Annotated in this window: 36 protein-coding genes, 2 tRNA genes, 1 rRNA gene and 2 pseudogenes; 25 read left to right on the forward strand and 16 right to left on the reverse strand. The window is 40.0% G+C overall.

Annotated features, from left to right (window positions below):
* Position 1 precedes the first annotated feature (1 nt).
* The 4 genes and pseudogenes from rrf (at position 2) to H5S41_RS12070 (ending at position 1,841) form a co-directional block, all read left to right on the forward strand.
* Positions 2 to 118, forward strand: a 5S ribosomal RNA gene (gene rrf / locus H5S41_RS00240).
* 83 nt (positions 119 to 201) lie between these two features.
* A tRNA-Thr gene (locus H5S41_RS00245) sits at positions 202 to 274 on the forward strand.
* Positions 275 to 770: 496 nt separating this feature from the next.
* Positions 771 to 899 carry a hypothetical protein gene (locus H5S41_RS11820; protein ID WP_259395000.1) on the forward strand — a complete coding sequence of 43 codons (129 nt, stop codon included), beginning with the start codon at positions 771 to 773 and terminating at the stop codon, positions 897 to 899.
* A 101-nt stretch (positions 900 to 1,000) separates the two neighbouring features.
* Positions 1,001 to 1,841, forward strand: a pseudogene (locus H5S41_RS12070) (type II toxin-antitoxin system antitoxin SocA domain-containing protein).
* 168 nt (positions 1,842 to 2,009) lie between these two features.
* Here H5S41_RS12070 and H5S41_RS00255 read toward each other — a convergent pair.
* On the reverse strand, positions 2,010 to 2,345 hold the full coding sequence (locus H5S41_RS00255; protein WP_182601475.1) for a winged helix-turn-helix transcriptional regulator: 336 nt from the start codon (positions 2,343 to 2,345) through the stop codon (positions 2,010 to 2,012).
* A 164-nt stretch (positions 2,346 to 2,509) separates the two neighbouring features.
* On the opposite strand from H5S41_RS00255, the gene H5S41_RS00260 reads away from it, so the two are divergent.
* Positions 2,510 to 3,532, forward strand: a complete 1,023-nt coding sequence (locus H5S41_RS00260) for a zinc-binding alcohol dehydrogenase family protein (protein WP_182601478.1) — start codon at positions 2,510 to 2,512, stop codon at positions 3,530 to 3,532.
* Between the two features lie 150 nt (positions 3,533 to 3,682).
* Here the strand turns inward: H5S41_RS00260 and H5S41_RS00265 are convergent, their stop codons facing one another.
* Positions 3,683 to 4,774 carry an FRG domain-containing protein gene (locus H5S41_RS00265; RefSeq protein ID WP_182601480.1) on the reverse strand — a complete coding sequence of 364 codons (1,092 nt, stop codon included), beginning with the start codon at positions 4,772 to 4,774 and terminating at the stop codon, positions 3,683 to 3,685.
* Between the two features lie 360 nt (positions 4,775 to 5,134).
* Here H5S41_RS00265 and H5S41_RS00270 point away from each other — a divergent pair, with 360 nt between their 5' ends.
* The gene (locus H5S41_RS00270; RefSeq protein WP_182601481.1) at positions 5,135 to 5,782 is read left to right on the forward strand and encodes a MarR family winged helix-turn-helix transcriptional regulator; all 648 of its coding nucleotides are present in this window, start codon (positions 5,135 to 5,137) and stop codon (positions 5,780 to 5,782) included.
* Between the two features lie 47 nt (positions 5,783 to 5,829).
* Here the strand turns inward: H5S41_RS00270 and H5S41_RS00275 are convergent, their stop codons facing one another.
* Positions 5,830 to 6,570 carry an SDR family NAD(P)-dependent oxidoreductase gene (locus H5S41_RS00275; protein WP_182601483.1) on the reverse strand — a complete coding sequence of 247 codons (741 nt, stop codon included), beginning with the start codon at positions 6,568 to 6,570 and terminating at the stop codon, positions 5,830 to 5,832.
* Between the two features lie 111 nt (positions 6,571 to 6,681).
* On the opposite strand from H5S41_RS00275, the gene H5S41_RS00280 reads away from it, so the two are divergent.
* From H5S41_RS00280 to H5S41_RS00290, 3 genes are all read left to right on the forward strand, one after another.
* Complete coding sequence (locus tag H5S41_RS00280) at positions 6,682 to 6,915, forward strand: hypothetical protein (protein ID WP_153710444.1); 234 nt, start codon at positions 6,682 to 6,684, stop codon at positions 6,913 to 6,915.
* Positions 6,916 to 7,049: 134 nt separating this feature from the next.
* On the forward strand, positions 7,050 to 8,249 hold the full coding sequence (locus tag H5S41_RS00285; protein ID WP_182601492.1) for a RecQ family ATP-dependent DNA helicase: 1,200 nt from the start codon (positions 7,050 to 7,052) through the stop codon (positions 8,247 to 8,249).
* A 95-nt stretch (positions 8,250 to 8,344) separates the two neighbouring features.
* Positions 8,345 to 8,995: an NAD(P)-dependent oxidoreductase gene (locus H5S41_RS00290; protein ID WP_182601494.1), complete on the forward strand. Its 651-nt coding sequence runs from the start codon at positions 8,345 to 8,347 to the stop codon at positions 8,993 to 8,995.
* A gap of 89 nt (positions 8,996 to 9,084) precedes the next feature.
* Here the strand turns inward: H5S41_RS00290 and H5S41_RS00295 are convergent, their stop codons facing one another.
* The 5 genes and pseudogenes from H5S41_RS00295 to psiE all read right to left on the reverse strand — a co-directional run bounded on the left by H5S41_RS00295 (position 9,085) and on the right by psiE (position 13,651).
* Entirely contained in the window at positions 9,085 to 9,318 is a 234-nt protein-coding gene (locus tag H5S41_RS00295; RefSeq protein WP_153710448.1) for a cytochrome b5-like heme/steroid binding domain-containing protein, read from the reverse strand.
* A 76-nt stretch (positions 9,319 to 9,394) separates the two neighbouring features.
* Positions 9,395 to 10,817: pseudogene (locus H5S41_RS00300) on the reverse strand (Na+/H+ antiporter NhaC family protein).
* Positions 10,818 to 11,150: 333 nt separating this feature from the next.
* Positions 11,151 to 12,176, reverse strand: coding sequence for a cation diffusion facilitator family transporter (locus H5S41_RS00305; protein ID WP_182598822.1), 1,026 nt, complete (start codon positions 12,174 to 12,176; stop codon positions 11,151 to 11,153).
* Between the two features lie 518 nt (positions 12,177 to 12,694).
* Entirely contained in the window at positions 12,695 to 13,237 is a 543-nt protein-coding gene (locus H5S41_RS00310) for an RBBP9/YdeN family alpha/beta hydrolase (RefSeq protein ID WP_182601502.1), read from the reverse strand.
* Positions 13,238 to 13,249: 12 nt separating this feature from the next.
* Positions 13,250 to 13,651, reverse strand: a complete 402-nt coding sequence (gene psiE, locus H5S41_RS00315) for a phosphate-starvation-inducible protein PsiE (RefSeq protein WP_153710452.1) — start codon at positions 13,649 to 13,651, stop codon at positions 13,250 to 13,252.
* 165 nt (positions 13,652 to 13,816) lie between these two features.
* Between psiE and tpiA the strand changes: the two genes are divergently transcribed.
* From tpiA to H5S41_RS00330, 3 genes are all read left to right on the forward strand, one after another.
* The gene (gene tpiA / locus H5S41_RS00320) at positions 13,817 to 14,587 is read left to right on the forward strand and encodes a triose-phosphate isomerase (protein WP_153710453.1); all 771 of its coding nucleotides are present in this window, start codon (positions 13,817 to 13,819) and stop codon (positions 14,585 to 14,587) included.
* 55 nt (positions 14,588 to 14,642) lie between these two features.
* Positions 14,643 to 14,717 (forward strand) — tRNA-His (locus tag H5S41_RS00325).
* A gap of 96 nt (positions 14,718 to 14,813) precedes the next feature.
* Positions 14,814 to 15,638, forward strand: a complete 825-nt coding sequence (locus tag H5S41_RS00330) for an AraC family transcriptional regulator (protein ID WP_182601504.1) — start codon at positions 14,814 to 14,816, stop codon at positions 15,636 to 15,638.
* Positions 15,639 to 15,669: 31 nt separating this feature from the next.
* Here the strand turns inward: H5S41_RS00330 and H5S41_RS00335 are convergent, their stop codons facing one another.
* The 3 genes from H5S41_RS00335 to H5S41_RS00345 form a co-directional block, all read right to left on the reverse strand.
* Positions 15,670 to 16,296 carry a YczE/YyaS/YitT family protein gene (locus H5S41_RS00335; RefSeq protein WP_182601506.1) on the reverse strand — a complete coding sequence of 209 codons (627 nt, stop codon included), beginning with the start codon at positions 16,294 to 16,296 and terminating at the stop codon, positions 15,670 to 15,672.
* A gap of 15 nt (positions 16,297 to 16,311) precedes the next feature.
* Positions 16,312 to 18,534: an alpha-galactosidase gene (locus H5S41_RS00340; RefSeq protein ID WP_182601509.1), complete on the reverse strand. Its 2,223-nt coding sequence runs from the start codon at positions 18,532 to 18,534 to the stop codon at positions 16,312 to 16,314.
* 146 nt (positions 18,535 to 18,680) lie between these two features.
* Positions 18,681 to 19,604, reverse strand: coding sequence for a DMT family transporter (locus H5S41_RS00345; RefSeq protein ID WP_182601511.1), 924 nt, complete (start codon positions 19,602 to 19,604; stop codon positions 18,681 to 18,683).
* A gap of 128 nt (positions 19,605 to 19,732) precedes the next feature.
* Here H5S41_RS00345 and H5S41_RS00350 point away from each other — a divergent pair, with 128 nt between their 5' ends.
* The 4 genes from H5S41_RS00350 to H5S41_RS00365 all read left to right on the forward strand — a co-directional run bounded on the left by H5S41_RS00350 (position 19,733) and on the right by H5S41_RS00365 (position 24,407).
* Positions 19,733 to 20,686: an aldo/keto reductase gene (locus H5S41_RS00350; protein ID WP_182601513.1), complete on the forward strand. Its 954-nt coding sequence runs from the start codon at positions 19,733 to 19,735 to the stop codon at positions 20,684 to 20,686.
* On the forward strand, positions 20,686 to 21,186 hold the full coding sequence (locus H5S41_RS00355) for a phosphatase PAP2 family protein (RefSeq protein WP_182601515.1): 501 nt from the start codon (positions 20,686 to 20,688) through the stop codon (positions 21,184 to 21,186). The genes H5S41_RS00350 and H5S41_RS00355 overlap by 1 nt, the downstream gene beginning before the upstream one ends.
* A 21-nt stretch (positions 21,187 to 21,207) precedes the next feature.
* A complete protein-coding gene (locus tag H5S41_RS00360) occupies positions 21,208 to 24,057 on the forward strand; it encodes a DEAD/DEAH box helicase (RefSeq protein ID WP_182601517.1) in 2,850 nt (949 codons plus the stop codon).
* Between the two features lie 71 nt (positions 24,058 to 24,128).
* On the forward strand, positions 24,129 to 24,407 hold the full coding sequence (locus tag H5S41_RS00365; protein WP_229723656.1) for a hypothetical protein: 279 nt from the start codon (positions 24,129 to 24,131) through the stop codon (positions 24,405 to 24,407).
* A 56-nt stretch (positions 24,408 to 24,463) separates the two neighbouring features.
* On the opposite strand, the gene H5S41_RS00370 is transcribed toward H5S41_RS00365, so the two are convergent.
* Complete coding sequence (locus H5S41_RS00370; RefSeq protein ID WP_182601519.1) at positions 24,464 to 25,813, reverse strand: FAD-dependent oxidoreductase; 1,350 nt, start codon at positions 25,811 to 25,813, stop codon at positions 24,464 to 24,466.
* Between the two features lie 277 nt (positions 25,814 to 26,090).
* Between H5S41_RS00370 and H5S41_RS00375 the strand changes: the two genes are divergently transcribed.
* The 3 genes from H5S41_RS00375 (at position 26,091) to H5S41_RS00385 (ending at position 28,071) form a co-directional block, all read left to right on the forward strand.
* Positions 26,091 to 26,411 carry a hypothetical protein gene (locus H5S41_RS00375; RefSeq protein WP_182601521.1) on the forward strand — a complete coding sequence of 107 codons (321 nt, stop codon included), beginning with the start codon at positions 26,091 to 26,093 and terminating at the stop codon, positions 26,409 to 26,411.
* A gap of 142 nt (positions 26,412 to 26,553) precedes the next feature.
* Entirely contained in the window at positions 26,554 to 27,261 is a 708-nt protein-coding gene (locus H5S41_RS00380) for a hypothetical protein (protein ID WP_182601523.1), read from the forward strand.
* A 75-nt stretch (positions 27,262 to 27,336) separates the two neighbouring features.
* Positions 27,337 to 28,071 carry a M57 family metalloprotease gene (locus H5S41_RS00385; RefSeq protein WP_182601525.1) on the forward strand — a complete coding sequence of 245 codons (735 nt, stop codon included), beginning with the start codon at positions 27,337 to 27,339 and terminating at the stop codon, positions 28,069 to 28,071.
* Positions 28,072 to 28,124: 53 nt separating this feature from the next.
* On the opposite strand, the gene H5S41_RS00390 is transcribed toward H5S41_RS00385, so the two are convergent.
* On the reverse strand, positions 28,125 to 29,933 hold the full coding sequence (locus tag H5S41_RS00390; protein WP_182601527.1) for a heavy metal translocating P-type ATPase: 1,809 nt from the start codon (positions 29,931 to 29,933) through the stop codon (positions 28,125 to 28,127).
* Between the two features lie 420 nt (positions 29,934 to 30,353).
* On the opposite strand from H5S41_RS00390, the gene H5S41_RS00395 reads away from it, so the two are divergent.
* Positions 30,354 to 48,704, forward strand: coding sequence for a mucin-binding protein (locus H5S41_RS00395; RefSeq protein WP_182601535.1), 18,351 nt, complete (start codon positions 30,354 to 30,356; stop codon positions 48,702 to 48,704).
* A gap of 211 nt (positions 48,705 to 48,915) precedes the next feature.
* On the opposite strand, the gene H5S41_RS11835 is transcribed toward H5S41_RS00395, so the two are convergent.
* From H5S41_RS11835 to H5S41_RS00405, 3 genes are read right to left on the reverse strand one after another with little or no spacing between them, the layout of a single operon-like run.
* On the reverse strand, positions 48,916 to 49,047 hold the full coding sequence (locus H5S41_RS11835; protein ID WP_259395007.1) for a hypothetical protein: 132 nt from the start codon (positions 49,045 to 49,047) through the stop codon (positions 48,916 to 48,918).
* A 25-nt stretch (positions 49,048 to 49,072) separates the two neighbouring features.
* A complete protein-coding gene (locus tag H5S41_RS00400) occupies positions 49,073 to 49,927 on the reverse strand; it encodes an SDR family oxidoreductase (protein ID WP_182601537.1) in 855 nt (284 codons plus the stop codon).
* Positions 49,924 to 50,373, reverse strand: a complete 450-nt coding sequence (locus H5S41_RS00405) for an Rrf2 family transcriptional regulator (protein WP_182601539.1) — start codon at positions 50,371 to 50,373, stop codon at positions 49,924 to 49,926. Before H5S41_RS00405 ends, H5S41_RS00400 begins: the two co-directional genes overlap by 4 nt.
* 149 nt (positions 50,374 to 50,522) lie before the next feature.
* Here H5S41_RS00405 and H5S41_RS00410 point away from each other — a divergent pair, with 149 nt between their 5' ends.
* The 5 genes from H5S41_RS00410 (at position 50,523) to msrB (ending at position 54,065) form a co-directional block, all read left to right on the forward strand.
* The gene (locus H5S41_RS00410; RefSeq protein ID WP_182601541.1) at positions 50,523 to 51,422 is read left to right on the forward strand and encodes a glycine betaine ABC transporter substrate-binding protein; all 900 of its coding nucleotides are present in this window, start codon (positions 50,523 to 50,525) and stop codon (positions 51,420 to 51,422) included.
* 64 nt (positions 51,423 to 51,486) lie between these two features.
* A complete protein-coding gene (locus tag H5S41_RS00415) occupies positions 51,487 to 52,152 on the forward strand; it encodes an ABC transporter permease (RefSeq protein ID WP_182601555.1) in 666 nt (221 codons plus the stop codon).
* The gene (locus H5S41_RS00420; protein ID WP_182601543.1) at positions 52,127 to 52,897 is read left to right on the forward strand and encodes an ABC transporter ATP-binding protein; all 771 of its coding nucleotides are present in this window, start codon (positions 52,127 to 52,129) and stop codon (positions 52,895 to 52,897) included. Before H5S41_RS00415 ends, H5S41_RS00420 begins: the two co-directional genes overlap by 26 nt.
* On the forward strand, positions 52,890 to 53,528 hold the full coding sequence (locus H5S41_RS00425) for an ABC transporter permease (RefSeq protein ID WP_182601545.1): 639 nt from the start codon (positions 52,890 to 52,892) through the stop codon (positions 53,526 to 53,528). The genes H5S41_RS00420 and H5S41_RS00425 overlap by 8 nt, the downstream gene beginning before the upstream one ends.
* Positions 53,529 to 53,633: 105 nt before the next feature.
* On the forward strand, positions 53,634 to 54,065 hold the full coding sequence (gene msrB, locus H5S41_RS00430; protein WP_182601553.1) for a peptide-methionine (R)-S-oxide reductase MsrB: 432 nt from the start codon (positions 53,634 to 53,636) through the stop codon (positions 54,063 to 54,065).
* The last annotated feature ends 164 nt before the right edge of the window (positions 54,066 to 54,229 follow it).

Genomic DNA, 54,229 nt, shown 5'->3' on the forward strand with positions numbered 1-54,229 from the left:
GTGTGGTGATGATGGCTTGAAGGATACACCTGTACCCATGCCGAACACAGAAGTTAAGCTTCAACACGCCGAAAGTAGTTGGGGGATCGCTCCCTGCGAGGATAGGACGTTGCCACGCAAACTAGAACGTGGACCGGTTAACGATTCGCGTCTTTTATTTAATGGCAGTTTCTGTTATAATTAACAAGGAATTGTTATTATGCTGACTTAGCTCAGTTGGCAGAGCACGTCACTAGTAATGATGAGGTCGGAGGTTCGAATCCTCTAGTCAGCATAATTTGAATAAAGAACCACTACCTAATTTAGGTAGTGGTTCTTTTGTTTTTCTAAATTAGTGCGATAAGGTAAATTAAAATAGCAATTACCAATATTCCCCACCAGGTTAAGTGGATTTTTATGTTCACAATCTTATTTCTCCTTGGTTATTAAAATATTAACTTTCCTATTTTAATAAATTATTGTAGTTTTGTAAAATTATCGTAAGCAGTCATTATCAATACGTCTAAAACCGGCTACCCCGAATCACCTATACTGAGACTATCATCAGTGTTGAAGTGCTCGGATCGCTGGTGTGTCAAGGATCGGTGTGTATTAAAATGTGTTAACTTTATTAAGTTAAAATATCTTAATCATGCTCAGAGTATCTTGATCATTTTGTGAATTTTGATTAAGATCCTTTACCTTTTAACGTCCTTGCTACTAATTAGTAGCAACTTAATTATCATTATGCTATAAGAAGGGTATAGCAATAAAATATTAGGGAGATTGTAATGGAGATTGCTGAAGCGTTAGCAAAATTGAAATTTCTTGTAAATCATGATCGATTCTATATGGTTCAACGACAAAGTAGAATGGCAATGCTGGTTTCTGTAACTTTAGCTAAAGAAATTGTTAGATAGCTATCCATTAACGATTTTGTCAAACATGAACCTAATCGAAATAATCCATTACAAGCGGTATTTATCAGTTTTCATCTTGATTATTAAAGGAGGAGGTTTACATGGCTTACCAAAAGAACTTCACAACTACTTATACCATTAATGGACATGAGTACACGGTAACAGCACCGGCTCTTTTTGACAGTAACACCAATGAACTGATTCCAGATAAGAAACTGGATGATCAAGCTGCTGAAATAGCTCGTCAACAATATCGTGATGAGATGGGATTATTGTCACCAAAAGAGTTAAAGCAATACAGTGCTAAGGTAGGACTATCTCAACGGAATTTAGCTGAATTAACTGGATTAAGTCCAAACACCATCGCCCTTTACGAAGCTGGTGCATTTCCTACTAAAGCCAATAATAGACTGTTAAAATCACTTATTGCTAACGATGATGTGCTCCAACAATATATTGCTGATGAGAAAAATAATTATTCTGATGAATTAGTTTCAAAGGTTAGTTCTTATCTAAGTAAGAGGGATGGTATTGTGTGAATCACAAAGGGAACAACCTAGGTTTACAGCGGTACAGTTGGCTAACTGGCTACGAGTTGAAAACTACTTTGAACGGGTTAGTGATTTAAATATTGACCCATTAACGCAAATGAAAGTCATTAAACTGCTCTACATTGCGTATGAGAGATTTTTAGCTGCAACTAGAAATAAATTATTTTTTGCAACAATCGTCCACTTTCAATATGGCCCATTGATAACTGAAGTACATGATAAATTTAATGGTCAAAGCGTTCTGGACATTGATAAAACAGATAAAGAAGCAATGGATGACTATAACCTAGTGTCACAAGATAGCAAGATTGTAGATCTTCTAAGTAAAGTGAATGAAGATTACATTAACTACAATGTTGCTCGACTAAGTAAGCAAACTTATCAGCGCTAGGTAAGATGATAGCCCGTTATAACGGCGTTTATGATCGTTATAACGGGCTATTTTAGGCTTTTCATGACATGGAAGTACATGATTGTATAAAGAATAATTAAAGAAACGCTGTAAGTGAACTATAATCAATAGAAATTAGTTTTACGGTGTTTCTTTTTAATCAATATTTTATGAATTTATATGATTATACATTTGACCCCATTTTTCCATCTCAATAATAACTGGTATTAAAGTCTTTCCAAAGCTAGTTAATCGGTATTCTGTTTTTGGTGGAATTACTGGATATATCTTTTTTTCTATAATTTTATCTGTTTCTAATTCATTGAGTTGTAAAGATAACATTCTTCGGGAACAATGAGGCATTTTCTTTTGTAATTCACTAAATCTACATACTTCATCTTTTATAAGGTGATATAGAATAACACTTTTCCACTTGCCGGAAATTATTTGTAACGTGCTTTCTACTGGACAGCCTTTACTACAATTGAAAATATGCCTTTGCAAGGCTAGCACTCCTTTCAAAGAATTAACTTATTTTATAATACATTATTCCCGGTTGTGTTGCTATTGGGGAAATAATTGTTACATAGAAAATTTAAATTCTCCTCTTTTTAATTTATTCAATCGAGTTACTATTTGTTAGTACAAAACAGAAAAGAGGACATAATATGAAAGCTATTGGTTTCACACGACATTTAGACATAAATGACTCTCAAAGTTTATTTGTTTTTGAAAAGGATATTCCTTCTCCTAAGGGACATGATCTACTAGTAAAAATTAATGCTGTATCTGTTAATCCAGTTGACACTAGTGTACGACATAACGGACGAGGCACTTTAACAACACCGAAAATTATTGGTTGGGACGCTTGTGGAATTGTGAAAGAAGTAGGGGCACAAGTATCACTTTTTAAACCTGGTGATAGAGTATTCTACGCTGGATCTTTTAAGCGTCCTGGGAGTAACAGTGAGTATCAACTAGTCGATGAACGAATTGTGGGACACGCGCCAAAGACATTAAGTGATGATGAAACGGCTGCAATGCCCCTGACATCATTAACTGCATATGAAGCATTATTTGAACAGTTATCATTACCAACTACTAGTTCAGAAAATAAAGGTAAAACTATCCTTATTATTAATGGCGCTGGAGGAGTAGGTTCGGTCGCAACTCAATTAGCGGCCAATGCAGGCTTAACTGTTATCGCTTCGGCCTCACGTCCTGAAAGTATTAAGTGGGTTAAAGAACATGGCGCTAAGTATACTGTAAACCACAGAAATAACTTAGTTGATGAAGTACGAAAGCTTGGCTACAAATATGTAGACTATATTTTAGAACTCAAAGACATCGATAGTCACTGGAAAGAAATGTGTGAGTTAATTAAACCAGAAGGGACTATTGCTTCAATCACTGAAAATAAGCGGCCAATTAACCTACGTCTTTTGACTCCGAAAAAGGCCACTTTTACATGGGAATGGATGTATACCAAATCTTACTATCATACGAGCGACATGCAAACTCAACATACTATTTTAGATACAATCGCACAACTGCTTGATGAAGGTAAGTTGAAATGCACGTTAACACGATCATTATCTCCCTTGAATGCAGCTAATCTTCGTAAGGCGCATAGTTTAGTAGAAAGTGGTCATATGATTGGTAAAGTAGCCGTTTCGGGATGGGAGAAGTAAATTTATGATTGAAAATGATAGATATTATCGTCGTTATGTCGTTCTATGTTTAAAGAATTAATTACCTTATTCTTTCTCGGCAACTACTATCATTCTACAATCCCCGTTAATCAACACGATCTTGAGCAATTATACAAAGTTCGTGACAAATTAAAGACCCAAATATCTCTCTTTAATCATTTCTGCTTTCTTGGCATGATCTTCTGGATAAATAAAACTGTAATCAATGCCGAGTTTTGACAATTCATCTAGAATGGGACGTTTATATTGGGCGGGAATAATATATTTTTCTTTTTCATTAGGCTTTTCAGAATTATAAAGACTAAGGATATCGATTGCCGATTGTGCTTGGCGTTCAACCTCAGAGTAATTAATATTTACGGATTGATCATACTCATCGCCGATAAAGGGAACGAAAAGAAAAAGCCCTTGCTGATTTTCCATTCGACGACTCATTCGTTTGACGGTTACAATTTTGGGGACAATTAGTTCGAGGGGATTTAATTTGTTTTCAAAGCTTGGGATATCACGCTTGGCTTCCTCAAATAAACGAAGAAAAGGCAACGTATGTAGGTCATGTTTAAACTCAGCAAAGTAGTTTGAGGTATTATCATCAAAATAGTTAAGATAATCATTACTCCATAGCCGATGCTGCTGACTAATATAATTATCATCTAACTGGTAGAAGTTTTTAATTGTCTGGAAAAAGGCACTTTTATCGGCCATCGACTGCCGTGCCAATGAGGACTCAAGCTGCATTTCGTTGCTAAAGGCGTTTTTCTTGAAATAATTGTGATTAGTTAAGCCACTCTTAAAGTCATATTCAGCAATAAGTTCGTGCCATCCTCGTTCATCAAGCATTTCAGCTAATTTATCGCGGTTGGGTTGGTCCTTATAAATATATACTTCCCCATTCCCCTGACCACCCTTAACTGCAAAAAAGAGGGCGATGAGCGGATTACTACTAACATCTAATAACCTAGTTGGCAGGTGGTAGTGTTCCATTAATGCCATGCGTTCAAAATTAGTCCGGCATTTTTCAAAAAGCTGGGGATCAGTCATTAAAAAGTCGTTAAACATATTATCCTCATTATCGAGAAGTTTTCGACTACGGAATACAGAGGGTAAGGTGTTTGAAAAAGCATCATCTTGTCCGCGAAAATAATAATTTTGTTTCTTATCACTAATTAATTTTTCGATTTCTTCAATGTAACCCGAGACAGTTTGGATATTATGAATCACTATATTAGCCACCCTTCTACATACCTTTAAGCAAATTCTAAAATAGATAAATTAGAAATACTAGTAAAGCGGAGTATTAATTTTCCACAAAAACAATTTTAAATTAATTTGGTACCGAAATATATTGACAATAAAATATAAAGGTATTATATTATATACATCGGTACCGAAGCATATTATTAAACGATAAAATTAGTGGAGGATAATGATATGCTTACAAATCAATTAATCGCTTTAGGAACGATGATTGTACTTCTTATTTTTCTACTATCAGGCAATCCATTAAAGACTGCTGAAGTAAGAAGTAAAGTTCGAAAGTAAATACTTAATTAAACTAATATAATTCAAGGAGAGATAATCATGACAGAAATCAGTGATATGGAATTAATTCAAAAAATGTTAAAGAGTTTATCAGTATTACGGGGCAATACATTATGGGGGAACAATCAAGGCTTTTCACGACAACAAATGGGGAAATTCGGCTTTGGTGGTCGTGAATTTCAACAAACAGATATGAATAATAATAATATGTTTGGGCGTGGCGGTTTTTCACCAATGAATGGGCCAATGGCGGGAAGGCAGTCAATGAATGGCTGGTCGGACATGATGGGCCAGCGTCCAGGATTTGACCATTCAGCAATGATGAATAACCGACCTGGTTTTATGAATCGTCAGGGATTAATTCGGGAAAATCTTTTGACAATTATTGCGGATGCTTCTGAAGGAATTCGTGCGAAAAAAATTGCTGAAAAGGCGGGAATTAATCAATCATCAGTTTCTGAATCGCTCAGTAAGCTTGAGGATGATGGGTATATTAAGCGGACTGTGGACCCAACCGATAAACGAGCCACTTTAATTTTCTTAACTGATTTAGGAGAAGCCCGAGCTAATGAAATTAAGGATCAGCAGCAAAAAATGTTTGGTCACCTTTTTGATAATCTAACAGCAAGTGAAAAAGAAGAGTTATCGCGGTTATTAGATAAAATTATTGATGGTGAAGATAAATAGGGTAAATAAAGAGGCATCAGTAGTAGATAGATACTACTAATGCCTTTTTACATTGGCTGTCCAGTTGAAATTTCAAATCCTGCCGTTACAGGAATTGTTTCGCCAGTGATCGCACTAGCAGCAGGGCTTGTAACAAAGTAGATCGCAGCAGCAACTTCTTCTGGTTCAACAATACGGTTTAAGGGACTATTTTGAGCAAATTTTTGTTTATCTTGATGAAAAAGCGGAGTGGCTGTCGGTCCTGGAGCAACGACATTTACTCGAATATTATTCTTACCATAATCGATAGCCATTGCCCGCGTCATATTAATGATTGCGCCCTTGGCAGCATTATAAGCAACCATTGCCCGGTCACCAGCCATACCAGAAACTGAAGAAATATTAACGATACTGCCATGATTATTCTTAATCATTATCGGGAGAAATGCTTTGCTAACTAAGTAGGTTCCCTTAACATCAACTGCAAAGATTTTGTCCCAATCTTGTTCGCTTGTTTCGTGTAATTCACCGTGAATGACGATTCCTGCATTATTAACCAATGCATCTACCGTTTGGAATTTATCAATTGTCGTTTGATAAAGTTTTTTTACATCAGCTGCGTTACTGATATCCGCTTGCTGAAATGCAACATGATGTGGCGAGTACTTTTCGCTTAATTGCTTAGCAACATTGCGTCCTTTTTGATAATCACGACCAACAATCATCGTATTCCAGCCATTTTCAAGGAATAATTTTGCAGTTGCAAGACCAATACCAGATGTTCCGCCGATAATAACCACTGTTTGCATATTAATCACTCTTCTTTCGCTATGTTGAATTTATTATGTCATCTTTGGTTGTCTTTAGCCAATAGTTGATATTTTATTTAGAATAAAAATAACATTAGGAGGTAAGGGCATATGGATATAACTTCTTTTCAGGAATTAAGAGATTGGCTAGCAGGACGCCATTATACGCTCGAGAAGCTTAAATCGCATCTTATTCTTAAGCATCAAGGACAAGAATTAGCGATTATTACACCACCAGATAAGTATCAAGTTAAAAATGTTGAAATGACATTTAATGAGTGGGTGGAATTTAATAAATGCATTCGTAATATTCGTCATTATTTAATAGCACAGGAGAAATCATAATAAATTGGTAAGTGAAGTTATTGTTTAAGCTAACTTCGCTTATTTTATTTGTAATATTTAAAATTTATTCTTGCATTCGAATCAAACAGTACTGCTATAATATCCTTACCATAAAATGTATTGAGGAGAAATAAATGAGCAAAAATGAGATGAACAGCCAAAATAGTAGTATGCTTCAAAAGCTAAGTTCCCAAACTATTAGACTACGAGTAGTTCAGCCGCCAATCAATATAAAAAGATTGCTCATTGGGTATATTGATAAGTATAAGGGACAATCAGGGATTATATGTGTTCGATCAACCGAAGAAGGCAATACATTGGCGGCATATTTAAGAGCTCGGCATATTAATGTAGCAGTGTCTTGTGCTCCAGGTCAAATGAAAGATCAGATATTTATAACTACGAATTTAGCCGATTTCCGTAAATGCCCTGTGAATGTCCGATTTATGATCCATATAAGTAGTCCGAAAAGTTTAGGCGAGTACTTGTTGGACATAGGGAGTGTGAAAAATGATCTGCCTTGTGAGGTTATCCTTTATTTCAAACAGGCTAATACTAAAAAACAATGGTGGACAATTAATAAGAGAATCGATATTGATAATGAAGAAAAAATCCGGCAATACAATGGCCTTCAGTCAGTAGCACAGTATGCTAATACGTCGAGATGCTTACAAAGAGAAATCGCAAGGTACTTAGGCGGGAATTGTCACCCGTGCCACCAATGCAGTAATTGTTTATATAAAGGCGAACTGGATGATATTACATCGGAGGCACAGATCTTGATTGCATTAGTAAAGCTAGCTCATGGACAATATAACAAAATTAACATTGCTCAGATAGTTACAGGATCTCGAAATCAAAGAATGTTAGAAAATGGAGCTGAAATATACGAGCAATATGGAGCATTACAAAATTATTCACAAGAGAAAGTTTTAAATTTAATAGATTATTTAATAGCAACTGATTATCTAGAAATAAGGCAAGGAAGGTACCTCTTTATAACAACAGCAGGGTTGGAGGTATTAGAAAATAAAATAGTAGTTAAAAGAAAAAGGTTTAGTGAATATCCACTAAGATTTACTTCTTATGATAAAGATCTATTTGAGAAACTGCGCTTAAAACGTTTAGAGCTCGCAAAGGAAACTAAAGTCGCTCCATTTATTGTTTTCACTAATACGAGTCTCAATGATATGGTACGTGTTCTTCCTCAAACATCGGCGGAATTTTTAACAGTAGAGGGGGTAGGTAAGTATCGTCTTGAACATTATGGAGGTGCGATGATGGCGATAATTAAAGATTACCTAAATGAAAAAAATTTAAAAACGGTTTGCTGAGTTTATTATGAAGACCTTTCTTTTTGTAATTGTACTTTTCCATGATAAGGTAATCGTAAAAGTAACTTTGGACAAACGTTGAGGAGTGATTATCAATGATCAGAGTTGGAATAATTGGTGCATCCGGAATGGCTGGTAGTGCAATATATAAATTAGCAACCGCAACCCCCGAATTAGATGTAACTGGAATTGTGCGTCATGAAAACAAAGCGCGAGAGATTCTTGGTAATGATGCCAAATTATTAAGTGGTGATATATTTGCCTTGAATGATAGCTTGTTATCGCGTTTTGATGTGATTGTGGACGCGTATGGAACTAGTCCAGAAAATGCTGATCGTCAAACCCGCTTAGCTGAAAAATTAGTAAGTATAGCACGTAAAAATAAGATTAGACTAATCTTCATCTTAGGAGCCGGCAGCCTTAAGACTGGTGCTGATGAACATTTATTTGTTGAAGACATTGCTAAAATGCCAGGTGCTGAAAAATGGATTAATACACCGCGGCAACAGTTAAAAGAGTTACAATACTTAGAAACGATTACGGATATCGACTGGGTTGGAATTTCACCATCAGCAACGTTTGAGGCGGGCCCAGCAACAAGTTATATTGTGGGTAAAGACCAACTATTATTTAATGAACAAAAAGAATCAAAGGTTTCAACGGGAACAGTTGCAGAAGTAGTCGTAAATGAGATTTTAGCACCTCGTCATCATCGTGAACGGATTACTGTTGTTAATGAAGAATAAGCAAAAATAAAGACTCTCCAAATCAATAATCGATTTAGGGAGCCTTTATTTAGACAATTAGGTTAATCGTTAGCTCATTATTAATTATTTTAATCAACTAGTTTTCCAATTAATGGCAGCTTTGAAACGGGAGAATACTTCTGGGCTGCTTCTTGGTAAGTGACGTCTGATAAATCATGACCAACGACACTACCATGGACTTCAGCACCCTCCCATTCTGGAACTTCTGAGACATCATAAACATTTCCATTGACGCCAATATAACCAGGACGTCCTTCTCGACCATCATATTTTGCTAATTCACTATGAGTAAAGGCTCGCATAGGTATCACTCCTTAATGGAATCAACATCTTAACATTGCCTTTACTATAACATGAAAACTTTGATAAGAAATAAATTTAGGCTTGGTCCGTTGCTAAATTGGCGACGGTAGATTGTTTGACCGGTACCTTAACGAGCATTCCAGCTACAACACAGATGATCGTAACTAGGAATGGGAAAAAAGCCCATGGAATAAAGTTAAGCGGATTAATTTGCAGGGTGCTGGCAATAAATACGCCGGATACACTCCAGGGAACAATTGCATTAACCGCGGCTCCGGCATCATTTAGGATTCGGGTTAAGTATGCTCGCTTTAAGCCAAGTTTTTCAAATGCAGGCAAGAATGATTGACCGGGAGATTGCTAAGTAGTGTTCCCCAACCATTAAGTTAACACCCACACAAGTAACAGCGGTGGCCATTGTAAGTCGGCCTGGGGTTTTTACAATACCAGCAAGGTGGTCAATAATTGCTTTGATAATATTAAACTTGATTAAAAGACCACCTAGTGCCAAAGCAAAGATGATGAGGGCAAGTGAGGTTAGCATACTTGCAATTCCACCTTTAGAAAGTAAAGTATCAATTGTTTTATCACCGGTATGGGAGACGTAACCAGTCATGATGGTATTAGTAATGGTTGAGATGCTTGTACTTGGTGCATGAATCCATCCTAACAAAGCAGCAAATAATGATCCGAGACCAAGAGAAGGAATGGCGGGTACCTGTAAGAATGCAAGAATTATTAAGAGCAGAACCGGTAAAAGTGCCCACCCGGAAATCCAGAAACCATTTGCAAGACCATTCATCATTTTATGAACCGCACTTAGACTAACATTCTTAGAGTTGAGTCCGAGAAAGGTGTATAGGACAATACAGATCGCCCATGCAGGAATATCAGTTACTAGCAGCGATTTAATATGTTTGTAAATACTGATTTCACCAACGCTGGCGGCAAGATTGGTTGTTCCAGAAAGCGGCGAAATATTTGATCCGCAAAATGCACCAGAAACAATAACACCAGCAGTAAGGCCAGGATTAATTTTTAATGTTGCGCCAATTCCAATAAATGCAATTCCCATTGTTGAAACAGTGGTAAATGAACTTCCACATGCAACACCGACAAGGGTACAAACAATAAAGACGGTTGGTAGAAAGAATTTAACAGAAATAATTTCAAATCCAAAGTACATGATAGTGGGGATGGTTCCTGAAAAAATCCATGTAGCGATAAGGACTCCGATAGAAAGGAAGATAATTAAAGGATCAACACCAGCTCGAAGACCACTTCGCATGCCGTCCATTACCGTGTTCCATTTAAATCCACGAATGCGCCCGTAAACTGCGAGAAGGACAAAAGAAATGAATAGTGGAGCTTGCGGTTCTTGGTGCTTAAAAATAATCAGGTATCCGAGAATACATAGGATGCCGGCAAGGATAAGTAAACTTTCGCCGAACCCAAAAGTAGGTTCAGATTGATTTAATGACTTTTTAGTAGCTTTCATTATTTGATTCTCCTTAAATTCTAATAAAAAACACTAACTAGATCAGCGGTGATTGCACAATCCAGTTAGTGGGCTTGGTAGTATAAATAATGGAAGAACGCTACCCTTTACTAGATTGTGTACCTAGCAAAGGACTCATTAAAACAACCCTGCTTAGGTACGAACACCGTTGTCCGTACCTAAAGTACAGACACTTACGCGCGATAAGCATAGTTGTTATAGTACTTAGCTGTATTTAATGAGCAGGTAGTCATAATTGTCGTTCCTTTCATTTGATGTTGTGTTTATTAAAGCATTCTCATTTTAGTTTGTCAATCTCTAATTTAAATAAAATTAAAAATCTCCTGAAACATCTTTGTCTAAAAATGAATGCGGGTCAGGGATAAATGAAATATCAGTATCAATAATACCAAATTTTTCGCGAAGCATATTCTCAATATGTTCCGATAGCTGGAAGCTTTGTAAGATTGTCATTTTAGCATTAACCATAACAGATGCATCGAGGGTAACTACATTACCGTTATAGTGGGCTTTTAATTCGACAACCTTAATGACCGGTTTAACTTGCATAATAGCTTGGCGGTATTCTTGTTCCGCACGGGGGTCAAAATAATCGGTTAAGTTAAGGCTACTCTCGAAAAAGATTTTTAATCCAGAGTAAAGAATAAAGAAACCGACAACGATACTTGTTGCACCATCAAGCCAACGGAGGTTAAAAAGGAGAGCCCCGCCGATTGAAATTAGGGTACCGATACTTGTAAAGGCATCACTTAAACTATCTTGAGCCGATGCAAGTAAAGCTGCGTTTTTTAACTTAAGTCCTGTTTGGCGATTCATGTACCAGACAACCAGCATAATGATTGAGGCAACTCCCGCCCCGATTAGGGCAACTGGCTGGGGGACAACCCGGCTTGCCGGCGTAAGGAGGCTTTTAATCCCATCGATAATTACGCTTAACGCAATGGCAACCATGACGACCGCTGTTACAAGTGAAAAAATTGTTTCATACCGCCAGCGGACAAATTGTACTCGTTGGTCAGATCCCATGTGAGCTTGATAGTTTCCGTCAGGAAGTTTAGCACCGATAATATCGTCGTCATCGACATCTTGTGCAATGTGCAAACCCATCATGAGTAAAAAGGTTGAAATGATTCCAGAAAGGTTGTTAAATGCATCGGCACGCAACGTTTGCGATTTACTAATTTCAGCCAACCAATATTCAATAATTGAAATTACAACATAAGCAACGAGGTTATAAATTAAATGGTGTTGGGATGCGCGAATCTTAGATAGTTCGGTTGCTTGTGTTTTTTCCCAATAATCCATTTCCTCGGTTGTATGCTTCTTAAATTTTGTCATTAATTACCGGCTTCCTTAATAGTGTAAATTACTTTAATTGTAACGCAAAAATAAAAGATGAGTGAGTAGAACATAACGGCGTTAAATAAAAATAAGAGCTGAGAAAATTAATTCTCAACTCTTACCAGTATGAATAATGAAAATAATTGCTAGGCCCGGTTGTTAATTACGTGGGCGCATGTTGCAATAATCAGTGCAACAAAGCTAACCAAGGCGATCATATTACTCATAATTGACATCATATTGAACAACTCCTTTTACATAATTAAGACATTTTTTACAGCACAACTAATTACAGTTGCCTTTTTGGAAAACAAATTAAAATCTTTGTTTTCCCCTCTCCACCAAGTATTGTAACAGGTCTTGGCGACAGTGGCGATAATAATTAGCTAAGCTTTTAATGAGCTTTTTTATGCGAAAAGGGCACGTTTATAAGGAAAATATTATAAGTGACTGTTATGTGAATAAATTAATTTTAATTATGAATATATCTGGCTATTTTTCTTTAAAAGATTAAGCTATTCAGCTAATCTGTTTAATTCTTTTAAGGCTAAAGGGAACTTTGTGAAACCATCGCTGCTTAAAAAGTGACCGCCAGTTTCTTGAACTATGAGTTTTGCTCTAATCTTATTAGCGACTTCAATGCTATTTTTATATGGTGCGATTGGATCATCCTTCGCGGTAATTACCGTTGCCTTAGATATTTTGGAAGTAATTTGCTGATAATTGGGTGCTGGCACCATAAATTTATCAAGTTGCGGATAGTTAGGTAAATTTTTATCGAACGCCCCAACCAGCAATAAACGTGCATTTTTTATTTGATGGTGCTCAAGATAACGCAGGGCAGTAATACAACCGAGGCTATGGGCAATGAGAATAAGGTCATCATGAGGTTCGATTTGGTCATTAACTGCTTGGTCACATTTACTCTGATCTGGGCGATAAGGGTTAGGGAGCCAAAGCCGGTCAATTTCAACAGCCGGTTTAGCTGCTTCCTCTAGCCATGGAAACCAGTCGTCATCACGAGTTGAAGTTCCGTGAATTAAGTATGCTTTTGCCATTTATAAGACTCCTCATTTCATAAAGTGCTTCAATGTTACCATACCGATGATTAACAATAAAATAGCAATAGAACTTGTGAGAATTTCATACGGTTGTCCGTGAGCAGCGATAAGTCCCCGAATTAGAGCCATGATACCTAAGCTAAGTAGAAAATCAACTGCAATATGTCCATGGTGTTTTAGGGCGGCAATAATCATCGTGATAAATGAAAAGAAAAGGAAAAAGACAATTACTCGATCTAAAATTTTAAAAATAACATGGTCGGTATTTCCAGCTATCATTAATGGAATAAGTGAGAAAATTTCGGTAAATAAGAGAACTGTCAATACGGTTCCTAAAATTGCTAAGGCTAAGATCGTGAACAGGCGTAAAGCGTGACTAAACTTAGTAGCTAGTTCATAAATTCGTTTCATCAATGTCCCTCCCGTTAAGAATTCTCTTAGCTAAAGAATAGCAAGAATTTGTTAACTTATAAAAGAAAACGGAATCAGTATGGGACAAAATTTAGCGAATATTTAATGAAAAATTTGTGGGAAATATGCGATACTTAAAACTGATAGTTAAAGGAGGAGCGAAAAATGCGAAAACCTTTTATTGCAGCTAATTGGAAGATGCATAAAAACGTTCAAGAGTCTGTAGAATTTGTTAACGCGATAAAAAACAAACTACCAGATCCGCAAAAGCTTGAAGTTGGAATTGCAGCACAGGCATTTTCACTGCCAAGCATGATTCAAGCAGCAGATGATTCTGGTTTGAAAATTATCGCCCAGAATGCATCGGCCGAATATTCAGGCCCATATACTGGTGAGATTAGTTTGCGGGGGCTGGCAGATTCTGGAGTGTCCTATGTTATGTTGGGGCATATTGAACGTCGCCGCCTATTTAATGAAGATAACGACACGGTCAATCGAAAAGTTTTAGCAGCGCTTGAGATGGGCGTGACACCAATTATTTGTACTGATGAGACAATGGTCCAAAAAGAAGTTAATGGAGAAATTCATTACGTCTTTCAGCAGTTAATGAGCGTGCTTCGTGGGGTTTCACTGGACCAAATTAAAAATGTAGTTGTTTCCTATGAACCAAGTTGGGCAGTAGGATATGGTCAGCACGCAAACCCGGTTTTGGCTGAGGAAGGATGTCGGCAGATTCGCCGAACGATTGCCGATAATTATACGTATGAGATTGCTGATAAGATTCGCATTTTATATGGTGGAAGTGTTAATCCTGACAATGTTGGACAGATTATGAATAAGCCTAATGTAGACGGCGTATTAATCGGTCGAGCTAGTTTAGATGTTGATAATTTCTTGCGAATGGTTAATTATTCCAAAAATGATCAAGAAAAATAAAAAAAGTCTTTTTATTTACCGTTACTTTGTGTTATAGTTATTAACAGTTGTTATGGCGGTATTGGTGAAGTTTGGTTAACACACCGGTTTGTGGGTCCGGCACGCGTGGGTTCGAATCCCACATACCGCCCTGACCTAAAAAGACAGCTCAGATTAATCTGAGCTGTCTTTTTTTGAACGCTTTTGAAAACGCTATCGTTATTTTATATGAGGGGGGCAAAAAATAATGGAAAAAGCAATTTCACGTGATTATGCTGTTTCGTCAAACGTAGAACTAGGATTAACATCAGTCGGTCGTTCAGATACGATGTCAGGACATAGGTATGGGCCAGCAGTTCGTCCATATTACCTAATCCATTATATTTTATCTGGGTCTGGCATATTCAAGGTTAATAATGTTGCTTACCACCTTCATGCCGGACAAGGATTTTTAATCGAACCTAACTATAGGACTACATATATTGCAGATGAAGAAACACCGTGGTCCTATGTGTGGCTAGGCTTTACTGGCAAAAGTGCAGCTGCGTGGATTGATCAGCTCAATCTTTCAGAAACAAGTCCGGTATTCAATAGTGATGAATCATATGGACTTGCCAACTGTGTTAATGAAATCCTAGACCTTGATTCTATGACCCCTGAGAATAATTTACGCGCTTTAAGCTGCCTTTTTCGTTTTCTAAGCTATATTGCTACTGGAACAATTGCTGATGTCCAACAAATTAAACCGAAGCAAAATCCTTATGTAACAGCGGCAATTCACCATGTAAGTCATCACCTAACGACAGTGACGGTCGATAGTCTTGCGCAGTCAGTTAACGTTAATCGAAGTTACCTTACTGATTTGTTTAAACAAAATCTTGATTTAACGCCCAGTGAATATATTCGCAATTTTCGGATTACCAAAGCACGGCACCTGTTAGAGTCATCGGAGCTTAGTATTGATCAGGTAGCAGAACACTGTGGCTATCAACGGACAAACTCGTTTACCCGGGTATTTAAAAGAACTTATGGAATTAGTCCGCGCCAATATCGACAACAGAGTAAAATCTAGAATACGTACTTAGAAGAACTCGTGAGCCTTATTATATTACCGTTTTTATTTGTCCATGGGTAAGAATTGGTTCAGCCAAGTGACTCCTGAACCATTGCGTTAATGGTCCCATAAATAGGGCGGTAATTATTGTGCCAACGCCGAGAGTTACGTTGAAAGCAAAACCGACTAAGACACAAACGCTATCCGTAATGATTCGACAGTATTTAAAGGGGAGAAGACGATACTTATAAGCGGCAATGAGCGCAATTGCATCATAGGCAGATACTCCAAGGTCGGCAGTAAAGTAAAGAGCTGCTGCTAGACAAGTGAAAACAATCGCGACTAGCATTAGGCTCCATCGAATTGCAAGACTAGGGTGGGGAAATACCGTATCTAACAGCGCGTGCATTACATCAGCTGCTATGCCGGTAAAAAATAGGTTGATTATTGTCGCAATTCCAATATAATGCCGTCGCAAGATTAGGACGAGCAGCAATAGCGCCCCTGTTAAAATTAAATAAAAGGTTGAATAGGTTGAACTAAAAATATTAGCAATTCCAGTTACAAAGCAGGTGAACGGGTCAACGCCAAGATTAGCTTTTTGGAGCATTCCAACACAAAATCCACAGAGTGTTACGCCAATAAATGCCATAATTATCCGTTTGGTTCGATACATAAAACCACCTCACTGTTATTCTGCGTCAAAGATAAATAGTCTGCTGTAAAAATCGGTAGTTTCTTTATTTTCTCCTGCAGACGCATCGGTAGTAACAAGACCAATGTTAGCTAGTTCACTACCGCTAAACGAGCCAAGGCAGTTTCCGGCTTCTTCTGTAATGCGGTAATTAGCAGTTGGGTTAAGCCCTGGAATCCGTTGTAGCCGATATTCTGCATTAACGTCATTAAGAATTTTAAAATATCCCATGATGGCATGTTTTTTATTAGGAGAAACAACAAGCCAGGCGACGATATTGCTTTCAAAAGGAGTTTTTAACCGGTAGAAGGTTCCAAACTGGAAGAGCTGCCGATGCTTTTTCATAAAAATAATCTGTTGTTTGATTTCCGCTAATTCATCTGGTGAAAGGGCATTGAGGTCTAGTTCATAGCCGAATGCACCAAAGTAGGCTACGTCAGCACGAGTCTTAAGAGGTGTTTGGCGTTGTAACTGTTCATTTGGGGAAACAGAAACATGTGCGCCCATTGAACTAGTCGGGTAGCAATACGATGTTCCAGTTTGAATCTTTAAGCGTTCAATTGCGTCTGAATCATCGCTTGTCCATGCTTGGGGAGCGTAGTAAAGCATACCGGCATCAAAGCGTCCGCCACCACTAGCGCAGGATTCAAATAGGATCTTAGGAAAATCATGAATTAACTGGTCATAGAGCCGATAAACCCCTAAAATATAGCGATGGAAGATTTCACCCTGTTGATCAGCAGGATATGCGGTTGAGAAACATTCTGTGATATTACGATTCATATCCCATTTAACGTAATCCACGTTTCCTTCACGTAAGACTTTTGCCATTAATTGATATACGTAATCTACTACTTCTGGTCGTGAGAAGTCGAGGACATACTGTTTCCGTCCCTGTGATGCATGGCGATTAGGGGTCTCAAGAATGTAATCAGGGTGTTGTCGATAAAGTTCGCTGTCTTTATTTGTCATTTCAGGTTCAAACCAGAGACCAAACATCATTCCTAAATCGTGAATTTTAGCTGATAGACCGCTAATACCATCTGGAAGGCGGTCACGATTAACCCACCAATCACCCAGACCGGCTGTTTCAGTTGTCCGCTTGCCAAACCAGCCGTCATCAAGAACAAATAGCTCGATTCCTAGGGATTTAGCTGTTTTAGCAAGAGAGAGGAGTTTGTCCTCTGTGAAATCAAAGTAAGTAGCTTCCCAATTATTAACAAGGATTGGGCGCTGCTGGTCACGCCAATATCCGCGCGCTAACCGTTGCTGGTAAAGATGGTGGAAGTTTTGACTAAGGTCATTAAGTCCGTTATTGGTATAAACCATTACTGCTTCTGGCGTTTGAAATGATTCCTGGGGATTAAGCTTCCATGAAAAATGGAATGGGTTGATTCCCATTTGAACTCGTGTCACCTTGTAAGGGTCAACTTCAGCCTGAGCAAGAAAGTTACCGCTATAAACTAATGAAAAACCATATGCTTCTCCTTGAAAATCATCAGTATGTGGCCGCTTGAGGATAACAAAGGGATTTTCCATATGGCTGGAAGCCCCGCGAGTACTGCCAACTGATTGGATTCCGGGACGCAGGTGAGCGGACTTTAGCTGCCGTTCACGACCCCAAGCACCGGAGAATTGCAACCAATCATAGTCATCATCCGGTAAGTCGAGGTTCATACTCATTGCGGTAGTTAATTGGTAAGAATGCTCACCGTGGTTAATAAATTTAACACTACGGGCAATTGCATTATAGTGGTTGAAAATGGTGTACGTTAAAACGAGATCAACATCAATCAGCGAATCATGAAGTAAGATTTCGAGGGTTGTTGCTTCACTATCGTCCTCAGTATAGGTTGCAGGCAGGTTATCAAGTTTAGGTTTACCAGGAAAAATTTTGTGTGATATATATTTAAAATCAGTAATTGTACTACCATTCGGCTGTTTGACTTCAAAGGCCGGCATCCGGTAATCAGTTGTTCCATAGGCCGGATACTCTTGTTTTAAATTGCCCAATGAAAAGGAATAATCGTTATCATATACATATGAAGTAACTGGGCGGTAGGTGTTTTCGATTAAATGGTCATGATTAGCACGGTCAGGGACCCGTTGGCCGAAGAAGAGCTGTCCTAATTGGTCGTTGCGAAGGATCTTGATAATATAGCTTATGTGGTCATTATATAGGTGAAATTCACGGCTTTGCTCATGGTATTTAATAGGCATAAATGATAGCTTCCTTTCAAATTAGTATTTTTAATCATTTTTAGTTTAGCGCTTACATTGATGTAATACCGTGAATTTTGTTATTAAAATAGTGCCAAATGTTAGATTATAAAAAAAGCATGATAGAAGTCCTAATAACTTTGCTATCATGCTTTGTTCTTTTTTTTGCTTAAAAATTTCACCATTCGATCGACCGGGATAGCTTGCAAAAAGGTGGTCAAAAGAATTAATAACGAACCAATCACAGCAGCAATTGTTAAACGCGTTCCAAGAAGAGTAACGGCCAGCAATGTTGCAATTAAGGGTTCAAAGGCACTCAAGATTCCCGTAGCGGCAGGTGAAATATAGCGGATGCTCTGTAAGAACATGGTATAAGAAAACATTGTGCCGCCAATAACGATGTAAATAACGAGCAACCACTGCCAACCGGTTAGGGCGGGGAATGGGCCTATTAATAAGATAGGAATTAAGATAATACCGCTAACTAACATTGCTAAACCACATACAGTGAGAGCATCAAATTTTTGTAACAACGGTCGGGGAAGCATGGTATAAAAGGCTGCCGCAAAAGCACACCAAATCCCCCAAAACAGGGCCAGCGGTGTCAAAGTTAAAGTATTAATATGACCGCCAGTGACAAGAAAGAAAGTCCCAATCAAGGCAATTGTAATTGAAATATTATCAATCCTCCGCGGCCATTTATGCTGGGCAAGCGCTAGCCAAATAATTATAATTACTGGTTGTAAATATTGAATAACGGTTGCGGTCGGGGCATTACTATACTTAACTGCTAAGAAATATGTTAATTGTGAATTCATCATCCCTAAGATAGAGAACATAAGAAGTATAACGATATTAAACCGATTGGTAATAATATCATGGATTTGTTGCGGCTTCTTATAAACGCTCCAAATAGTTAGAAGAATGCCAGCGGTCAATAACCGAATGGCAACTAGCCAACTAGTGGTTATATTGCTTGTACTAAATAAATATTGTGCTGCTGCTCCTGAGCCACCCCATAATGAGGCACCGCCGGCAGCGAGTAATATTCCTTTGGTTTGTGCTTTCAATTGTTTTCACCCTTAATTTAAATTTTCTTAAATGTAACATGAATTTAACTCAGAATGAATGGCAAAGTAAAAAAGGATAACTTAAAATTAAAATAGCGTAAGACTGGGAGAAAAAAGGAGACGTTGACATGAGAAACGTTAAAATTGGCGCAACAAGTTGGGAAGTATCAAATATTGCTTTAGGTATCATGCGTATGGGAACATTACCGGTGCCCAAAGCGGTCGATGCCTTAGAAGCGGCGCATGATGCTGGGATAAACTTTATTGATTCGGCTGATATTTACGGCAATGATCCACAATTGGGCCGGGGTTCTTCAGAAATTCACTTTGGTGAGGCACTCAGCAGAAGCAGTCTTACCCGTGATGACTTTTATATTCAGTCTAAAGGGGGACTTTTTGCAAATGCGGACAATAAGATAACACGGTACGATTCATCAAAAAAACATTTAATAGCTGCTGTAGATGGCATTTTACAACGGATGGGCATTGACTACCTTGATTCATTCTTAATTCACCGTCCTGACCCGTTAATGGATCCTGCAGAAGTAGCGGCGGCATTTGACCAGCTCCAAGCAGCAGGGAAAGTACGGCACTTTGGGGTATCTAATTTCAATCCGCAACAAATTGCCCTTCTTCAGTCTGCAACCAATCAGCGACTATTAATTGACCAGGTTCAATTTGGCTTAAAGCATACAGGAATGATTGATTTTGGCCTTCATACAAATATGACTGACAATGCGGCGAATGATCATGACGGCGGCTTATTAGAATATACGCGTCGTAAACATATGACTATTCAAACCTGGTCGCCTTTCCAATATGGGACATTTGCAGGAACGTTTATTAATAATGATCAATTCCCTGAGCTGAACGAATTGCTGGCATCGCTTGCCCATAAGTATGAAGTAAGCAAAAATGCAATTGCTGTTGCGTGGATCTTGCGGCATCCTGCCCACATGCAGGTATTATTAGGCACTATGACGCCAGCACATATAATCGATAGTGCAAAAGGGAGCGACATTACTCTGACTAACCAGGAATGGTATGATTTATACCTTGCTGCGGGGAATGATTTGCCCTAATGAAGGAAAATTATCAAAAAAACTATCAACGAATCACAGCTCCTTTTCGTCGGCACCCATGGGCTGTTTCTTTATTACGAGTTGCTAATAAGTTTGTAGTATGGGTAATGTATGTTGCTTACTGTGTAATTTTGATATGGGTAGGAAGAAATGATTATTCAGTGTTATGGCCTTTTATCCTCATCCCTGGTATTGGCTTTCTCATGCTTTCATTTGTCCGCCAACGAATTAATGCCCCTCGTCCATATGAAAAATTTGCAATTGATCCGCTGATTTTTCGTAATAAAACGGGTGATTCGCTGCCAAGCCGGCATGTTTTTTCGGCAACTGTTATTGCTATGTGCGGATTAAAGTTAAGCCTTTTTTGGGGGATAATATTACTCATATTAACTATTATTTCTGCGATTACCCGTGTGATTGGCGGTGTGCATTTTCCGCGAGATGTAATTGCTGGGTTTATCTGTGGCATTATTTGCGGCTTGTTTTTATTTCTTGTCTGACTTTTAAGAAAGGTGCGTTTCATGGATAGTTTGGTATTGCAAGATGCAATTTTGAATGGACTTATCAGCAATCAATATCAAGGTAATATGCTCTTGGGCCCGCAATTGTTAACTAATAATCAATCAGCTACGATTTGGCAAACGCTACGCCAAGAACTGCTATCATGCAAAAGTTTTACATGGTCGGTTGCTTTTATTACTTTGGATATGTTGGTACCATTCAAAGCGGTAATGGCTGATTTAGCAAGAACAGGAATTAGTGGAACGATAATTACAAGTGATTATTTGAATTTTAACCACCCGGCTGTATTTGAGGAATTACAAAAAATACCAAATTTAACCGTTGAAATTGCTGATATTAGCGGCTTCCATACTAAAGGCTATTTGTTTGATCATGGTGAATATCAAACGGTAATTGTGGGCAGCGCTAATTTTACTCGTTCTGCTTTACTGGTTAATAAAGAATGGAATTTAAAGTTAAGCTCACGTCAAGAGGGAAGTCTTTTTCAACAGATAACAACTGAATTGAATGCCGTTAAGCAGGAAAGCAATCCCTTGACTTCAGAATGGCTTGCAAAATACCGCATGAATTGGCAACCGCCGGAGACTAACCTGTCTCGTTCAAAACGATTAGGGAAGGTTCAACCGAATGCGATGCAAAAAGCTGCATTAGAACAACTAGAGGATCTTGTCAAAAAGGGAGCTAACAAGGGTCTGGTTGTTTCGGCAACAGGAACAGGGAAAACTTATCTTGGTGCATTTGCGGTGAAAAAATATCAGCCGCGTCGTTTTTTATATATTGTTCACCGAGAACAGATTGCCCGCAAATCATTAGCCAGTTTTCAGCGCGTCATCGGTGGCAGGCAAGCAGATTATGGCCTGTTAACGGGGAATCGTCATGACTGGAATGCTAAGTATTTATTTGCTACCGTTCAAACGTTCAGCCAGCAGTCGATTCTTGATAGCCTTAAACCGACTGAATTTGATTATATTTTAATTGATGAGGCCCATCGTGCGGCGGCACCTAGCTACCAGCGAGTATTAAACCACTTTACACCCCGGTTTTGGTTAGGGATGACAGCAACACCTGAGCGAATGGATAGCCAGGATGTGTTTAAATTATTTGATTACCATTTAGCTTATGAAATTCGCTTGAAGGATGCGTTAGCTGCTAAAATGCTGGCTCCTTTTCATTATGTCGGCGTAACTGACTATGAGATTGATGGCGAAGTTATTACTGAAACTGCTAAATTAAGTCAATTAGTTGCTTCTAAGCGGGTTAAGTATATTCTTGACCAGTTAGATTACTATGGTTATTGTGGTAATCAAGCGCGGGGACTGGTCTTTTGCAGTCGTCAGGCAGAGGCAAAAGAATTAGCAGCCTTATTTAGTGCTTCCCATCATCCAGCAATCGCGTTAACTAATCAAAACAGCAGTCAAGAACGGTTAAATGCGGTTAAACAGCTTGAGGCGGGAAAGCTCGAGTATATTATCACTGTTGATCTTTTTAATGAAGGTGTCGATATTCCTTCATTAAATCAGATTGTGATGATGCGTAATACGCAGTCACCAATCGTTTTTACGCAACAATTAGGCCGCGGTTTAAGAAAATATCCGGGGAAAGAGTTTGTAACAGTAATTGATTTTATTGGAAATTATCAGCACAACTATATGATCCCCATGGCACTGAATCAAGATAATAGCCGAAGTAAGGATTGCGCTCGTTGCGAAGTCAAATTGCCTGCAAACCTTGATGTGTCAACAATTAACTTTACGAAAGTTGCTGAAGAGCAAATTCTAGCATCGCTTGATAAGGTTAAGTTAGACTCAATGAAAGAATTGCGCCAAGCCTATCATGAATTAGCCGCTCAACTAGGAAGGCCGCCATTGCTTAATGATTTTTACCATTATGGTTCGGTTGATCCGTTAGTATTTGCGCAAAATACGCAGCTTAAGCATTATGGTGAATTCCTAGAAAAAATGGGCGTTGATCTTAAATTAACTGATTATGAACGTCAGGTGTTAAATTTCTTGACTAAAGAAATCCTTAACGGGAAACGGCCGCATGAACTTATCCTCCTTCAACATTTGCTTCACGGTCCATATTCAATTGATGCTTTTAAAGCAGAATTAATGCGCCAAAATATCCGTGTCTCGCCTGAGGTTTTACAATCAGTTGATGACATTTTAAGTTTGCGGTTCTTTAATGTGAAAGCCGGTAAGAAATTAAGAAAAGACCAATATGGCGGCGAACCGCTAGTTGATCATCAGGATTTGTTAACTTATCGGTTTAATTCAAGGATTAGCGCAGGTCTAAAAATTCATGATGATTTTAAACGATTATTTGTTGATATATTGACGACGGGTCGTGAAATAGCTAAGCAGTATGACTTCAAGCAGTCATTTACACTTTATCAACAATACGATCGAAAAGATGTCTGTCGATTATTAAATTGGCCATTAGATGTGAGTGCGCCCTTATATGGATACCGGGTAGCAGAAGATGTGTGCCCAATCTTTATTACTTATCAAAAAGATTCAGCAAAAAAAAGAAATGCTATCTACAATAACCAGTTCCAAGATGGCCGATCGCTGCGGTGGTATACGCGAACCCCGCGGCATCTTTCATCTGATGAAGTACAACGACTTCTAGCAGGGGTTAAAGCAGGTAAACCACAAGTAAAACTGCACTTGTTTGTAAAGCAGAGTGACGCGGTTGGCAAGGAATTCTATTATTTAGGTCCTGCTCATATTCAAGCTGAAACGGTAAAAGAAGAATTAGTTGGACCAAAGAAAAAGCCGACAGTGGGGATGAACCTAGTATTAGAGCATCCTTTAACGACAGCGATGATGAATTTGCTCGAGATGTAAGCGGTGACCATATTGCTTTTGTTTTTGGCTGAATCATCTATAATTAAAGTGGTAGAAAGAAGATGAATATTATGGCAAAAGGAAAGGTAAAAACTAACGATAAGCGTTCAATTCAAGACGTTAAGTTAGATGAATTAGCTGGCTTATTGAATGAATATGATGTCAATACGATGGGAGCATTAGTCAAGTCCCTAAAGAAGAGTCAAAAGAAGAATAAGCAAAGCAAAAAAGATGAGTTACGCGATACAATTGAGCGCCAACAAGAACATATTGATGAACAAAAGGATATGATTGATCAGCTTAATAATCATATTTCAAAGCTAATTGATCGACTTGATAATAAATTATAAATAAAATAACGGCTTCGGATGCTTAGACAGGACTAAACATTCGAGGCCGTTATTTATTAATTATTGACCGGATTCTTAAATAAGTCGTTAAAAGCTTCACTGATGGTTGGGTGAGTGTAGATTTGATCACGAAGCATTTGGTATGGAAGTTTTGCGCGCATTGCTAAGACGATCATATTGATGATTTCCTGGGCTTCTTGAATATATAATGTTGCACCGATAATTAAGTTTGTTTGTGGATCAACTAAAACCTTAAGCAGCCCCCGTGTATCCTTCAATACCTTGGCTTTTGGAATAGCAGCAGCAGGCATTTTGAAGAGCAGGTAGTCTTTTCCTTGTTTTTGGGCTTTTTTTTCTGTGAGTCCAACTTGGGCAAGGGATGGTTCAATAAATACATTGGTGGGAACAATTAAACGATCACTAACTCGCCGTTCTTTGTTACCGAACAATTCATCTTTAATAATGCGGAAGTCGTCAAGTGAGATGTAGGTAAATTGAGGACCGCCTTTTACATCCCCGATCGCCCAAACATTCGGGACGTTGGTCTGCAACAAGTCATTGACAACAATAGCGCCTTTCTTATCGACCTTAATATCAGTGTTTTGAAGGTCAAGGCTTGCCGTTTCTGGTTGTCGTCCAGTAGCTGCTAAAATTTTATCGGCAAAAATGGTTATTTCATGGTTGTCGCCTCGGGTAAAGGTAATAGCTGCCTGTTCGTCTTGTTCGCTAATATCTTTAATGTTAACGCCAACTTCAAATTTTACGCCATTATCCTTAAAGTTTTGGATCACCATTTCAGCAACATCATCGTCTTCACGAGGAAGCAATGACTTATGGTGGTCAAGGATAGTGACACGCGAACCAAAGGAAGCAAACATATTTGCGAATTCAAGCCCAATATAGCCGCCACCAATAATAACAAGTTCACGGGGGAGCTTATCTTGATTCATTGCATCGGTTGAATTTAATAAGAATGGACTGTTTTTTAACCCCGGAATATCAGGAATAGTTGGAGTTGCGCCAGTGTTGATAAAGATTCGCTCACCCTTGTAGGCCAGTTCCTTACCATCAGGCGTTTGAACGTTAATTGTATGGTTACCGGTGAAATGAGCAGTTCCATCTAGGACAGTAATGTTATCTTCACTAGCCAGCATTTGATAATTTTTTTGACGTAATTGAGCAGTCATTACATTTTTGCCGTCTACTGCGTCTTCAAATGATGTTCCATGCGCAGCTTCAATAATCAAACGCTTGGAAGGGAGACAGGCAATATTGATGCAGGTTCCGCCATACATTTGTTTTGATTTTTCAACAACAAGAACCTGCTCGCCGTGTTGAGCAAGAAATTTGGCAAGCGTCTTTCCGCCCTTACCAAAGCCGATGATAATATTTTTGATAGTTTCCATTGAAAATCCTCCAATTTTAATTCTTCTATATATTTAGAAATTATACTAATAATAAACGTCCTGTCACTTAAAACGCTTAAATAAGACGATTGTTTAGTTTGAATTTTATTGAACAAAGTTATAGGATAATAACGTGAATATATTAGTCCCAACTGCAGTCAGAGCTTTTATATTAAAGAAAAACGTAAAATATTAATATTGTATATTAGTGATCATAGATACTATGTCATCAATATAAAACGTTTTACTAAAAAGTTTTGATTGAGGAGAGACGATGATGAAAGCAGCACATTTAGTTGAAAAATCCAAGGATGCAAAAGGGGCAAAGTCGGTTGTTCAAGAAACAAAATTTATTGATATCTTGAGCAAGGTTGCGACTGTTGTAGCTATTTTGATGTACGTATCCTACATTTCGCAGATTAAGAATAATCTCGCGGGTAATTATGGTGCTCCCTTACAGCCGTTGGTAGCAGCGCTTAACTGCACATTATGGTGTATTTATGCTTATTTCAAACAACAACGTGATTGGCCTGTTTTCTGGGCAAACTTTCCGGGAATTATCTTTGGCTTAATTACCTTTATTACATGTTTACATTAATCGTGAATAAGAGAGTGGAAATGACTACTTATTATTGAAGTTATTTCCGCCTTTTTTATCTCTAAAATTTATTGACTTTGGTTTCGCCCGCCATTGTTTATATGATATAATTAATCGAACATACGTTTAGGGGGCATACACAATGCAGGATACAACGCCGATTATTCATTTCGGCTCCTTTTTGCCGGTAACTACAATGATATTACATTCATTACCAACAAAAGAAAAGTTAAGCAGTGCGGGCAGGAAGGCTTCAAAGATTGAGGATTTTGGTCAATTACGACAGGTTTTAAATGGGGACGCGCGGCTTTTAATCCTCGACCTGGAATTTTATCAGGATCAAAAGAAACATAAGAATTGTGTTGCACAGATCGCAGGACGTATGTTTGAGGGTCATAGTAGTTTTAATTACCATTTATATGCCAACAATATGCCAGCGGACCGTCAATTGTCATTTTTACAACAATATGATTTGCGTTTTTCTGAGGCAGCTACATACAGTATTGAACAGATTTTTCAGCGAATCTTTAACTTTATTGATATTGAGCAGCCGGATTATATTGTCAGCTGGGATAATAGTACCGATTTTGAACTGTTAAATCGGGAGGCTAACCGTTTGAAGCTTGCTAAGGACGAACGACCATGGCGTACTATTCAATCCCTTGATCTAGAAAGATTAGTTGCTAAGGAAGTATGGAAAAACAAAAGCGGCATTAGTCTTGAAAAAATGTGCCGGTTGCTACACTTTCCACCGATAAAGTATCATCAAGCACAGAACGATGTTGTGGCAATTGAACAAATTTTAAAGTTTTATGCTCGTGACTTATGGCGAGAATTAAATTGTTATTGATCGTTACCAAAATTTAAAATTTAGTTCACGATTTATCCCGATTAGCTTTTTATAATTGTTAGTAATTGAAAGAAGGTGAACGAGATAAATTTCATTTTTCGACTGCTTAAGCGGATAATTATTTTAGGACTTGTAGTAGGTGGAGGATGGCTTTATTTCAATGATGCAGAGGTTCAAGCAACGACAAACCAAACTGCATGGAACGTTCGTAACCGAATTGCTGAGCTGATTGGCAAAGGTGATGCAAATTCAAACGATAATTCTAACCTCCACTTAAGTGATGCAAATAATAGTTCTTCTAAAAATCAGCAGGAACCAACGACTGAGCAGCAAACAAGTACACAAACTTCGATTTCCTCTACTGGGCGTTGGGCAACGAATCAGGCAACAATCTATGTGAATACAAATAATGCGCAACTCGATGCGGCGGCAAATACTGCAATTCAAAACTGGAATCAAACTGGTACATTTACATTTAAACCAGTGAATAATCAAAGCAAGGCCGATATTGTTGTAACAACGATGAATCGTTCTGATTCAAATGCGGCAGGATTAACGAAAACCTCATCTAATTCATTAACCAGAAAGTTTATGCATGCAACGGTTTATCTCAATACATATTACTTAACTGATCCAAATTACGGTTATAGTCAGGAAAGGATTGTAAATACGGCAGAACATGAACTTGGTCATGCAATTGGCCTTGATCATACAAATGCTGTTTCAGTGATGCAACCAGCTGGCTCGTTCTACACAATTCAGCCAACTGATATTCAAGCAGTACAAAAGTTGTATTCAGAAAATAAATAAAGTATAAAAGCAGGGAAATAAGGTGCAAAAACCTCTTTCTCTGCTTTTTAGCGTTAATTTGTCATTTTTCGTGCTTTTAGTGCCCACAAAATAGAAACAGTGTCGATTACTTCTTGTAACATTGCCCCCAAGAATGCGGGGATAATTCCTGTGCTGGCGATAAGCATTAGGATAGTACAGATGGCAATACCGATTAAAACGGCTTGCTTGGCTATTTTTAGGGTTTCCTGTGAAATTGTAACTGCTTTGGCAACTCGTGAAAGATCATCTTTGAGGATAACAACAGTAGCAGATTCACTAGCGGCTGTTGATCCATGAGCGCCCATTGCAATACCGACATCAGCTGTTGCTAAGGAAGGCGCGTCATTGACACCATCGCCGACCATGAAAACAGGATGTTCAGTGGTAGGAATAGCTTTTAGGGCTTTGATTTTATCCTGGGGAAGCAAGTCGGCTTTTACCTGGGTGATGCCGACTTGTTGCGCGACCTTATCTGCAATGACTGCTTGATCTCCGGTAAGCATTAATAGGTTAGTAACACCGAGCTCTTTTAACCGCTGCATTGTTTGCTTTGCTTCTGGACGAATGTGGTCTGTAAAAGTAATAGCACCGTAGTATTGACCGTCAACACTAATATAGATAGCCGTCGATGCGACCATTCGATCAATATCTTCGGGCGATACAAATTTTAATTTGCCGACCTTAACATCATGACCATCAACGGTTGCTAAAATTCCCTTCCCGGTTATTTCTTCAAGCTGGTCGACTGGGGATAAGGAGATGTTATCAGCTGTTGCATAGGAAAGCAGGGACCGTGCTAAGATGTGCGATGATTGTTGTTCTGCGCTTGCGGCGTAATGTAAGAGCTGTGTTGAATCGATTTGTTCTGCTGCCAAGATTTTATCGACGGTTAACTGCCCGCTGGTAATAGTTCCTGTTTTATCAAAGGCCCCCGTTTTTGCAGCAGAAAGTTTTTCGAGGACGCTTCCTGTTTTCACAACAATTCCGTTCCGTGATGCCCTGCTCATACCGGACACCATTGCCACAGGTGCCGCTAAAATTAATGGACACGGGGAAGCAACAACTAAGACTTCCGCAAAACGCTCTGGTCGACCAGATAACGCCCAGGCAATCAAAGAGATAATAATCGCAATAATTGTAAATGGGACAGCATAACGATCAGCAAGCCGAACAAAATGCGCAGGGGTTGATTCAGCTTCCTTAACCAGTTTAACAAGCTGCTGGTATTGACTATCTTTTGCCAGCTTAGTTACTTGCAAGGTAATGGCGTGGTCGCCGTTAACTGATCCTGACATTACTTCATCACCGGTGGCTTTTGAGACTGGCCGCGACTCTCCGGTTAATGAGGACTCATCAAATAATCCGCTCCCCTTTTTTATAAAGCCATCGACTGGAACCAGCTCACCCGGCTTGACAGTTATTAGGTCATTAACCTTAACATCGTTGACAGGAATGTCTTTCGTTCCGTTATTACATATTAAGTGTGCTGTATGAGGAGAATTATCAAGGAGGGCTTTAAGCTCAGTATTTGCTTTTTTAGCTGCGTAGTCCTCAAGCGCGTCTCCGCCGGTAAGCATTACTAAGATAACCATTGCTGCCCAGTATTCGCTGACGGAAAGGGTGGCAACAACTGCCAAAATAGCGAGCAGGTCAACTCCGTATTTGCCGCTGCGGAGAGTTTTGATCATCCCGATAAACATTGAGAATGCAACAATTGCCCCAACGATTGTTACCAAAATTTGTGCTAGTAATTGCTGATGAAAGGCGAATTGAAGTATAACCGCAATTGCAGCAATTACTAGAATAGTTATTAATTTTTGCTTATTGGAAAATTTTTTCATGGCAACCTCCCGAAACTTAACTTGGTTATCTTTATTATAAGAGTTTTACGTGAAAACTGCTTGCTTTGTCATGGAAAAACGAAAAAATGGGCAATATCTATTATCACAAGGAAACGCCCCAACATGTGCTTGTAAGTTTTATGCTTGCTTTTTATTAAAATAATTATTGTTCTTATCAGAATATAAGCCTTTTTTATTCGTGATAGGACCGAACAATAATAATAGCTGAATCGCTCGCACAAGGAAGAAAGCGCTTTGTTTGTTCGGGGTGTTTATTTATGATAAATAAAAATACTATAAATATTTTTTTGACTATTTAACACAAAATACGTTAATAGGAGTATAGTAGGAGATGAATTGAAGCAAATTAGAAATACTTTCTAAGTTAGGGAGCTTAAATTCAAGGGGGTAAAATTAAATATGGTATCAAAAGATAACCGAAGTCTGCATGACGATATGTATACTTCAAAGAAGCAGCGTTTTACGATCAAGAAACTGACCGTTGGGGTAACGTCTGTTCTTTTGGGTGTAGCATTTGCTGGCACAACAGCATCTGCTAATACAGATAATGCAGCTTCGACTACGGATAATAATGACGAGTCTGCGGAACAAACAGATCATAATTTAGTATTAAATAGTGCGAATAGTGAAACACTAAAAACAGCTACAAGCGCTAATACAAATGCACAAGCGGCTGTGGTTAATCCGGCGGGGGATGTTAAGACCGATGTTGCTGACCAGTATCAGCAGGCGGTTAATCAAAGCACTAGCAAAGCCATTCAACAAAGCGAAGCAGCAACCTTTGACGTTAAAGCAGCAGCCGGACAGGATCAGTCGCAAGCATTGAATGCTAATAATGTTAATTACAGCAATGTAGCTAACAGTCTTCAGACAATGGCGGCACAAGCACAAAGCGAAAACAGTGCTAACGTCCAAAACACAGGTAACGACGCTAATAATGCGGGTGCCAATGCAGCTAGTTTGTATGGGACTAGTCTGTTTAGTTTGAGCGACCTGCTAGGTAATAATACGAATACAGATCAGGGTACGGTTCAAGGCAATACTGAAACGGTTACTGATTGGAACCAATTTAAGAGTGCTTTGCAAGATAGCAGTATTACTCAAATTAACATTGACGGGCAAATTGATGTCGGTGATACATTAGGTGCACCAAGATTCCCTAATAACTATACGGGTAATTTAACTAAAAATTGGAATAGTTCCCAAAGCAATAGGTGGCGACTTAGTGATGTCAATGCTAATGCCGAGAGTATTGCTTGGTCAGAGAATAATAGCGATCCAATAGCTACTAATGGACACACGGTAACAATTAAGGGTGGTACGCTTAACCTTGACAAGTATCGGAGTGCGATTAAATTAGGCGGTAATTCATCATGGAATATTACCTTTGATGGCACCCAAATTAACGGTGCGGATAGCCAAATTGGCGCATTAGACTTATGGCAAACCGGTAATAAGAACACTGTAACATTTAATAATGTTAAAGCGACAGGTTCTGCCCTTTATAACGGTGGTGGCGATACGGATGTATACATTAATGGTAATGTATCATCTGACGTAAGCACTACTACTCCAGCGTTAGCAGCTCAACAAGGCCTTTATGATAATGGTGGCGATACTCATGGATATGGTGATCAGTACACCAAAAATGCAAGTTATCAAGATGCGGTAACTAACGCGGTAACAACAGCAAATAATGCAGCTATTAATGTTAATTTACGGGCAACCGCAAACATTAATGCTTCTAATTTGACAATTAATAAAGGCGCAACCTTAACTATTACTCGCTCTGTTGATGGTGACGGGATTGTCTTAGCTGATGGACTTATTAGAACTTCTTCTAATGATGCTGGAACAGTAACCAATAATGGACACTTATTAGTTGGCGATAATGCTACATTAAATATCAACCTAAACCATGGTGACTATACGGCAGAACAGATTAAGGCAGGAGAATCTAAGGCTGGAATTGCAATTCACAATACTGGTATCCGGGTTAATAATAACGGAACGGTTGCAAGTGGTAAGAACGCCTCTATTACAATCAAAGCCGGTTTTGGTCGCGATATTTCGCTAGGCGCATACCATGTTAATAATGATGCTTATAGTAATGCAAATTATGTTGGCCGCGGGGATGTTGGACATCAATCATTTGAATCAAGCCATCCGCAAATTCAAAATACTGTTAGTTTTGGCGATGGTACAATCGTTAATATGAGTGGTCGTGACGGCTTTGTTCTTGGAGTCCGGTCAACGTTCCATAGTGGACAATATAGTACGATTACCGTTGCAAATTATGGTAACGGTAACGGAATGGATCTTGCTGACTACAGTAAGATGTATGTCGATGAAGGTGCAACCCTTAATATGCTGTCTGATGGCAAGAACAATAGTGGTTATTATAGTGAAAATAACTACTTTGCCCTTGGTGAAGATGGTAAGATCTATGTTCAAAACGGTGCAACCCTTAAAGTTCGCTTAATTAACCGGAGTAACCACAACTATAACGATAATATTCAGATTAACTCTGTCGAATCGACAAGTAATCCATATATCTATGTTGGTGATGGCTCGACTCTTGATGTCCAAAGTGATGCCTATCAAGGTGATGAGGAATTAATCTCTATCCCGCACCCAAGTTCACAATCGATTAAGTTCGACTTTGGTAAGGTTAAGTATGTCAACCTTGAAAAGGATGTTTATAACAGTGGATTTACCGGTGGCGGTGGAATGGCCGGTAATGGTAATTTACTGTTCTTTGATGGTGGTAGTGCTGAAGCCAGCTTAGTAAGTAAAGCTCGTGGCGGCGACAAAGCAGCAATGCAAGAGCTCAATGATAATTACCGTTTAGCTGGTAACGGGAATTACGTCGTCTTCAAATGGAATGATGCAACTGGTAACGGTGCTAAACCTGTTGCTAATGTTTCAGCAGTCGGTAAACAAGCAACAGATAGGAATGGGCAGTTATTAAGCGCGGTTCAGTATGATCCAAATAAGACTGTTGATGAAAATATTGCAGCGTTCACTAAGTCTGCTAACCAAACCTGGAGTAATGTCCAAAGCTTTAGCGTTCCATTATATCAATATGGTGGAGCTGGCTCATATGCTCAAGCGATGGTCACTTTTAAAGATGGCGCTACTTCTAATAAGTCAAATAACGGTGCGGATTTTGCTGATATGAAGAATGGATTCTACTCCACTTACTCACAACGATTAGTTATTATGTCACAAGATGCCGCAATTCGTCCTATTAACCCTGATCATCCGCTTCCTGATTCTAATTACACAAAGGAAACATTAACACAGAATATTACGCGAGATGTAATCTATCAATATAAAGACGCAGCAGGTCAAGAACAACCGATTTCGGCAAATGACTTAACAATGCCCGATGGAAGTACGGTTATTAATAAGCAATCGACTCAATATATCGGGACCGGTTTTGTTGATGTAGCAACAGGTGAATTAGTAGAAGTTGAGACTAATGGTCAGGGAATGCCGGTAGATGCTAATGGTAACTTGGTAACAGTCGATAAAAATAATAATCCGGTAATTGCTGAGCTACAAAATAATAAACTTGTGCCAAAATTAATTAATGGTAAGACCGTTGCTACTAGTTATATAGCTAAAACGAACGCTGATGGATCACTGGTAAAAGGTTCGTTGACATGGGTTCCAGCCACAAAAGAAAACGCAAAATTTGCGGGCTTCAAGACACCAACAGCTAAAATCGGTACTGATGAATATACTACTTCTACATCAGAAGTTGCTGGTGCGGATGTCTTAAAGCAAAATGTTGTTACTGTTTCTGATAAAGGCATATACACAAATGTACAGAAAAATGGCAAGAATGTAACAGTTAGCGATTACCTTAATGATATTAATTCTATTGCTAAAGATAAAGGAACAGTGACTGCAGAACCTGTTTACGTTGATTACGTTAAACAAGATAAGCAAGCTGCTACTCTAAAGTTTGTTGACGACGATAATCCAAGCAACAACTTGCACGATGACCTTACTGCTGACGGTAAGGCTGACACAGCAATTAGCTTTAGTGATACAAAGAATACCGCTAAGGATGCTCAAAGTATAATTAATGATATAACCGGACAAAACTATGTCTTTAGTGGAGTTACAGGAACAGGCGTCACAGGTCAGGGTAACAGCTTTAGTAACTTTACTCTGCCAAACTACGATAACGATACCGCTACAAACCAAACCTTTACTGTTCACTTCCGTCATGCTACTAAGCATATCGACCATAACAATCCAGAACCAGATAACGGCTATAAGGCAACTGATCTTCAAAAGACGGTTACCCGAACAATTAATTATACTGGTGACGGGATCAGTATGCCTTCAGTTACCCAGAAGGTTACATTTGATGGTGAAGGAACCATTGATGAAGTAACTGGTAAGCTAGTAAATCTTGATAGTAATGGTGATATTGTCAAGGACAGTCAAGGATATCCAACGACTGGGCAACTTACTTGGACTTACAGTTATGATAATAATGGGGTAACAACGACTGGTGATGGCAATCAAGTAACCTTGGGCGCTGTAAATACCAATGTTCCTGTTAATTACCATGTTGCAAGTGTTACTCCAGAAGCACAAAGCGATGGTCATGGCAATGTTATCGCTGATAGTGTTAAAGCAGGCGACAGTGATATTGAGGTTGTTGTTAACTTAGTAAAGGATGCGGAACAAGCTGCTCAATTAACCTTTGTTGACGATACAACTGGTAACGAGATTCACACTGGGATTACTGCTAGCGGGGATGCCGGAACCGAAATTAGCTTTAATAATGCTAATAATGTCGTAAATGACCTAACCAAGCAGGGCTACGTATTAACCACTGTTACAGGCGATAATGATGATGTTCTTTCAAATACTAATTATGACGCTGCTAACTTTGGTAACTTTGATAATGACGGTGACACCACACAAAAGTTTGTTGTTCATTTCCAACATGGGGTAACTGCTAAAAACTATACTGGTTTGGCAGTTCGGCACATTGTTTATAAAGTAAATAGCAATAATGCCGCTAATTACAACCCAGCCGATTTAGCAATGATGTCTACAGTTGATCCAAGTATTACTAACAAAGATCAAACTGTAAACTTTACTGCAACGGGAGATATTGACGCCGTAACTGGTGATCTTGTATCAACAAAGACAGTTAATGGCAAGACGGTTGCCGGTGCGAAGATGAATGAAGCTGACCTTGACTGGCAAGCAGATGGTAATTTTGCAGCAGTAGATAGTCCAAGTGTTACTAACTATACAGTCAACCGTTCAAGCGTTGCTAGTGCCAATGCTCAATACGGTGCAGAACCGGTTACGGAGTATGTTGTTTACTCACCTGTTCCGGTTCAAGACCAAACTGTTACGATTCATTACATTGATGATTCGACAGTTGGTAAGCAAAACTTAAGCGGTTATGACGCAACAATTACGGGTAAGCCAGGTACACAGCTTAATTACTCAACGACAATTACTAAGCAGGCTCTTGAAGGCCAACACTATAAGATTGTTAGTGATAGCTTTGCTGATGCTAACCTTAAAGGCTTGATGCCAACTAATGGTGGAAACTATGAAGTTCATGTTGTTCATGCAACTCGCCCAGTAACACCGGATAATCCTGGTAATAAGGATGGTCTTCGAAACACCGACTTACAAAAAGATGTTACCCGGACAGTAAACTATGTTGATGCTAATGGTGCTCCAGTTGCCCCTGTTGTAAACCAAACTGCCCACTTTACTGCTAACGGGACAATTGATGAGGTAACAGGCAACCTGGTATCTGTTGATAAGAATGGCAATATCACCGGTGCTGGTCAACTAACTTGGAGTGGAGATCAAAGCCTCGGGAAAGTACCTGCTCAATCGGTTCGGAATATGCATGTCGATCATGTTGATGCTGATACCACTGATTCAGTTGCTAAAGATGGGGCTGTTAGTGCTAAGACCGTTAACCATGATAGCGCTAACTCAGTAATTACGATCCATTATGCCGCTGATGGCACCCATAAAGTAAACAAAGATGCAATTCCAACCAGCATGACAGTTCACTTTGTTGATGACCAAGGCAAGACGGTTCATGCTGATAATGTGCAAAATAACTTTACCTTTACCTATGATGGCGACACAGTTTATGACAAGTCTGGTGATACCGTTACTCATGGCACCGGTTGGAACGACCAACTTCATTCCTATAATAGTGTTAATGTCCCAGTCGTTGATGGTTACGTTGCAGAAGTCAAGAGCGTTGCCGGATTAGACGTTACGCAAAAGAACCCTAACCGTGAAGTAACAGTAACCTACCACAAGATTGGTAATATTGTGCCACAAGATAAGAATGGTAACCCAATTACGAACCCAACGACAGGTAAGCCAGAACCAAACAAGCCATACGTTAATGATCCAACAGATCCAACGAAGGTTACACCTGGTGAATCTGTACCGTCTATTCCTGGTTACCGTCCATCAGTAAATACTGTTACGCCAACAGATCCAACTCAGGATACGCCAGTAGTATATGACAATACCCAAAATGCGATTGTAAACTATGTTGATGCCGATGAGGGCAATCGCCAAGTTGCAACATCAGGAGTATTGAGCGGTGCTTCTGACTCAAAGATCAATTACAGTACTGCAGAGACTTTGGCTTCTCTTGGAAAGCAAGGTTATGTTCTTGAAACTAATGGCTTTGATCCAGTGGGAACTGCGCCAAATTATGATGAAGACTTTAATGCTACCCAAATCTACACTGTGACCTTAAAGCACGGGTCAAAGACGGTTACACCAAAAGATCCTGATCCGCAACATGGCTTTAAGACGGAAGACCTCACTAGGACTGGAACTCAAACAGTGCATTATGTTGGTGCGGGAGAAAATACACCAAAGGATAATACCCAGCACGTAACATTCAACCATACGTTAACGATTGATTCAGTTACTGGTCGGGTTCTCCATGATGATGGTTGGAAGATTGCTGGTAATAATTACAGTAGCGTACCTACACCAAGCGTTTCTGGCTATAAGGCGAGCGAAGTAACAGCAGGTGGTTCACCGGTTTCCGTCGATCCACAAACCGGGGCCGGTAACATTAATACCTATTACACTGTTACCTATTCACCAGTTGCACCTGATGTTGATCAGCAAGCGGTCGTCACCTATATTGATGACACTACCGGCACAACTCTTAGCGCACAAAACTTAAGTGGCAAGGCTGGTACGACTAGTGATTATCGGACACAACCAACAATTGATAATTACGTCAACAAGGGTTACGTCCTAGTTACAGGTAGTGATACGTATCCTGCAGATGGGGTAACATTTGATAATGATAACAACACTACTCAATCCTTTGAGGTTCACTTTGTTCATGGTACGACTGATGTTAATAAGGATCACCCACGGACCGGTATTAATACCGATGACTACACTCGGAAAGTAACTTCAACGGTTAACTACCAAGGTGCCGGCAAGAAGACGCCAGCAAAGAATACGCAAAATGCTGAATGGAATCGGACATTGACCGTTGATACCGTCACTAACCAAGTTAAATCTGCAACGCCATGGGAAGCAGATAAAGCTAACTATAGTGAAATTAATACACCTGTAGTTGATGGTTACACAGCAGATAAGGCAAATGTACCTGCCAAGACGGTAACGATGGATAACTTAACCGAAACAGTTAACTACCGGCCAAATGGTCATGTTATTCCGGTTGACCAGTCTGGTAAGCCAATTCCAGGTGCTACCCAACCGCAATATGGCAATGATCCAACTGATCCTACGAAGATTACACCAAATACAACAGCACCAACTATTCCTGGATACCGCGTTGTCCCTGACCAACCAACAATTAATCCTGATGGTTCGGTTAAGAATCCAACTGCCAATCCAACAGGTGATACAACGGTTGTTTACACTAACACGCAAACGGCAGTTGTTAACTACATTGACCAGGATAACAACAATGCTGTAATTACGACTTCTGGTAATTTAACCGGGGCATCCGGCTCGCAAATTAACTACAGCAGTGCTGATGAATTGAACCAGCTTGCTAGTCAGGGTTATGAATTAGTCGAGGGCGGCAATAAGTTTGATCCTAATGGGACAGCTCCTAACTTTGACGATAACTTTGACCAATCACAAGTCTTTACCATTACTTTGCAACACAAGCACGAAACGGTAAATCCTAACAACCCTGATCCAAAGCATAATTACACTAAGGATAGTTTACAAAAGACTGGTACTCAGACGGTTATCTATCAAAGCGCTGATAAGGACTTTACGGCTCCCGCAACTCAAACCCAAAACTTAACATTTAGCCATGAATTAGTCATTGACCAGGTAAATGGGACAATTATTGAGGACCACGGTTGGAGTCCTGATCAGACCTATAATACGGTTAAGAGTCCGGCAGTTGAGGGTTATACGGCTGATAAAGCTCAAGTTGGCGGCGATACGATTAAAGCCAGCGATTCTAATTTGAATCGGACTTACATTGTTAACTACACTAAGAACGTTACACCGGAAGTTAAGGAACAACAGGCTGTTGTCAACTACATTGATGCAACAGAAGGTAAGGTTCTTCAGACTAAGAACTTAAGCGGTAAAGCTGGTTCAACTGATAGTTATCGAGCACAACCGACAATTGATAGTTATACCAACCAAGGATATGTATTAGTAAGCAATAATTATCCAACAGGCGGGGTAACCTATACCGATAATTACGGTACGCCACAGACCTTTAATATTGTTCTTCGTCATGGTACGCAAACAATTACACCAACTGATCCAACACCGGTAGACCCTGGTACTCCAATTAATCCTAATGATCCTGATGGGCCAAAGTATCCAACTGATGTTCAGCGGAGTAATTTGGTTAAGGACGCTACTCAGACCATTACCTACCAATACTCAGATGGTTCAAAGCCTGCTACAACCCATGTTGATACTGCTAAGGATGCCTTTACGCGGACAGTAACAGTTGACAAGGTTACTGGTAAGGTTACAGAAACGACACCATGGACGGGGTCACATAGCTTTAATAATGCTAATACACCAGTTGTTAATGGTTATCATGCTGATAAGGCTGTTGCTGGTGGTAAGACAGCTACAGTTGGCAACGAAAATGTTGCTGATACGGTAACATATAGTCCCAACGGTCATATTATTCCGGTAGATCATGACGGTAATAAGATTCCGAATGCGCCAACACCACAATACCCTACCAACCCTAATGATCCAACGGGTGTTGAGCCAAAAGAAGAGGTACCAACAATTCCTGGTTACCATCCAGTAACGCCAACAGTTACCCCATCTAACCCTGGTACTGATACACCGGTTGAGTATGTTCACGACCAAGGAACAATAACGGTTCAATATGTTGATCAGAGCAATAATGATGCTATCTTACATACTGATTCGGTAAAGGGTAATTATAACGACAAGATTACCTATAGTACTGCAGCGGCAATTAAAGGATATACAGATCGTGGCTATGAATTAGTAGCTGATGGCTTTAACCAAGGCGGTCAGGTATTCTCTGACGTAAATAATAATCAGGTTTACCAGGTTGTTCTACGTCATGCCACTACACCGGTTGGTCCACAGACACCGCATACGCCAAGTCAACCAATTAATCCTAATGACCCTACTGGACCAAAATATCCAGATAGTGTATCACCAGCTAACTTAACTAAGAGGTTAACGCGGACAATTAATTACGTTGATGCTGCTACAGGTAAAACTGTTGCCCAGCCTAAACAACAGCAGGTAACCTTTACTGCTAGCGGTGTTCTTGATAATGTCACAGGTCAATATGTCACTGTTGACGCTAACGGCAATATCATCGGTAATGGTGAATTAACATGGACTGGTAACGGTGATCTTAATGCTGTTAAATCGCCAGAAGTTGATGGAATGAGGGTTAGTTATGTCAGCCGTGACGATGCTGGTAATGGTAATGTTGGTGCAACCACATTAACGCACAATGACACGAGCTATGATGTAACGGTTAACTACGTGCAAAGCGGAACGACAACCGTTAATGGTCAGACAAAGGTAATGACACAAACCGTTAAAATTATTGACGGTGATAATCCAGGACACGAGCTTCGTTCACCAATTGTTGAAAACTTTACTGCTACACGAACACCGGACACGGTCGACCTAGCAACTGGTAAAACAACCAAGGCTGGTAGCTGGGATCATGAAAGTCACCAGTTTGGAACTGTTGATGCACCACAAATTCCGGGCTATGTTGCGGAAAAAGTTAGTGCTGGTGGTAAGACAGCTTCTATTGATAATCCAAATGTAGAAGATGAAATTGTCTACCATAAGGTTGGTAATATTGTGCCAGTTGGTCCAGACGGTAAGACCCCATTGCCAAATGTACCTAGTCAGCCATATACCAACGATCCAACCGATCCAACAAAGGTTAATCCGCATGAACCGGTTCCAACTGTCCCAGGCTATATTCCAACGCAACCAACTGTAGATCCGACTGACCCAACAAAGGATACACCAGTGGTTTACACGCAAGTTGAGAAGGCTACATTGACAATTGTTGATCGCGACAATAATAAGCAACAAATTGTTGTACCTGGAATCACAACTAGCTTCACGACTAGTGGCGAACAGGGTAAGACGATTAGCTTTGATGGTACCGATACCGCAATTGCTGGATTGGAAGCGCAGGGATACAAGTTTGTTTCATCTGACTTCCATAATGGTGATGTCTTTGATCAAGATGCCAAGAAGGATCAGCACTTTACAATCGTAATGGGTCATGACACTACGCCAATTGATCCAGATCACCCAGGTGCTGGTTATAGCAAGACTGACTTACAAAAGACGGTTACACGGACAATTAATTACCTTGATAGCCAAGGAAATCCAATGCCAGGTCACCCAGCGGTAACTGATAGCTTTACCTTTACTGCTAGCGGTAATGTTGATAAGGTTACCGGTCAGCTTGTCAATGTTGATAAGAACGGTAATATTATCGGAGCAGGTCAGTTACAGTGGAATGCTGATGGGCACGACTTTGCAGCTGTGCCAGCACAAGCAGTTACAGGATACAGCATTGTAAATGTAACGCCTGGTAATTACGCAAATGCTGACCACAAAGGTGCTATTAACGCTACGCACATTACTAATGATTCCAACGACATTGTAATTAATGTTTACTATGCTCCAAATGGCACGAAGACTGAAGAAGGGCAAACTATTACCCATAAGCAGGTAGTTCATTTTGTTGATGAAAACGGTAATGAACTTCCTGGTTACAAAGCTAATACGCAAACCTCAACGTTTACGCAGACGCCAAAGGTTACAGATCCTGATGGGACTGTTCATAATTCAACTTGGGGCGATGATAGTTTCCAATATCAAACGGTCAATGTACCGGTTGTTCCTGGATATGTAGTTACTAAGACGACAACACCAATTAATAATGGTACTGTTGGTGGTTCAACTGTCAGTCATGCTGATGGCGATGTTGACATTACAGTTACCTATAGCAAGGTTGGCAAGATTATTCCGGTTGACCAGCATGGCAATCCAATTCCAAATGCGCCAACACCAAGTTATCCAAATGATCCAAGTGATCCAGCCAAGGTAACATCGAACGAACCAATTCCAACGGTTCCAAATTACACACCAGTAACGCCAACTCAAACAGTAACGCCGTCTGACCCAACTAAGGACACGAAGGTTGTTTACACAAATGTTCAAAACGCAACAGTAAACTATATTGACCTTGATGGGAACAATGCAGTGATTGCTACATCTGGTAACTTAACCGGTGATGCTAATACGACTATTAACTACAGTTCGACTGATGAAATTGCTGCGCTTAAGAATAAGGGTTATGTCCTTGTTGATAATGGTTATGACAAGAATGGCGCACCGAAGTTTGATAATAACTTCAACAGTAATCAAACATTTACAATTAGTTTCCGTCACGCAACGACACCAGTTGACCCAGAACACCCAGGTGCTGGCTACAACAAGACCGACCTGCAAAAGGATGTTACACGGACGGTAGAGTTTGTAAATGCTGATACTAATGAGCCGCTTGCGGGACAACCAAGCCGATCACAAACTGTCCACTTTACTGCTAGTGGTAATGTTGATAAGGTTACTGGTCAACTTGTTTCAGTTGATAAGAATGGACAAATTACCGGTGCAGGTCATTTGACGTGGTCTGCTGATCGAAGCGTTGATGGAATTAAGACACCGTCAGTAAGTGATATGCATATTGGCTACATTAGTCGTGATGCTGATGGAAATAATGTTGCTAAGACGACCCTTAGTCATACAAGTAGTGACTACACTGTAATCGTTGCTTATGTTGGCGATGATTATACAATTGGTACGCCGACAAACTCAGATGTTACCCAAACTGTTCATTTTGTTGACGAAGATGGTAATATCATTCGACAAGCTATTGGTCAGACGTTGCACTTTACAAAGAGTGGTGATAAGACCAATGAGCAAACTCATAAAGTAACACCAGGACAATGGAATATTAACAGTCAGCACTTTGAAACAGTTGATGTTCCGGTAATTCCAGGATATGTTGTTACGAAGATAAGTACTCCGGTTGCGAATGGCGCTGTTGGTGGTTCAACAGTTAGTCCTACTGATAGCAATGTTGATATTACGATCACCTATAGCAAGGTTGGACAAATTATCCCGGTTGACCCAACTGGTAACCCAATTCCAAATGCGCCAACACCGAGCTATCCAAACGACCCAAGTGACCCAACCAAGGTAACGCCAAACGAATCTGTCCCAACGATTTCAGGATATACTCCAGATGTTTCAACGGTTACTCCAGAAGACCCAACGAAGTCAACGAATGTCGTTTACCGGCAAACCTTACAGGCTACAGTTGCTTACATTGATGATGTAACTGGCGAGACTTTGAAGACTGATACCTTAAATGGTCTTGAAGGCAAGGCTAGTGACTACACAACCGCCCAATCGATTAATGACTATGAAGCAAAGGGTTACACGGTTGCTGGTAATGACTTCCCAGCTGACGGTTACACCTTTGTCAAGGGCGGACAAAACCACTTTACGGTTCACTTGACGCATAAGACGACACCGGTTGACCCACAACGTCCAGGTGCTGGCTACAATAAGACTGACTTGCAAAAGACGGTTACACGGACAATTAACTTTATCAACGCCCAAACTGGTACACCGGTTCATAACCCGGTTACCCAAACAGTTACCTTTACTGGTACGGGAACGGTTGATGAAGTAACAGGTAAACTCGTTACAGTTGAAAATGGTAAGATTACCGGAGCTGGCCATATAACATGGTCTGCTGATCAGGGTGTTGATGGAATAACACCAGATCCCGTCGATGGAATGCATGTTGGCTTTATCAGCGCTGATGGTAACGGGACGAAGAGCGTCAAGGCTGTCACCTTAGGACATGATGCTAATAGTTATACAGTTACCGTTGGTTATGTTGCTAATGGTCAAACGATTGGTAAGGTAACTAATGTTCCTGCATCGCAGACAATTACCTTTGTCGATGAACAAGGCCATAAGCTTCGTGATGATAATGTTCAATCAATGACGTTCACGAAGCCGGGTGATATTACTAACGATCAAACACATGAAGTAATACCAGGGCAATGGAATGAAGAAAGCCATACCTTTACAGTTGTTGATGCACCGGTTATTCCGGGTTATATTGCAACTAAAGCAAGTGCTGGTGGCGAGACGGTAACCCCAGATAGTCCAACCGCAAATGACGAGATTATTTATCATAAAGTTAGTCAAATTATCCCGGTTGACCCAACTGGTAACCCAATTCCAAATGCGCCAACACCAAGCTATCCAAACGACCCAAGTGATCCAACCAAGGTAACGCCAAACGAATCTGTCCCAACGATTTCAGGATATACTCCAGATGTTTCAACGGTTACCCCAGAAGATCCAACAAAGCCAACAAATGTCGTTTACCGGCAGAACTTACAAGCTACAGTTGCTTACATTGATGATGTAACTGGTGAGACTTTGAAGACTGATACCTTAAATGGTCTTGAAGGCAAGGCTAGCGGTTACACGACCACCCAGTCGATTAGTGACTATGAATCAAAGGGTTACACGGTTGCTGGTAATGACTTCCCAGCTGACGGTTACACCTTTGTCAAGGGCGGACAAAACCACTTTACGGTTCACCTGACGCATAATACGACATCAGTTGATCCACAACATCCAGGTGCTGGTTATAGCAAGACTGACTTGCAAAAGACGGTTACGCGGACAATTAACTTTATCAACGCCCAAACCGGTACACCGGTTCATAATCCGGTTACCCAAACAGTTACCTTTACTGGTACAGGAACGGTTGATGAAGTTACCGGCCAGCTTGTTACAGTTGATCAAAATGGAACAATTACACCAGGCGGTCAAATTACATGGACATCAGCTCAGCATGTTGATGGATTAACTCCAGAACCAGTTAGCGGAATGCATATCGGTTACATTAGCCGTGATGCTGATGGAACTAAGGTTGCAGGTGTCCAGCTTGACCATAATGCTACTGATTACGATGTAACGGTTGTTTATGTTCTTGATGGTACTAAGAGTGCTGATAACGGACAGAATATTCCTGCAAGTCAGGTTGTTCACTTTGTTGATGAAAATGGTAATGCTCTTCGTGAAGCCAATACACAAAATAGTCAGTTTATAAAGGCTCCGGATACGATTGATACAACAACTAATACCGTTATTAACCATGGTTCATGGAATGAAGAAAGCCATGCCTTCACAGTTGTTGATGCACCGGTTATTCCAGGCTATGTCGCAACTAAGGCAAGCGCTGGCGGTATGACGGTAACTCCAGATAAACCAACCGCAAATGACGAGATTGTTTACCGCAAGGTTGGTCGAATCATTCCAGTTGATCCAACTGGTAATCCAATTCCAAATGCGCCAACGCCAAGTTATTCAAATGATCCGCATAATCCAAAAGCGGTTGTACCTAATGAACCGGTTCCGGCAATTCCTGGTTACACGCCACAAGTGCCAACAGTAACGCCAACAACGCCAACTGATGATACGAAGGTTGTCTATGTTCCGGTAACGCCAACACCAACTGTTGAGGAACAACATGCGGTGGTTAACTACATTGATAGTGATAATGGCGGTAGCTTAGTTGCCAGTTCTGGTACCTTGACCGGAAAAGCCGGTTCAAAGATTGACTATAGTACTGCTGAAACACTGACCGACCTTGAAAATCAAGGATACGAACTTGTTCATGATGGCTTCACTGCTGGCGCAACCTATGATTCAGATAATAATACGACGCAAACTTATACTGTTGTATTGAAACATGGTCACCAGCCGATTAACCCAACGCAACCTGGTAAGCCAGGCGAACCGGTAAATCCAAGCGATCCAACCGGTCCGAAGTATCCATCAGATTCTGGTGTAGTGACTACGGATGTTATGCGGACAATTGCTTATGTTGACAGTAATGGTAATGCTCTCCATAATCCAATTGAGCAAACTGTTCACTTCACTGCGGAAGGCGAGATCGATAAAGTTACGGGTCAATGGATTACACCATTGACATGGAGTAGCAGCCAAACTGTTAATGGTCAAGAAACACCAGTTATTGCAGGTTATCATGTAACAAGTGTTAGTCGTGATGGCGATGGCAATAATGTTAAGAGTGTTACCTTAACCCATGGTGATAGTAACTACACGGTAACGGTAACTTATGCGGCTAATGGTAAGATTATTCCGGTTGACCCAACTGGTAACCCAATTCCAAATGCGCCAACACCGCAATACCCTACTGATCCAAACGATCCAAGTAAAGTAACGCCAAATGAATCAGTTCCTACTATCCCAGGCTATACACCAAGTACGCCAACGGTAACACCAACAGATCCTAGTGTTGACACACCAGTAACATACACGCCGACAACACCAGTAACTCCGGTAACGCCAACTGAAGAAAATCAGAATGCGGTTGTTCAATATATCGACCAAGATAATGGTAATAGCGTGATTGAACAATCTGCTAACCTAACTGGCAAGGCAGGCAGTCAGATTAATTACAGTACTGCTGCCACGATTCAAGCACTTGAAAATCGGGGCTACGAATTAGTTAGTGATGGCTTCCCAACCGGTGCGGTCTTTGATAATGATGCTAAGACAAGTCAAATCTTCAAAGTTGTATTAAAGCATGGTCACCAGACAATAACGCCAAACGATCCAACTCCTGTTACACCAGGTGAACCGGTAAATCCAACAGATCCAACTGGTCCAAAGTATCCATCCGATGTTGACCACAGCAACCTTGTAATGGACGGTAACCAAACGATTACTTACCATTACAGTGATGGACGTCCATCGACTACTCACGTTGATACAGTTAAGGGTGCGTTTACTAGAACAGTAACCGTGGATAAGGTGACAGGTAAGGTTACATCAATTTCTAGCTGGACTGGATCTCATGAGTTTGGAAAGGTCGATACACCGATTGTTGATGGCTATCATGCGGACAAGTCAACTGCTGGTGGTAAGACTGCTACCCCAGATACGCCAAGTGTGACTGATGATGTAACGTACACGCCAAATGGTAGGATTGTACCAACAGATCCAGCTGGCAAGCCTATCACGAATGTACCAACACCGCAGTATCCAACAGACCCAAGCGATCCGACAAAGGTTATGCCAAACGAACCGGTTCCAACAATTCCAGGCTACACACCAAGTACGCCAACGGTAACGCCAACAGACCCTAGTGTTGACACGCCGGTAACGTACACGCCAGACAAGGTAACTCCTGCTCCTGCAAATAACCAAGAGATGGTTGTTACCTATATCGATGATGTAACTGGACAAACCTTGCACCGAGATCAGTTGACTGGAAAGGCTGGAACGATTAGTGAATATCGGACAACGGGCCAAATTGAGGAATTAACTAATAAGGGTTACAAGCTAGTAAGTAACGATTATCCAGCATCTGGTGCACAGTTTGATGACGATGATAGTACAACTCAAAATTACACTGTTCACTTTGAGCACGGTACTACTACATTTAACCCACAACACCCAGGTACATCGGGAGATCCGCTTAATCCAAACGATCCAACTGGTCCTAAAGTAACGGCTGGTGATGTTGATTACAGTATGAATGTAACCAAGACCGTTCATTATATTGGTGCTGGTGATCAGACGCCTGCCGATAATGTTCAAAATGCAACATGGACACGGTCAATCACGGTTGATAATGTTACGGGTAATATTATCAGTAGTACTAACTGGACTAGTGATAAGGAAAGCTATAAGTCGGTACAAACACCGATTGTTGATGGCTACCATGCTAACAAGGATCAGGTTGATGGTTCTAAGGTAACGATGGTTAGTCAAACTGTTGAGGTTCAATACACGGCCAATGGGCATATTGTGCCAGTTGATCCAAGTGGTAAGCCAATTCCAGGGGCTGATCATCCGCAATATCCAACTGATCCAAGTGATCCAACAGGTATTACCCCTGATGAAGCAGTACCAACAGTTCCAGGCTACACACCAAGCACATCAACAGTAACGCCAGAAGATCCTGGCACAGATACGCCGGTAACCTATAACCCGGTTGTTACTGAAGGAACGTTTACCGTAAATTATGTTGATACAAATACGGGTAGAACAGTTCACTCAGATAAGGTAACTGGTGACTATGGCAATAAGATTACCTACACCACGCAAAATGAAATCGATAAGCTTGTTCATGGCGGCTATGTATTAGTAACAGACGAGTTCACTAACAATGCAGGTAATAAGTTTAATGAGAGCAATGATGGACATACTTACACGATTACCCTGAAGCATGGGACGGTTATTAACCCTCATGGTAATAGCGATGTGGTTTCGCAAAAGCAAACAACATTAACTGTTCATTATATTGGGGCTGGAAACCATAACCCTGCTGATAATGTTCAAACAATTAATTGGAGTCGTTATGTCACAGTTGATGGGGTTACTGGAGATATTGTCAGTGAATCACCATGGACGCCTTCACACAGTAATTATGATGCTGTACAAACACCGGTTATTGACGGTTATCATGCTGATACGGCAGAAGTACCTTCACAAAAGGCATCTGAAGATAATGTAGAAGTAACTGTTACCTATGCGCCAAATGGTCATATTATTCCAGTTGACCAAAATGGTACAGCAATTCCGGGTGTTGATCATCCGCAATACCCAACAGATCCAAATGATCCAACTAAGGTTATGCCAAATGAAACAGTACCAACTGTTCCAGGTTATGTCACAACTGAAACAGCAATAACGCCAACAGATCCATCAGTTGATACGCCGGTTGTTTACGAATCAGAGACACCTGCTAGTGAGGCTTCAAGTGAAACACCAACGGCAACGCCAGAAACACCGGTAGCATCTAACGGCTCTGAAGCAGAAACAGCGGAGAGTACGTCGGCTCAATCAGCAACAACGTCAACTGCTTCGCAAGCTACTAGTCAAGCAAGCCAATCACAGGCGGTAAATTCTGTAGCTCCTGAACAAACGGCACAGCCGGCAGAAAAGCAGGAAGCTAAACGGTTACCACAAACCGGGAATGAGTCTGGTAAGACCGCTGCTGAACTGGGTGCGCTTGGATTGAGTGCCGGTTTGATGGGATTAGCTGCTGGTAAAAAGAAACGTAAAGAAGATAAGGAAAAGAGGGATTAATCAGAGTTCAGATTAAATGAGTTCTTTAGATAATTAAAGATGCTGATATAGAAAGAATGAGGCTTCGTTTACACAAACTGTGTAGATGAAGCCTCGTTTTTTGCTTTAATCTTGATTGTTTTTTAAGTTAATATAGAAGAAACTCCAAGAATCGACCATTTTGCCGATCCTTGGAGTTTAGCTTTTTACTTGCTTTTCCGCAATTAATCACTTAACGGTGGTACCGAAAATAAATTGCAATTGCCATAATTAAAATTAATACAAGCGCGGCTACTTGAGGATTAGTCTTAAATAGTTCATGCATTGCGTGGATTTGTCCGATACCAAGAGGCGGAATAAACATCTGAATGTCCCCTTTCGCGAATAAGTTAGTAGTTTTTATTTAGGAATTCTTCCATATCCATTGGCTCGTGTCCAGTGATATGCGCAAAATCATTAGTTACTTTATCCATTAGTCCCATGGCAGCAGCTTGATACATCGAGGCAAGCTCATTGCCATCGCCTTCAGCAGCATAAATTTCAGCAAATTGTTTGACGGTAACCGGTGAATAGCCGATTTCTTTTCCAGTAACGTTAGTCATAATATAACTAAGCTCGGGCATCGTGTAATTTTGGCTCATAGTAAGAAGATAGTTTTGTCCCTTATCTCTTAGGTATGGTTTGACTGCAACGTTAGCAATCGCCTCAGCGCTGTCTTGGCGGGAAATAAAACTCATTGCTTGATCGCCGACAGGGTAAATAATGTTGTGTCGCTCGATTAGTTCAGGAAGATAAGGAATTAGCGGGTCAGCGTATAGTGAATTTTTAACAACCGCATACTTAAGTCCGGAACTGGCAAGCCGTGCAGGCAAGTAAGCGTAGTAACCAGCCATCTGAAATGGGTTGTTGTACTGGTCAGCGATGAAACTAACGTCGACAAGATTATGAACACCTGCCTTAAGCATCGCAGTTAATGAGTTTTCAAATTCGTCAATCCGGTCCTTAACCAAGTAAGTAATGCTTGGAATATAAATAACTACATCGATTCCGGTAAATGCTGCCGTCATCGTGTCAACATCGTGGTAGTCGATTGCCGCAATTTCATATCCTGCGTCCTTAAATTGAGCAGCTTTTGCCGGATTGTGCACACCGATACGAATGTTTTCTGGGGCTGTAAGTTTACTTAATTGTTTAACAACGTGTTGACCAAGGTGTCCTGTTGCACCGGTAATCATATATTTCATTGGTGGCTCCTTCTTTCTTTTTCTGCTTGTTTGACGCGAATCGTGTTGATTACATCCTGCAAACTGGTAGTTGCGAGTTTAGCTTTAGCGGCTATTTCTGCTTGCTGGTAGAATCCTTCAAGTGCCTCTTGAATATTACCGCCAACAATACATTGAGGATTAGTCCGTTCATCAATTGTAAAGAGGTGGGCATCTCCTTCAATCGCAAGAAAAACATCATAAAGCGAGATATCTTTAGGTGATTTTGCAAGCTCTGGATCTGCTGCACCGTGAACAGTATTAATTAATCCGGCTTTGTGTAACGCGCTCATCAACCGCCGAACAACGACTGGCGAAGTCTCAATACTGCTAGCGATATTACTGCTTGTCAATGGGATAAGACCGTGATAAATATCGATAAAAGCAAGAATATGAATACTGTCACTAAAGCGAGTTGAAATTTTCATATTATCAGTCCTTTAATAGTGATTGTAATTTAATTAGTTACATGATGTCAAGGATATTAAATTGCTGTTACCTTGACAATCATATTTAGCGGTTATAGTATTAATTTATCGATTGGAACTTTTTTAGTTACAAGTTAGGAGAAAAGCAAATGAAAATGAAAAAAGTTATTGCTCTTTCACTGCTAAGTCTTGCGAGCTTATTGGCAGGTACTACTATACCGTCAATAGCAAGTGCTTCCAGTAATGGACCGATTATTGTTGGTTCAAAAAATGTTTCAGAAAGTAAAACGGTTAGTGAAATCTATGCCCTTGCTTTAGAACATGAGGGTTATAAGGTTACCCGTAAGCCAAATATTTCAAATAATGTGATTTTTAATGCTACTCAAAAGGGTGAAGTCGATGTTTATCCTGATTATACTGGCACAATTGTTGAGGCATATCTTAAAAAGAAGGGAACCGGCAAGAGTGCTAGTCAGATGGCTAAATTAGCACATGATGGAATTCAAAAAGATGGGTTAACAACATTCAAATATGCGCCAGGTGATAATCGTCAAGGAATAGCGATGCCGACTAAGGATGCGAAGAAATACCACATTACCAATTTAAGTGAATTACAGAAAAACGCGAAGAAGATTAACTTTGCCTCCCAAGGAGAATTTGAAAAACGGGCTGATGCATTACCAGAAATGAATAAGGTTTATGGTAAATTTAATTTTAAGTCAATCAAAGACTATGATGTCAACTTGCTTTACAAGATTATGGAGCAAGAAAAAGCGCAGGCAGCTCCTGTTTCAACTACCGATGGGCAACTAGCAACTGGTAAATTTACCTTGTTGAAAGATAATAATAATATTTGGCCGCCATATAATTTAGTTCCGGTAGTAAATAAAAAAGCTGCTAAAAGTCACCCTAAAATGGAACAGGCATTAAATAAAGTAGATGCTAAATTAACAACTAAGCAACTGACAAATCTGAATAAGAAAGTTAATGTTAACGGGCAAAATTACAAGACAGTTGCTAAAAATTGGTATAATCAAAATATAAAATAAGGTTAACGAGGGGCGGATAGCTAGTGTTCGTAACTAGGTATTTGCTCCTTCATTATAGGTATGAATAGGGAGTGGTAGATTGCTAGATCAGATTATTCAATACTTCCAAACGAATAGCGGACAATACTGGCAATATGTTGGTCAGCATATTTTCCTTACCGTTGTAACATTGGTGATTTCGATGGCTATTGCTCTGCCATTAGGGTATATCGGATCACGGATTAAACCTGTCGTCCGTTTTTGTGTGATGTTTGCACAGGTGTTACGAATTATTCCTAGCTTGGCGTTGTTATTCTTGCTGATTCCGTTTATTGGAACAGGGATTGTCCCCGCCTTGATTGCGTTGATTGTCCTGGCGCTTCCGCCATTGTTAATCAATACAATCCTCGGGTTCAATGAAGTTAGTCCGCTTTATAAGGAAGTTGGGACAGCCCTTGGAATGAATCGGCAACAGTTACGGCACCAGATTGAAGTTCCGCTTGCATTACCGTATATTCTAAACGGGATAAAATTAGCATTAGTTGAGATTATTGCTAGCGCGACTTTAGCAACTTATATCGGTGCTGGCGGATTAGGGACATTAATCTTTACGGGGTTGGGATTATATGACATGAGCTACGTTGTGATTGGTGCGGCAAGTGTTGCGATTTTATCCTTATTGGCAATGATTAGCTTCGATTTTTTAATCAGAAAGGTACAAATGCATGACAGAACCAATTATTCAATTTAAACACGTTGAGAAATGTTTTAACGATAAAGTCGTAATTCCTGATCTCAGCTTTACAGTTGATAAGGGTGAATTTATCACAATCCTTGGTTCATCTGGTTCGGGAAAGACCACTACTTTGAAAATGGTTAATGGCTTAATAAAACCGAATGCTGGTGAAATATTGATTGACGGTCAAAACATTAATGAGCTTGATCTTGTAAAGTTGCGTCGGCATATGGGCTACGTCGTTCAACAAATTGGGTTATTTCCGCATATGACAATTGGTCAAAATATCTCAGTTGTTCCTAAGATGCTTCAGTGGGATAAGAAACAAATTAATGACCGGGTTAAAGAATTGCTGAAACTTGTCCGGTTGGCACCTAATGAATATTTTGACCGTTATCCGCAGCAACTATCAGGCGGACAGCAACAACGGGTGGGCGTAGCAAGAGCACTAGCAACTAATCCGCCCTATGTGCTGTTTGATGAACCGTTTGGCGCACTGGATGCCTTAACTAGACTAGAACTGCAACGAGAAGTAAAAAGGATTCACGAGTCGTTAGCGGATAAAACGTTTATGTTTGTGACCCACGATATTAACGAAGCCCTATTTTTGGGTCAACGAGTAATGATCATGCATGAAGGACAAATTGCCCAGTTTGCGACTCCCGAGGAAATCGTTCGTCACCCAGCAACAGAATTTGTTGAGCAGCTTTTAGGAACGGTGCGGCAAAATCAACGGCTATGGAGGCAGCAATATGATTGAGTATTGGAATGAAAATTGGTCAACGATGCTTGATGATGTGCAGCAACATGCCATAATGGTTCTTTCTTCATTAGTAATTGCATTGATTATTGCAGTTGTAATAATATTAGTATTTCTACGCCGAAAAACATGGCTTGATAGTTTAGTCTATTTCTTTTCACTTCTGTATTCAATTCCGAGTTTTGCGTTTTTTGCCTTATTATTACCAATTTCCGGATTAGGGATGAAAACAGCGGTCATTGTTTTAACGATCTACTCTGAATATGTCCTATTACGCTCTTTTATTACGGGTATTCGTGGTGTCGATCCGCAACTGATTGAGGTCGGTATTGGTATGGGAATGACTCCGCAACAGGTTTTTCGCCAGATTCAGCTGCCATTAGCATTACCGGCAATTTTTAGCGGAATTCAGGTAGCCTTAGCCTCAACTATGGCAATGGCAACGATTGCGGCAACCATTAATGCTGGCGGATTAGGGCAATTATTATTTGAAGGCTTACAAGGTCAACAAGTAGTGCCCATTTTATGGGGAACAGTTTTAACAATGGCCTTAACATTGATTTGTGCAGGTTTTGTGCAGTTAATTTCATGGTTATTATTACATCGGTGGAAAGGAGCGCTGGATAAATGAAAGTATGCTCCCTTAGGAAAGGATTAAATGACTGAGCAAGAAATTATGATATCCACTGAATCTTCGTATAATTTAATTAGATAACGAAAACGAGGAGGGTATTAAATGGATAAGACAGATGAATTGAAACGCTTGACACCAATGCAATATGCCGTGACGCAGACAGGGGCAATTGAAAAGCCTTATAGTGGTAAATATGATCAATTTGATGAACCAGGAATTTACGTTGATGTAGTTAGCGGGGAACCATTATTTTCATCGTTGGATAAATACGATGCTGGTTGCGGGTGGCCGGCATTTACTAAGCCGATTAAGAAGCGCGTCTTAAAAGAAAAACGTGATCAATCGTTTGGAATGGAGCGAACAGAAGTAAGAAGCAAAGAAGCTGACTCACATTTAGGTCATGTTTTTACGGATGGGCCAGTTGATCGGGGCGGTCTGCGCTACTGTATTAATTCCGCTGCTTTACGATTTATCCCAGTTAATAAATTGGAAGAAGCAGGTTATGGTGAATACTTAAGTTTATTTGATAAATAATAAAAATGGAGAATCGGTAAAACTAACTTTACCAATTCTCCATTTTTGGGTATACACTTTCTGGTATTGATACAAAATCAATGCCAGTTTTTTTGTACGCAAAAAGGACAACTGCTGCCCTTATGTTGTACAATCAATTCACCACAAAAATCATGTAAAGAAGG

This window comes from Limosilactobacillus albertensis (assembly GCF_014145555.1).
Lineage (GTDB): Bacteria > Bacillota > Bacilli > Lactobacillales > Lactobacillaceae > Limosilactobacillus > Limosilactobacillus albertensis.

What these genes read in the sequence shown, in the direction of transcription:
- H5S41_RS11820 (WP_259395000.1), top strand. Translation starts at nt 771, where the DNA reads ATGGAGATTGCTGAAGCGTTAGCAAAATTGAAATTTCTTGTAAATCAT.
- H5S41_RS00260 (WP_182601478.1), top strand. Translation starts at nt 2,510, where the DNA reads ATGAAAGCTATTGGTTTCACACGACATTTAGACATAAATGACTCTCAA.
- H5S41_RS00270 (WP_182601481.1), top strand. Translation starts at nt 5,135, where the DNA reads ATGACAGAAATCAGTGATATGGAATTAATTCAAAAAATGTTAAAGAGT.
- H5S41_RS00275 (WP_182601483.1), bottom strand. Translation starts at nt 6,570, where the DNA reads ATGCAAACAGTGGTTATTATCGGCGGAACATCTGGTATTGGTCTTGCA.
- H5S41_RS00280 (WP_153710444.1), top strand. Translation starts at nt 6,682, where the DNA reads ATGGATATAACTTCTTTTCAGGAATTAAGAGATTGGCTAGCAGGACGC.
- H5S41_RS00285 (WP_182601492.1), top strand. Translation starts at nt 7,050, where the DNA reads ATGAGCAAAAATGAGATGAACAGCCAAAATAGTAGTATGCTTCAAAAG.
- H5S41_RS00290 (WP_182601494.1), top strand. Translation starts at nt 8,345, where the DNA reads ATGATCAGAGTTGGAATAATTGGTGCATCCGGAATGGCTGGTAGTGCA.
- H5S41_RS00295 (WP_153710448.1), bottom strand. Translation starts at nt 9,318, where the DNA reads ATGCGAGCCTTTACTCATAGTGAATTAGCAAAATATGATGGTCGAGAA.
- H5S41_RS00305 (WP_182598822.1), bottom strand. Translation starts at nt 12,176, where the DNA reads ATGACAAAATTTAAGAAGCATACAACCGAGGAAATGGATTATTGGGAA.
- H5S41_RS00310 (WP_182601502.1), bottom strand. Translation starts at nt 13,237, where the DNA reads ATGGCAAAAGCATACTTAATTCACGGAACTTCAACTCGTGATGACGAC.
- psiE (WP_153710452.1), bottom strand. Translation starts at nt 13,651, where the DNA reads ATGAAACGAATTTATGAACTAGCTACTAAGTTTAGTCACGCTTTACGC.
- tpiA (WP_153710453.1), top strand. Translation starts at nt 13,817, where the DNA reads ATGCGAAAACCTTTTATTGCAGCTAATTGGAAGATGCATAAAAACGTT.
- H5S41_RS00330 (WP_182601504.1), top strand. Translation starts at nt 14,814, where the DNA reads ATGGAAAAAGCAATTTCACGTGATTATGCTGTTTCGTCAAACGTAGAA.
- H5S41_RS00335 (WP_182601506.1), bottom strand. Translation starts at nt 16,296, where the DNA reads ATGTATCGAACCAAACGGATAATTATGGCATTTATTGGCGTAACACTC.
- H5S41_RS00340 (WP_182601509.1), bottom strand. Translation starts at nt 18,534, where the DNA reads ATGCCTATTAAATACCATGAGCAAAGCCGTGAATTTCACCTATATAAT.
- H5S41_RS00350 (WP_182601513.1), top strand. Translation starts at nt 19,733, where the DNA reads ATGAGAAACGTTAAAATTGGCGCAACAAGTTGGGAAGTATCAAATATT.
- H5S41_RS00355 (WP_182601515.1), top strand. Translation starts at nt 20,686, where the DNA reads ATGAAGGAAAATTATCAAAAAAACTATCAACGAATCACAGCTCCTTTT.
- H5S41_RS00360 (WP_182601517.1), top strand. Translation starts at nt 21,208, where the DNA reads ATGGATAGTTTGGTATTGCAAGATGCAATTTTGAATGGACTTATCAGC.
- H5S41_RS00365 (WP_229723656.1), top strand. Translation starts at nt 24,129, where the DNA reads ATGGCAAAAGGAAAGGTAAAAACTAACGATAAGCGTTCAATTCAAGAC.
- H5S41_RS00370 (WP_182601519.1), bottom strand. Translation starts at nt 25,813, where the DNA reads ATGGAAACTATCAAAAATATTATCATCGGCTTTGGTAAGGGCGGAAAG.
- H5S41_RS00375 (WP_182601521.1), top strand. Translation starts at nt 26,091, where the DNA reads ATGAAAGCAGCACATTTAGTTGAAAAATCCAAGGATGCAAAAGGGGCA.
- H5S41_RS00380 (WP_182601523.1), top strand. Translation starts at nt 26,554, where the DNA reads ATGCAGGATACAACGCCGATTATTCATTTCGGCTCCTTTTTGCCGGTA.
- H5S41_RS00390 (WP_182601527.1), bottom strand. Translation starts at nt 29,933, where the DNA reads ATGAAAAAATTTTCCAATAAGCAAAAATTAATAACTATTCTAGTAATT.
- H5S41_RS00395 (WP_182601535.1), top strand. Translation starts at nt 30,354, where the DNA reads ATGGTATCAAAAGATAACCGAAGTCTGCATGACGATATGTATACTTCA.
- H5S41_RS11835 (WP_259395007.1), bottom strand. Translation starts at nt 49,047, where the DNA reads ATGTTTATTCCGCCTCTTGGTATCGGACAAATCCACGCAATGCATGAA.
- H5S41_RS00400 (WP_182601537.1), bottom strand. Translation starts at nt 49,927, where the DNA reads ATGAAATATATGATTACCGGTGCAACAGGACACCTTGGTCAACACGTT.
- H5S41_RS00405 (WP_182601539.1), bottom strand. Translation starts at nt 50,373, where the DNA reads ATGAAAATTTCAACTCGCTTTAGTGACAGTATTCATATTCTTGCTTTT.
- H5S41_RS00410 (WP_182601541.1), top strand. Translation starts at nt 50,523, where the DNA reads ATGAAAATGAAAAAAGTTATTGCTCTTTCACTGCTAAGTCTTGCGAGC.
- H5S41_RS00420 (WP_182601543.1), top strand. Translation starts at nt 52,127, where the DNA reads ATGACAGAACCAATTATTCAATTTAAACACGTTGAGAAATGTTTTAAC.
- H5S41_RS00425 (WP_182601545.1), top strand. Translation starts at nt 52,890, where the DNA reads ATGATTGAGTATTGGAATGAAAATTGGTCAACGATGCTTGATGATGTG.
- msrB (WP_182601553.1), top strand. Translation starts at nt 53,634, where the DNA reads ATGGATAAGACAGATGAATTGAAACGCTTGACACCAATGCAATATGCC.